The organism is Lamprocystis purpurea DSM 4197, assembly GCF_000379525.1.
In the GTDB taxonomy this organism is placed as follows: domain Bacteria; phylum Pseudomonadota; class Gammaproteobacteria; order Chromatiales; family Chromatiaceae; genus Thiodictyon; species Thiodictyon purpureum.
Window position 1 is genome coordinate 115,344 of record NZ_KB902520.1, and the last position, 41,680, is coordinate 157,023.

A 41,680-nucleotide genomic window follows, 5' to 3' on the forward strand; every position below is an offset into this window, starting at 1 on the left:
GCCGGCCAGCAGCGGGACGGCGGCGATCAGGAACAGGGCGGATGCGATGGTGGTGGACCGTTTCATCACGGGTTTCCTTTAAGCAATGTGTTGGTGTGGGTATCGGTTGGCCGGACTGCTGCCGGCAAGAGGGGATCAAGTTCCGGCGGGACTCTTGCGCGACAGGCGAAACGCGCCGGCAACTCCGGGGTTTCCCGAGGACAGCCAATGCGTATCCTGGCGGAGTCTAGTCTAACCGCGATTGGTTGCGCCTTTGATACCGGGACTGGGCGGGTCCGCCGTTAGGTCAAGACGCAAGACTGCGCCAACGCGGGCGACAGAGCCGCCAAGACGGCCTGCCGGACCGTTACAACGCTGTCACATCTTCCTGTCACACTTGCGCCTAAGTCTACGCGGAATCCGCGTGGCCCCGCCCGTCTATCCATCCATCGGCTTCGGAGGTCTCATGTTCACGGACCTGTCGCGAACCCCGTTCGCCGCCGCCCTGGCGGTCTCGCTCCTTGGTCTTGCTCCCGGTGCCGCCTCCGCGGCGGAGGTGGAGAACCGCTGTACTCCGACGCCGAACCAGGTCGTGGTGCGCTTCACCTACGGCTCCGAGAAAGCACCCTGGATCCACGAGGTCACCGACGCCTTCAACCGGCAGGGCGAGCAGACCGCCTCCGGCAAGACCATCTGCGTCCATGCCATCCCCAAGGGGTCCGGCGATGCGGTCAACGAGATCAAGAACGGTCAGGCCGGCCCCGACGAGGTCCACGCCACCAGTCCGGCCTCGGACCTCTATGTGAACCTGATCAATTTCGAGTCGACCGAAACGCAGGGCCAGGACCTGCTGAAGGTCGAGGGCTTTCTGGTCTCATCCCCGGTGGTGATCGCCGTATGGGAGCCGGTGCTCGCCAAGCTGGGCCCGGCCGATCAGGTGGGTTGGGCCGAGGTCTTCAAGCGCTCGGCCGCGGGCGGCTTCCGCTATGGTCAGACCAGCCCGGAGAGTTCCAACAGCGGGCTGTCGGCCCTGGTTGCCCAGTTCTATGCGGGGGCCGAAGCGGAGGCCGGACGGTCGGTGCCGCGCCTGTCGCTCGCCAAGGTCGAGGATCCCAAGGTCCGCGCATTCGTCGCCAAGGTCCACGAGAGCGTCATCCATTACGGCCGCTCCACCGGCTTCTATGCCGAGAAGATGCGGGCCGGCGGCCCCCAGTACGCGGATGCGGTGGTGCTCTATGAGAGCGACGTGATCCAGGCCAACCAGTACATCCGTGACCAGGGACTCAAGTTCCCCAAGCTGCTGGCGGTCTACCCCAAGGAGGGTACCTTCGCCACCAATCACCCCTTCGCCATCGTCAAGCGCGATTGGGTGGACGCGGATGAGGAGGATGGCGCCAAGCGCTACTTCGCCTTCCTGATGTCCCCCCAGACTCAGGCCAAGGCGCTGCAATACGGGTTCCGTCCGAGCGTTGCCCTCGATATGGACCCGAAGATCTATGCCATGGTGTGGAGCCCGGACCATGGGGTGCAGCCATTCGAGACGGTGCACAATTTCCTCGCCACACCCGGCGGCAACGTGGTCAAGGCCGCCCGCGATGCCTTCCGCGCGATCAAGAACAAGTCCCAGGTCGTGCTGGTGATCGACCGCTCCGGCAGCATGGACACCAAGTTGCGCGACAACGAGCGCGGGGTGGAGCGCTCGCGGATGGAGATGGCGGTGGAGAGTGCGAACCTGCTCGCCGGAACCCTCCAGGACAAGGACCGCCTCTCCCTGCTGCTCTATGACTATCAGGTCCAGTATTCCGATTTGACGCCCAAGGGCCAGCCGATCGCCATGGATGCGGCCGGCAAGGCGCGCCTGACGGAGGCGCTCGCCAAGATTCGCCCGGCGGGCGGCACCGCCATGCGCTCGGCCATCGCCACCGCCTGGACCGACCTCTGTCAGGCGATCAAGGCCGACCCGTCGGACCGGTCGATCCGCGTCCTGGTGGTCCTGACCGATGGGGTCGACAATGCCTCGAAGGTCTCGGATGCCGACCTGATCCGGCAGATCGGCTTCGCCCAGGGTGACGGCCGCGGTGGTTATCTGGGCGATCCGGCCTGCAAGATCCCGGTCTTCGGCGTCGCCTTCGGCGGCCAGGCGGACGACGCGCCGCTCAAGGCCGTCAGTGCCGCCGCCGGCGGCGAGACGCGCCGCGGGGACTCCGCGGAGATCCGCGAGATCTTCAAGCGCTTCAGCGAACTCCTGTGATCACTGCCAAGTCGAGGACGATCCCGATGTCACCATCCGCGAATCCCGCGCCGACCACAGGCCGCACCAACACCGCATTCGACAGACTCGGCCGCATGGCAGCCTGCACGTTGCTGGCGTTCGCCGTCGCACTCGCCGCGCCCACGCTACCGGCGGCCGAGAAGCTGTTCGACTTCGGCAGCCTCAACGTCGACCTGTCCAAAGTCCAGGCGAAACCCGGCGCGACCCCCGATCAAGCCGGGACCCCATCGGGCACGGCGGTGAAGGAGGCGCCCGCCCAGCAATTGCCGAGCACCCCGGAGAGTCCGGCCCCGGCCGTCTTGCCGCGCGACGGTCAGGAGTCGATCGGCGCCACGGTCAAGACGCAGGCGATCACGGTCAAGCCGGTGGAGGTGAGCGCGGCCAAAGCCGGGCAGCAGCAGGTGAACTATCCGGTGCCGGAAGACCGGCAGGTGATCGAGGTCAAGATCGCCGCCGGCTCCGAGAAGAAGGACTGGTTCGAGGAGGCCGCCCGGCGCTTCATGGCCGACCCCAGCCTCAACAGCATCGACGGCAAGCCCATCCGGCTCACCATCGACAAGATCGGCTCGACCGAGTCCGCGACCCTGCTGGCCGGCGGCAAGACCATGCACGGCGGGCGCAATGAGTATCAGGTGTGGGCCCCCGCCTCCAGCATCTTCCGCGGTGTGGTGGAGGACGCCTTCACCGGCGGCAAGCTGTTCGAGACCGATGACTCGGTGGCGCGCAGCCCGATGGTCTTCGTCACCTGGGAGCCGGTGCAGCAGGCGATCGATCAGAAGCTCCAGAAGTCGATGAGCTTCGATACGCTTACCGAGATTTTCTCCCGCGAGTTGGGCGGCGACAAGATCGACCCGAATGGGCGCAACTTCCAATTCGGCTTCACCCGCCCGCAGGACTCCAACAGCGGCGCGGTCGCCCTGATCACGATGGCCTACGAGTTCTTCGCCAAGGACCGGGCGTACTACAAGATCCGGCTGGATGACTTGAAGAACCCCGACTTCCAAGCCTATCTGGCCTTCATGAAATATCTGTCGGACCAGACCAAGGACAGCACCGGCAAGCTCGCCGAGCCGCTGATGCAGGCCGGTTACGGGGGCCAGCCGTTGTCCAGCGTCTATGTGTACGAGAACCTGGGTGTGAAGCTCGCTTTCATCCGCAAGGCCAATGACCCGGCCGGGGCCAAGCCGGTGATCCGTTATCCCAAGTACAATCTCATCTCGGATCATCCCTATTACACTCTGCGTCACGGCAATTCCCAGGCCCAGGTCGAGGCCGCGCGGCGCTTCAAGGACTTCCTGCTGACCCGCGACATCCAACTCCTGGCCCTGCAAAAGGAGGGCTTCCGCCCGGTCAGTACCCAAATCTCCAACCAGGAGATGAACGACGTGCTGGGCGGCGATTTCGTGACCGAGAACGGACTGGTGCCGGACCTGATCAAGGCCTCCCAGATCCTCATCCCGGCCCAGAGCGGCGAGGTCATCATGGCCCTGATCCGCACCTACCAGGGGCTTGGGGACCCGGTCGGACCCAACTTCTGAATCATCGAGGAACCACGACATGAGGACCCAAGGGCCGACGCCGAGCGCTCGATGCGCGTACCTGCCCCTGCTTGCTCTGGCCGCCCTGATGGCGGCCACGGCTGCTGCCCAGGCGGCCAGCTTCGGTGATTACCTGAAGCAGTTGGGCGGCTTCTCATTCGGCGGAAGCGAGTTCAGCCCCGCCGATATGGCCGGCAACCAGAAGCAATGGGAAGACCGCGAGCGCTGGGTCAAGGAGGCCCTGGACCAGGCCTATCTGGCCCTGGCACGCTCGGACAAAGAGGTGAATCTGTTCGATTTCCAGAACTATTACAATGTCCTGTCCATCCAGTGGACCCCCGAGTACCTGACCGACCCGGCCCATATCGGCAATCTCAACGCCTACGCGACCTTCACCGAGTACCTCTCACGGTATCTCAAGGTCAAGCAGGAACTCATCACGAAGATCGCTGAACTCAACCGTCACTATGCAGTACTGAAGCAGATCGATCCGCGCCGCCTCACCGGTCCCTTCCAACTGGACACCGGCGGCCAGGCGCAGTCCTACACCCAGCAGGCCGCCGGCTCGGTGGACGCGACCGCCCACCAGGCGGCCCTGGCCACTTCCGCCGGGGCGGTGGAGAAATACACCGCGGAACTGAATCGCGCCATCGACTATGGGCTCGATCTGGAAGGCCACTTCAAGCAGGCGACGGGGATTCAGTGACGGTTTCTAAATTAAACAAGTCTTTTTGTTGTTGACGAGGTCAGCGGTCGTCGCGGCGCGGTACGTCCAGTCAGGGTTCATCCAGGCGACACATTCGGTTGCTACCTTATTGCAATGCAATATCGCAGCCCACCGTCGGCCCGATCCCAGGGCCTGCCGCCAGCGAGGACCCCAGCGTGGAATCCACAACCGCCGACTTCATCGAGAACCGGACCTTCGACGAGATCCAGATCGGACAGACCGCGGAACTGGAGCGCACCCTGACCCGCGACGACGTGGCCCTGTTCGGCAAGGTGTCCGGAGACCTCAACCCGATCCACACCGACGCGGCCTATGCCGTGGAGAGCGGGGCCCGGGGGGTGGTCGGCCACAGCCTCTGGGCCACCAGCCTGATCTCCAGCTTGTTGGGCAACGTGCTGCCCGGTCCAGGTACGGTGTATGTCAGCCAGGACTCCAACTTCCACCGGGCGGTGGACTTGGGCGACACCCTGACCGCCCGCATCCGGGTCCGCGAGCGCCGCGAGGGGCGCGTCGTCCTGTTCGACTGCGAGGTCCGCAACCAGCGCCATGAGCCGGTGATGGACGGCGTGGCGCAGGTCGTGGCGCCGGCGGAACGCATCCGCTTCCGCCGCGTGGAGGCCCCCGAGGTTTCGGTTCGGCACCACGACAGCTTCGGCGTCCTGTTGGAGGCGGTCCAGGCACTGGAGCCGGTGCCGACGGCCGTGGTTCACCCGGTCGACCAGGTCTCGCTGCAAGGCGCCATCGAGGCCTTCCAGGACGGCTTCATCCAGCCCATCCTGATCGGGCCCTTGGGCCGCATCCGCAGCGTTGCGGATGAACTCGGGCTCGACCTCGGCAGCATTGAGATCATCGACGTCGCGCACAGCCATGCCGCCGCCGCGCGCGCCGTGGCCCTGATCCGCGAGGGCCGTGCCGAGATCCTGATGAAGGGCAGCCTGCACACCGACGAGGTGCTCGCCGCCGTGCTGGACAAGGTCAACGGCATCCGTACCGCCCGGCGTATCAGCCACGTCTTCGTGATGGACGTGCCCACCTACCCCAAGCTGCTGCTGGTCTCCGACGCGGCCGTCAACATCGCCCCGGACCTGGAGGCCAAGGCCGACATCTGCCAGAACGCGATCGACCTGGCCCACACCCTGGGAGTCGCGCGACCCAAGGTTGCGATCCTGTCCGCGGTGGAAACGATCCGGCCCAAGATCCAGTCCACCTTGGACGCCGCCGCACTCTGCAAGATGGCCGAGCGCGGCCAGATTCAGGGCGGCGTCTTGGACGGCCCGCTCGCCATGGACAACGCGATCAACCCGGAGGCGGCGCGGATCAAGAAGATCGCCTCGGAGGTCGCCGGGGTCGCCGACGTGCTCATCGTCCCGGATCTGGAGTCCGGCAACATCCTCGCCAAGCAACTCATCTTCCTCGCCAACGCGGAAGCGGCCGGGGTGGTCCTGGGCGCGCGGGTGCCGATCGTGCTGACCTCGCGCGCCGACAGCGTGCGCACGCGCCGCGCCAGCGCCGCCGTCGCCGTGCTCCATGCCCATGCGGTGCGTCAGGGGCTGATCCTGAAAGACCTGCCCAAGGACCTGGTCAAGGGTGCTTGAGGAGGCCGCCATGAACGACCTGATCCTCACCCTGAATGCCGGGTCTTCCAGCGTCAAGTTTGCCCTCTACGAGATTGTCGATGACGCACCGGCGGTGCGCGTGAAGGGCCAGGTGGAGGGCATCGGCACGGCCCCGCATTTCGTCGCCAAGGACCCCTCGGGCAAGCTGCTGGCCGAGAGCTACTGGGAAGCCGTGCCCGCCGGCCAAGGCCACGCCCGCGCCTTCAAGCAGATCTGGAACTGGCTGGCGGACGCGGCCCAGGGCCAAGCCATCCTCGCCGTGGGTCATCGGGTCGGCCACGGCGGCGAGACCTATGCCGAGCCGGTGCTGGTGGACGCGCAGGTTCTGCACGTCCTGACCGGCCTGATCCCACTGGTGCCGCTGCACCAGCCGAACAATCTGGCCGCGATCCGGGCGGTGGCGATGGACCATCCCGAGCTGCCGCAGGTGGCTTGCTTCGACACCGGTTTTCATCGCGGGCGCGCTCGCGTGACCGAACAGCTCGGCCTGCCGCGGGCGCTCCTGGACCGTGGGGTCAAGCGCTACGGTTTCCACGGACTTTCCTATGAGTACATCGCCGGGCGCCTGCGCGAGCTGGCCCCGGAGGTCGCCGACGGCCGGGTGGTGGTGGCCCACCTGGGCAGCGGGGCGAGCATGACCGCCTTGATCGGCGGACGCAGCGTCGATACCACCATGAGCTTCTCGGCCCTGGACGGGCTGCCCATGGGCACCCGCTGCGGGGTGCTGGACGCGGGGGTGATCCTGTTCCTGATGCGTGAGGACGGGTTGGGGGTCACCGAGTTGGAGGACCTGCTGTACAAGCGGTCCGGGCTGCTGGGTCTCTCCGGGGTCAGCAACGACCTGCGCGACCTGCACGCGAGCGACGACCCGCGCGCCGCGGAGGCGATCGACTATTTCTGCTATCGCATCGGCCAGACCCTGGGGGCACTGTGCGCCTCCATCGGCGGTCTCGATGCCCTGGTATTCACCGCCGGAGTCGGCGAAAACGACGCGGTGGTCCGCGCCAGGGTCTGCCGCGACGCCGCCTGGCTCGGCATCAGGCTCGACGAGGCGGCCAATGGGACCCAAGGCCCGCGGATCAGCCCGCCGGGTGCGATCCCGTCAGTGTGGGTCATCCCCACCGACGAAGAGGCCATGATCGCCCGCCACACCTTGCGCGTCGTACGTGAACTTTCGTCGCCAACATTGGGATCAGATCATGCTTGATGACAGCTATTTCAGCCTTGACGGCAAGAAGGGCCTGGTGATCGGGATTGCCAACGAACACTCGATCGCCTACGGCTGCGCCAGGGCCTTCCGCACCTTGGGGGCAGACCTGGCAGTCACCTATCTCAACGACAAGGCCCGGCCCTACGTAGAACCGCTCGCCAAGACGGTCGACGCCGAGCTCTTTCTGCCCTGCGACGTGATGGTGGAAGGCGAACTGGAGTCGGTCTTCGCGGCCGTGCGTGAACGCTGGGGCCGACTCGACTTCGCGGTCCATTCCATCGCCTTCGCTCCGCGCGAGGACCTGCAGGGGCGGTTGGTGGACTCCTCCGCCGCGGGGTTCGGCCTGGCCGTCAACGTCTCCGCCCATTCCTTCCTGCGCATGGCGCGCTTGGCGGAGCCCCTGATGGCAGACGGCGGCTCGCTCTTCGCCATGACCTTCTACGGTGCCGACAAGGTGTTGCCGACCTACAACCTGATGGGTCCGGTCAAGGCCGCACTGGAGGCGGCGGTGCGCTACGCCGCCGCTGAGCTCGGACCCAAGGGCATCCGCGCTTATGCCCTCTCCCCCGGTCCCCTGCACACGCGCGCCGCCTCCGGCCTCAAGGGCTTCGATGCCTTGGTGGACAGCGCCGAGCAGCGGGCCCCCCTGCGGCGGCTGGCGGAGATCGACGACGTGGGGGCAGTCGCGGCCATGCTCGCGACCCGCACCGGCGTCATGCTGACCGGGCAGACCATCTACGTGGACGGCGGCTTCCACATCACCGGCTGACCGCCGCCAACGTCTCGACTGACCGGAGTAGACTATGCACAACTTCCCCGATTTCTCCCAGCAGCCGGAGGTGGCGAATGCCCTCACCGGGCTCGGCCAGTCCGCCAAGGACAGTAGCGAGGCCTTCGTGGGCTACGCCAAGGACTTGGACTTCATCGCCAAGACCCACGGTGAGCGGGCGGCCAAAACGGCACAGACCAACCTCCAGCGCAACCATGAGGCCTGGACCACTGTCACGAAGGCCCTGATGTCGCCCCAGTTGGCCCCGCAACTGGCCCAGCAGTGGATCGCCTATCTCACCGATGCCGCCCAGCGCGCGGTGCTCGTCACCGATGCCCTGCGCCAGCGCGGCAACTACTTCAATGAGCACGAGGAGAACTCGAACAAGACGGTGCTGAGTTGGGACCACGACCTGGTGATCGACGGCGCCAAACTGACTCGTCCGGTCAACTACTCGCTGGTGCGCATCCGGGCTCCCGAGGGTGTGACGGTGCGCGAGAACGGCCGCCCCTACATCATCATCGACCCGCGCGCGGGCCACGGCTCCGGGATCGGCGGATTCAAGCATGAGAGCGAGGTCGGCGTCGCCATCCATCAGGGTCATCCGGTCTATTTCGTGACCTTCACCCGACTCCCGCAGCCCGGCCAGACCATCGCCGACGTCACCGCCGCGGAGGCCGACTTTGTGCGCGAGGTGCGCCGCCGCCACCCGGACGCGCCCCGGCCGATCGTCATCGGCAACTGCCAGGGCGGCTGGGCCGCCATGCTGTTGGCCGCTACCAACCCGGACATCACCGGCCCCATCGTCGCCAATGGGGCGCCGCTGTCTTACTGGGCGGGTCAGAAGGGCAAGAACCCGATGCGCTACATGGGCGGCCTGGTGGGCGGTGCCATGTCCATCAAGCTCATGAGCGACCTGGGCAACGGGCTCTTCGACGGCTCCAACCTGGTGTCCAATTTCGAGCGCCTGAGCCCCAGCAACACCTGGTGGAGCAAGTACTACGACCTGTGGCGGGAGGTGGACACCGAGGTCCCGCGCTTCGTCGGGTTCGAGCGCTGGTGGAGCAGTTTCTATTACATGACCGAGCAGGAGATCCGCTGGATCGTCGAGAACCTGTTCGTCGGCAACCGCCTGGCGCGGGGCTGCGCCAACCTGGACGCCCGCACCCATGTGGACCTGCGCAACATCAACTCGCCGATCATTATCTTCGCCTCGCACGGGGACAACATCACCCCGCCGCAGCAGGCCCTGGGTTGGATTGCCGATCACTACAAGGACGTGGAAGAGATCAAGGCGCGCGGTCAGCGCATCCTCTACACCCTGCACGAAAATGTGGGGCATCTGGGGATCTTCGTCTCCTCGACGATCGCCAAGAAGGAGCATCAGGAGATCGTCTCCACCCTGAAGGCGATCGAGGCACTGTCCCCTGGCCTCTACGAGATGGTGATCGCGGATGCCACCGGCGAGGGGTTAGACCGCCGTTTCCATGTCATTTTCCAGGAGCGCACCATCCCCGAGGTCATCGCCGAGTGCGGCGGGGATGACTCCGACCGCCCGTTCGCCGCCGTGGCCCGTTACTCGGAGCTTGCGACCCACCTCTACGACCTGACGCTCAGCCCCATGGTCCGGGCGATGAGCACCCAGCAGAGCGCGGAGCTGCTTGCCGCGACCAACCCGATGCGCATGCAGCGTGCGAGCCTGAGTGACCGCAACCCGCTGATGCAGCCGATGGCGGCCCTGGCCGAGCAGGTGCGCGCACAGCGCCAGGCGGCGCCCGCGGACAACCCCTTCCGGCAACTGGAGCAGTTCGGCGCCGATCTGGTGACTCAGGGGTGGGACCAGGTGCGGGACATGCAGAACGCCATGATCGAGATGAGCTTTCACCTGCTGTGGTCGCTGCCCCCGGTGGCGGCCCTGGGCGCGCCCATGTCCCAACTCATCAGCGAGGCCCCCCAGGAGGACCTGCGCACCTTGGTGCAGGTGCAGGATGCCCTGGACCGCATCGAGCAGGGCAGCTTCGCCGAGGGCGTGATCCGCATGCTGATTCTCATGGCCCACTCGCGCAAGGAGGTGCGCCGCTCGCGCCTGGAGCGCTCCAACCAGATGCTCATGAGCACCGAGCCGTTCGCGAGCATGAAGCCGAAGACCCGCACCCGGCTGATCCATCGCGAGTCGCTGATCGTCGGCTTCGAACCGGAGGCGGCGATCGCCGCGCTGCCCAAACTGATCGCGGGTGACGAGGACCGCCGCCGTGCCCTGGCCCTGTGCTGGGAGATCGCCGGCCCGCGTGAGGAGATGAGCCCCGAGACCCTGGTGCTGATGGCGCGGCTCGCCGCGGTGCTGGATCAGGAGGCGTTGCCGTGGCAGCGCGAGGCGAGCGATCAACCCGACCAGCCTGACCCAGCCGACCAGCCCGAGAAGGTCAGCAAGGTACGCAGGATCGCGTGACCCGCATCGCCGGAAGGACGGCCTTCGGGTCGCCCTCCCGCGCACGCCACCGGCCCCGGACCACGCGGCGCCGACACCGCTCCAACGCAGCAGAGGAGATCCCCAGTGCGCCCTGACCGGACCCGCCACCACAGCACCGAGCGTGGCAAGTTGGTAACCGCTGCCGAAGCGGTCCGCCTGATCCGTCCGGGCGACACCGTCGCCACTGGCGGTTTCGTCGGCATCGGCGTCCCCGAGGAGATCGAGATCGCCCTCCAGGACCTCTACCTGGCGCACGCGGACGATGCCAGTGACACCACGTGCCCGCGCGACCTGACCCTGGTCTATGCCGCCGGTCAGGGCGACGGTGACGCGCGCGGCCTCAACCACCTGGCCCCCATCGGCCTGGTCAGGCGGATCATCGGCGGCCATTGGGGGAAGGTCCCCAAGCTCCAGCAACTGGCGGTCGACAACCAGATCGAGGCTTACAACCTCCCGCAGGGCGTCATCTCACAGTTGTTTCGCGACATCGCCGCCGACAAGCCCGGGCACCTCTCGCGCGTCGGCCTGGGAACCTTCGTCGACCCGCGTTTCGGCGGCGGCAAGCTCAATGCGCGCACCACCGAGGACCTGGTGGAACTGATGCAGATCGGCGCCGAGGAGTATCTCTTCTACAAAACGTTTCCGATCGACGTGGCCATTGTCCGCGGGACCACGGCGGACCCCGACGGCAACATCACCATGGAGCGTGAGGCCCTGACCCTGGAATCACTCGCGCTGGCGATGGCCGCCCACAACAGCGGCGGGCTCGTGATCGTGCAGGTGGAGCGGGTGGCCGAGCGTGGGTCACTCAACCCCAGGCAAGTCAAAATCCCGGGCATCCTGGTCGACTGCATCGTGGTCGCGCGTCCCGAGAACCATATGCAGACCTTTGCCAGTGCCCATAACCCGGCCTTCGCCGCTGAGGTGCGGTTGCCGCTGGACGCCGTGGCGGCCATGAGCATGTCCGAGCGCAAGGTGATCGCACGGCGCGCCGCGATGGAACTGCGGCCCAATGCCGTGGTGAACCTGGGGATCGGAATGCCGGAAGGGATTGCCGCCGTTGCCAACGAGGAGCGCATCCTGGATATGATGACCCTGACGGCGGAGCCGGGAGTCATCGGCGGCGTCCCGGCCGGTGGCCTGGATTTCGGGGCGGCGACCAACGCCGCGGCCATCATCGATCAGCCCTATCAGTTCGATTTCTATGACGGCGGCGGACTGGACCTGGCCTTCCTCGGGCTCGCCCAGGTCGACCGGGCGGGTAACGTCAACGTCTCGAAGTTCGGCAGTCACCTCGCCGGGGCCGGCGGCTTCATCAACATCAGCCAGAGTGCCCGTCAGGTCGTCTTCGTCGGCACGTTCACCGCCGGCAGACTCGGGCTCTCCTTTGCCGACGGGCAACTGCGGATCGAGCGCGATGGCCCGGGGTGCAAGTTCGTCAGCACCGTGGAGCAACGCACCTTCTCCGGAGCCTATGCCGTCAGCCGCGGCCGTGAGCCCCTGTATATCACCGAACGCTGCGTCTTCCGGCTGACCGCGCAGGGATTGGAACTGACCGAGATCGCTCCCGGCGTTGACTTGGAGCGTGACATCCTGGCGCGGATGGAGTTCGTGCCCATCATCCACAATCCGCAGCCCATGGACGCCCGGCTCTTCCTGCCTCAGCCGATGGGGCTGCGCGGCGCGTTGGTCGATCTGCCCCTGCCGGCGCGGCTCGTCTACGACCCGGCCAAAGACACGCTGTTTGTCAACTTCGAGCGACTGGAGGTGAGGGACCACGCGACGATCGGCGTCATCCGTGATCTCATTGCCGATATCTGCGAACCAATCGGGCACAAAGTGTGCGCAGTGGTCAATTACGAGGGCTTCGAGGTCGACCGCGACCTGGAGGATGATTACCTGAACATGGTGCAGGAAGCCGTAAACCGCTACTACCGCAGCGTCAGTCGCTATACCAGCAGTGTCTTCATGCGTACCAAGCTAGGGACCGACCTGGCTGCGCGCGGTCTCGCGCCGCACATCTTCGAGTCGGCCGACGAGGCGCGGGCCTTCCTGGCGGGAGACGCCGAGCGGACCACTGGGTGACGGAAGCGGTCAGGCCGACGGGCAGACTTGGTATCCTTTCGCCGACCGTCCGCTCGTCGGCTGCCATATAGCCTACGTACCTGATATCCGGACAGAGCCTTGGTGTCGGGGCGGGTTTGAAACCCGCCCCTGGCAGCCTGTCGGACTTTAGGCGATTTCCGCATTAGACGCTATCAAGAATCAAGCTCCGTAGGAGCCCGCTTGCGGGCGTTGATCATCGTTCCGGCCGTAGGGTGGACAAGCGATAGCGCAGTCCACCGAATCCCGCGCCGTTGCTGGTGGACTGCGCTGCGCTTGTCCACCCTACGATGTCCCGTGGCCGGAGCGGCGATCAAGGCCGGTCACGGCGTCGGCATGCTGGTGGATTGGTGGGTCAGCCCTCAACTTCAGTTAGAATGCGGCCGTGGGTAGGGCGAAGCGACATGGCGCAGGGTTGCCCGCGCGGGAGCCCAAGGCTGACGCCTTGGATTTCAGCGGGTCTTTTCGCGCGCCGTTTGACGTTTGATGGACCACTCCCAAGGAGCGAACTTTGGCGAAACCGCGGCTGAATCTTCCCGAGATCGAGTCATCCCTGCGCGCGGTGCAGCGGGACTTCGCGCAGATCAATGCCACCCTGGACAGTCCGCGCGACCCGCTGCGGGACGAGGTGCTGGAAAACCTGTTGGCGGGTTATGAGTATGTCGACTCGCTGCTCGCGGCGGATCTGGACCCATTCGCGCTCGGCAACTCCAAACATCTTTTGCAGCTCAATTACCTGGTGCTTTGCGGAACCCGCGATCTGGCCTATGAGGAATGTGCCCGGCACGCGCGCGAAACCGAGCAGCGCTATTACGATGACACCAACACCGGCGGCGCGCGCGCCTTCATGAATGCCATGGCCGACCAGCGCGGCAAGAGCGTCTGGCGGCGCGCGGCCGGTGCCTATATTCAGATGCTTTCGGCGCCCCAACTCTTCATCGAGGGAAACCATCGTACCGGGGCCCTGGTGATGAGTTGCCTGCTGTGTCGGGAAGGTCACCCGCCATTCGTGCTCACGGTCGGCAACGCCAAGGCCTATTTCGACCCGTCCACGGTTGTCAAGGGCTGCCGCAAGCGCAGTCTTCATGCGCTCATGGCAATCCCGAAACTGCGCAAGTGTCTTGCCAAGCTCATCGAGAAAGAGGCGGATCGACGTTTCCTGGCTCGCTCCTAAAAGCGCACCTTCAGCGTTACGCCCGCAAAGGGGGCCGTGGCGTAGTCCGCATCCGCCAGTGTGTCGCCCTGAGCATTCTCCAGTCGCAGGTTGCCCGCCGTCTTGGCCCCGGCGATCAGGCTCAGGTTGACGAAGCGCCCGAGGGTGCGCACGACGCCCAGGTAGACCGGAATGGATCTGTCCTGGCCCACGCCGTTGGGAGCCGGGCCCTGGTCGTTCAGGCGAAAGCGCTCGTTCTCGTAACGCGCGCCCAGACTGAGGGTCCAGGCGTCCGCGGGCCGCCATTCCAGGGCCAGGCCGGGTCCGCGGCTGGCCGCAAGACCGCCGCCGGTGTTCAGGCTCAGGGTGTCGGTTATTTTCCAGTCCACCGCGAGGATCGGGAACAGGCTGGCGTCACCCTCGATCTTGGAAAAGGCGCCGAACCCCGGACCGATGGTCAGGCGATCACTGACCCGGTAACTGGCGGCGGCCAGCACGCCGCCGAACGCCCCGTCCTCCAGCGCGGCCCCGTCCTCCGCGGCCCAGCGCATGCTCGGCAGAACGAACAGGGTCCACCGGTCCCCCAGGCGAGCGTTCAGGCTGACCCCCGCCTGGGCGCTGCGGATATTCGACCAGGGCGCGGCGGCGGCGAGTTCCTGCGCACCGGCCGCGAAGTCGTACGCGAGCTCAACGTAACCCAGGTTCAGTCCGAGCCGCAGACTGGGCGTCAGGCGCCGGGAGACGCCGATGCGCAGCGCCGTTTCATCCATCGCGACGGTGCCGCCGCCATCGAGATCCGCGCTGAATTGGTGGGCGCCCAGCGCCTCGATCGACAGACCCCAGGGTTTGGCCGGCGGTTCTGCCGCCCGGCCCCCGGATGAGACGAAGAGAAAAATCACCCCAAACCAGATAGTAGTAGTCAATGGATGCATCGGAATGCCTCGTGTGGATTTCATACGCGATGGCTAAACCGCGTCTTAAAATGTATCTTTTTTAAATCTGTAAACCGCGCCGGCTCCAGCAATCGTCAAGTCTGCCGGGGCCGATCTTATCCAAAAACATCGCATACCGCGTTGGGCGCGGTTTAGAGCAGGAACAGGGTCGCGAGTCCCAGGAAGATGAAGAATCCGCCGGAATCGGTCAGCGCGGTGACCAGCACCGAGCTGCCGAGCGCCGGATCGCGGCCAAGCCGCTGGCGGATCAGCGGGATCAAGACCCCGGCGGTCGCGGCCAACAGCAGGTTGAGCGTCATGGCGCCGCTCATCACCAGACCCAGGTAGGGGTTCTGGTAGAGCCACCAGACCAGGAGCCCGACCACGCCGCCCCAGACGATGCCGTTGAGCATGGCGACGCCCAGTTCCTTGGCCAGCAGCCGCCACATGGCACTGGGGTCGACCCGGCCCATGGCGATCGCCCGCACGATCATGGTAATGGTTTGATTGCCGGCATTGCCGCCAATGCCGGCAACGATCGGCATGAGTGCCGCTAGGGCCACCAGCTTTTCGATCGAACCCTCGAACAGGTCGATCACCCGCGAGGCCGCAAAGGCCGTGATCAAATTGATCGCCAGCCAGGCCCAGCGATTCTGCACCGAGCGAATCACAGGTGCGAAGATGTCTTCCTCTTCGCGCAGACCCGCGCTGCTCAGGATTTCCGCTTCGGACTCCTCGCGGATCTGGTCGACCATGTCGGCCACCGTGACGCGGCCAAGCACCCGCCGCTCCGCGTCGATCACCGGCACGGAAATCAGGTCGTAGCGTTCGAACGCCTTGGCAGCGTCTCCGGCGTCGTCCTCCGGGGCCAGGGTGATCAGCGACTTCCCCTTCATGACCGTGGAGACCAGCAGGTCTTGCTCATTGATGAGCAGGGACTCCAGGGTCAGGATGCCGCGCAAACGCTCCTCACGGTCGATGACGAACAGCTTGTCGGTGTGATCGGGCAAGGCTTCGAACCGGCGCAGGTAGCGCAGCACCACCTCCAGGGTCACGTCCTCGCGCACGGTGACCATATCGAAGTCCATCAGGGCACCGACCGTCCCCTCCGGATAGGACATCGCGGCCCGGACCTGCTCCTGTTCCTCCTGGTCGAGCGAATCGAAGACATCCTGCATCACCTCCGGCGGCAGGTCGGGAGCCAGGTCGGCCAGTTCGTCCGCGTCCAGCGTTTCCGCGGCGGCTTTGAGCTCCTCGGGGTCCATGCGCTCGATCAGGGTGGCGCGGACCGCATCCGAGACCTCCAGCAGAATCTCGCCATCCTTGTCCGCGCGCACCAGGTCCCAGATGAAGCGGCGGTCATCGAGCGGCAGCGCTTCGAGGATCTCGGCGATGTCCGCGGGATGCAGGCGATCGAGCTTGCGCCTCAGCCGCGCCAGCTCCTGCCTGGAGGAAATCGATTCCACCAGATCCTGATGCGGCATGTGTTGGCGCTGGACCAGAGTCTCGACCAGCCGGTGACGCGACAGCAGATCCTGTACGTCGTGCAGGTGGCGATGCAGGGCATCCGGATCACGTGACTTCTGCTCATTCATGCGTGCGGTGCCGAGTCTGGGGGTGGCGAGCGGAGGAGGGGATACAGGCCCCCACTCTAATGGAACCGGCTACCACATGGCGAGTTGGACATGGCTTTCCGGCAGCACGCGTCGGAGCATGTCGCAACGCGCAAGCCGTTGCGTGGCGCCGCCGGCCGCTGGAGCGGTCGGACGGCATTCTCCACGCGGCTGAGATTGGGCAAGTATTCGCCGCAGCAGCCAATCCGCCGCCGCAAGGCGGCGACTGGGACCGCCGACAATCTGTCGACTCCGGTGCGACGCGCTGGGTTCTTTATCTATTTTCAACGCCTTATCAGGCTATCATCGGTTCTGAATGCCGCCTGACGGCGGCGGGCCGGCAGGCTGCCGGCGGTCCCGCACGCGGCTTCGCCGCGGTGTTGGCGAATACTTTCATAATCTCTGGAGCGTGGTGACGAGCCCCGCGCTGTCGCGGCATTTCACCCATGTGTTGCGGTATATAACGCATATGCTTCTAATCTAAATCAGGAATATCTAAAATTTCCACCATGGCATTCGACTGCTGAGGTATCTTCAGGCTTTTTCCGCGCTATCCTGCCGTCGGGCGGCGTTCCGGTCATGAAGGAGTCTGAACACATGCAGTTGCGTCTGAAATCCTGTGCCGCATTTCTTGCCCTTTACGCTATGCCGGGCGTGGCAGCGGATACTACCGCCACGCTGGGCGAAGTCCTTGTCACGGCGCCCCAGGATGTCCCGCTCAGCTCCGGTTCTACGACCCTGAGCACCGCCGAGATCGCGCGTAAGCGCGCCCGCACCAGCGACACCGCCAGCCTGCTCGTGGGCATTCCTGGTGTGAGCGTCTACGGCGCCGGGGGGGTGTCCAGCCTGCCGGTTATCCGCGGACTGGCGGATGATCGCCTGCGGACCAAGGTGAATGGCATGGACCTCGTCGCGGCCTGTCCGAACCACATGAACTCCCCGTTGTCCTCCATCGATCCGACGGCGGTCGATCGCATACAAGTCTATTCCGGTGTGACGCCGGTGAGCGTGGGCGGCGACAGCATCGGCGGCAGTATCCTGGTGGAGTCGGCAGCCCCTGTCTTTGCGAATCCCGATCAGTCTCTCGCGACGGGTGACGCCGGCACTTTTTATCGCAGCAATGGGGATAGCTGGGGAGGTAACCTCTCCGGTACATTCGCCACCGAGAATTTAAGCTTTCATTACGCCGGCGCCTATGCTCAGTCGGACAACTACAAGGCCGGCGGCGATTTTAAGGACTATCACTTCACGGGTCGGGTCGGACACACCCTGCCGTTGGATGAGGTGGGCTCCACCGCCTATGAGGCCATCAACCAATCCGTCAGGTTCGCCTGGAAAAACGACGACAATCTGCTGAATTTCACCTACGCCAACCAGCATATTCCCTATGAAAACTATCCGAACCAGCGGATGGACATGACGGATAATCTGAGCGACCAATTCAACTTGGCCTACACGGGCAACCACGATTGGGCCACGCTGAAGGCGCGGGCCTACTACGAACATACGCAGCACGAAATGGATTTTGGTGATGACAAGCGGTTTTGGTATGGCCCCGGGAATCCGCCGAGCGGCTCCGGGGGCGATGCCGCGCTCAACGGGACGCCTTGCGCGCCGATCTCCGGCGTCAGCGTGATCAAGGGCATGATGGTAGGTTGTGCCGCCGGCATGCCGATGGCTACCGACGGCAAGAATACCGGTGTCACGGTCAGCGCCGACATTCCGCTGGTCAAGAGCGACCTGTTACGCGTGGGCGTCGAGTACCAGAATTATCGCCTGGACGATTGGTGGGATCCCTCCGGCGCCGGCATGTGGCCTTATGTCTTCTGGAATATCAATGATGGCAAACGCGACCGCTTTGCCGTCTTCGGCGAGTGGGAGATTCGCAAGAACCGTTGGATGCATATCGTGGGTCTGCGCTTTGAAAACGTCGCCATGGATGCCGACCCGGTGCACGGCTACAATCTTGATACCTACCCGACCAGCGGGGTCGGCGGTCTGGGTAACCAGACCCGTGATGCGGCGCTCTTCAACGCTCAGTCACGCGAACAGACGGACAATAATTGGGATTTTTCCTGGCTCGCCCGTTTCACCCCTGACGCCAACCAGACCTATCAGATGGGCCTTGCTCAAAAGACACGCTCGCCCAATCTCTATGAGCGCTATACCTGGTCGACCTGGCAGATGGCCGCCTTCATGAATAACTTCGTCGGCGACGGCAATGGATATGTGGGAAACCTGGAGCTGCAACCGGAAGTCGCCGGCATCCTCAGCCTCACCGCGGACTGGCACGATGCCAACGAGGCGCAATGGGGTATCACGGTAACACCTTACTATACTTATGTGCAGGACTACATCGACGCCGTACAGTGGGACTCGACACTCAATGCTCCCCGCATAGCGCCGGTGGTCGATAATTTTACCGTGCTCAAGTATTTCAACCAATCGGCCGTGCTCTACGGTCTGGACCTCTCGGCGCACTACCTGGTGGCACGCGGCACCAGTGTTGGCGATTTCACGGCCCAGGTCGCGGCGAGTTACATCAAAGGTGAAAATCAGGATACCGGGGATAACCTCTATAACATGATGCCGCTGAACGCGAAGCTCGCTCTCGTTCAGGAGATCGGCCACTGGCGCAATACCCTGGAGGGTGAGTTCGTGGACGCTAAGAACGAGATCTCTCAAGTGCGTAATGAAATGCAGACCGCGGGCTATGGGCTCGCTCATCTGCGCAGCCGCTATGAGCGAAAGACCTGGAGTGTGGAGGTCGGTATCGAAAACCTGTTTGACCGCTCCTACGACCTGCCGCTGGGTGGCGCCTATGTCGGCCAGGGTACGACCATGACTATCCCGCCGGCACCAAATCAACCTCAGTGGGGCACCCCGGTGCCGGGGCCGGGCCGCACCCTTTATGCCGGCGTCAACATCAAATTCTAATGCTGTTGAAACGGCTGCTGTCGCAGTCGGTCGGGTTGCGGCGCCTTGGTCATATCGCCTTCGGACGTGATAACCGGACGTAGGGGCGGGTTTTAAGCCCGCCCCTACACGAAGGTCTGTCTGGATATCGGGTGCGAACGCTATAAACTCGGCCGCTTCGCGATCTGCGCGGTCGTCGGTCCGCACTGCGGACCCTACAGACCGCGGTTCTTGCGGACCGTCCGCGGCCGTTCAGTCGTCCCCCAAGGCTCCGCGGATCAGCGCCGCGTCCAGCCCGTTTCTGGACGAGATCCGCAGGCCGCCGCTCTCACCCCCGCAACGGATGCCATCCTGCGCCTCGCGGACAAAACCGGCGGCCACGACCGGCATGGGGGCGAACAGGTCCGCCATGTAGCGATGGGAAAATTCCTTGGGGAAGAGGATCGGGCATTCGCGGTCACCGGTCTGCAGGACGATATATTTCACGATGCGGCCCTCCGCGGGTGGTCAGACTCGCCCTACGGCGAGGATGGGTTCTTGTCAGGGTCCGCTGTTATGCTAGGCGCACCTGTTTGCGACCCGATTTTAGCCTGACCGGAGCCAAGTCATGAAACTTCCCCGTCTCTCGCCCCTTGTGTTCGGTGGTGTGCTGCTGGTTGGTGCGGTTCAGGTGCCCGCCGACACGCTGGAGAAGGTCAAGGATGCGGGTTCGATCACTTTGGGTCACCGCGAATCCTCGATCCCGTTCTCTTACTACGATGATCAGCAGCGGGTGATCGGCTACTCGCAGGACATCGCTTTGCGGGTCGTGGATGCGATCAAACGTGAACTGCAACTGCGGGACCTTCAGGTCAGACTCAACCCGGTCACCTCGCAAAATCGGATTCCGCTGATTCAGAACGGGACCGTCGATCTGGAGTGCGGATCGACCACCAATAACACCGAGCGGCAGAAGCAAGTCGGCTTCTCCACCACGATCTTTGTCGTCGGCACGCGCTTGTTGACCAAGAAAGCGTCCGGCATCCAGGACTTCAGTGACCTCGCCGGTAAGAATGTCGTGACCACCGCCGGTACCACGTCCGAGCGGCTGCTGCGCAAGCTCAACGAAGACAAACAGTTGAACATGAAGATCATCTCGGCCAAGGATCACGGCGAGTCGTTCCTGACGCTGGAAACCGGCCGCGCTGCTGCCTTCATGATGGATGACGCGCTCCTCTATGGCGAATTAGCCAAGGCCAAGCGCCCCGGCGATTGGGTGGTGGTCGGCATCCCGCAATCCTCGGAAGCCTATGGGTGCGTGCTGCGCAAGGATGATCCCGCGTTCAAGACACTGGTGGATACGACCATTGCCGGACTCATGACCAGCGGCGAGGCCCAGAAGCTCTATGCCAAGTGGTTTGAAAGCCCGATTCCACCCAAGGGCTTGAACCTGAATTTTCCGCTCTCGGCGGAGATGGTCGAGTTGTATCGCAACCCCAACGACCGGGCGCTGCAGTAAGATTCTTTCTCGTTCCCACGCTCCAGCGTGGGAATGCCGTCCGGCCGCTCCAGCGGCCGGTGACGCGACGCTGGAGCGGGGGGATCCAGATCATTTCCAATTAGAATCGCTTTTCCGATTACGACAACGACAACGATTGAATTTGTTGTTTAACCTATTTTTGACTCCTTACAGCGTCTGGATTTTCCATGAGCTATAATTGGAATTGGGATATCTTTCTCAGCCCGACGCCATCGGGTGAATCGACCTATCTCGGCTGGCTGCTCGATGGGCTGCAGTGGACCCTGACGCTGTCACTCGGGGCCTGGATCATGGCGCTGGTGCTCGGCATCGGGCTGGGCGTGCTGCGCACTGTGCCCAACCGTCTGCTGGCCGGCAGTGCCGCGGCCTACGTCGAGGTCTTTCGCAATGTGCCGCTGCTGGTGCAGTTGTTCATCTGGTATTTCGTGCTGCCCGAACTGCTGCCGACAACCTTAGGCGATGCGCTCAAGCAGACCGACCCGCTGGCGCAGCAATTCTTCGCAGCCTTGCTGTGTCTGGGTTGTTTCACCGCGGCGCGGGTCTGCGAGCAGGTGCGCGCGGGGATCGCGTCGCTGCCGCGCGGACAGCGCAATGCCGGGCTGGCGCTCGGTCTGACCCTGCCCCAGACCTACCGCTATGTTCTGCTGCCGATGGCGCTGCGTCTGATCCTGCCGCCGCTCACCTCGGAGTTTCTCAACGTCTTCAAGAATTCGGCGGTGGCGTCGACGATCGGGCTGATCGAGTTGTCGCGGCAGAGTCAGCAACTGGTCGATTACACCGCGCAGGCGTATGAGGCCTTCATCGCGGTCACCGTGCTCTATGTGCTCATCAATGTGCTGGTGATGTTCGGGATGCGCCTGCTGGAGCGGCGAACCCGCGTACCGGGCTATATTGGGAGCAAGTGATGGAGGAATTCGACTGGACTTCCATTCCCGGTGCGCTGCCGATCCTTGCCGACGGGATGCTGATCACCCTGGAGATCACCGCGACCGCGATTCTGATCGGCATCCTGTGGGGCACCGTGCTGGCCCTGGCGCGTTTGTCGGGTAACCGTCCGCTGGCGTGGCTGGCCGCCGCCTATGTGAATCTGTTCCGCGCGGTGCCGCTGGTCATGGTGATCCTGTGGTTCTATCTGATCGTACCGACGCTGTTGCAGCGCTGGTTCGGTGTTTCTCAAAGCAGCGATATCCGCATGATCTCGGCCCTGGTCGCCTTCGCCCTGTTCGAGTCCGCCTATTATGCCGAGATCATTCGCGCCGGCGTACAGAGTGTGCCCAAGGGTCAGGTCGACGCGGCGTTTGCGCTTGGGATGCCCTACCATCTGACTATGCGTTTGGTGGTGCTGCCGCAGGCGTTTCGTAACATGGTGCCGCTGTTGCTGACCCAGGCGATCATTCTGTTCCAGGATACCTCGCTGGTGTATGTGATCGGACTGGCGGATTTCTTCGGCGCCGCCTATAAGGTCGGTGATCGCGATGGTCGACTGGTGGAACTACTGTTGTTTGCCGGCGCGGTCTATTTCATCCTCTGTTTCGGCGCCTCGCTGCTGGTATGGCAATTGCAGAAGAAGTACTCCACATGAGCATGATCCAGATCGAAAACGTGTCGAAGTGGTATGGCGATTTTCAGGTCCTGACCGACTGCAGCACGCACGTCACTGAGGGCGAGGTGGTGGTGGTGTGCGGTCCCTCGGGGTCGGGCAAGAGCACGCTGATCCGCTGCGTCAATGGCCTCGAAGCCATACAGCAGGGCCGGATCGTCGTCAACGGCACCGCGCTCGCGGATCCGACGACCAATCTGTCCAAACTGCGGGCGCACGTCGGTATGGTCTTCCAGAACTTCGAGCTGTTTCCGCACATGAGCGTCACCGATAACCTGACCATCGCTCAGATCAAGGTGCTCGGCCGCTCGACCGCAGAGGCACTGGCGCGCGGGCTGGCCATGCTCGACCGGGTTGGGCTCAAGGCACAGGCGTCCAAGTTTCCGGGCGCGCTCTCCGGCGGGCAGCAGCAGCGCGTGGCGATTGCCCGCGCCCTGGCGATGGACCCGATCTGCATGCTGTTCGACGAACCGACGTCCGCGCTCGATCCGGAGATGGTCAACGAGGTGTTGGATGTCATGGTCGAACTGGCGACCGAGGGCATGACGATGATGTGTGTGACCCATGAAATGGGGTTTGCCCGCAAGGTGGCGGATCGGGTGATCTTCATGGACCACGGCCGGATCGTCGAGGACGCATCCAAGGACGACTTTTTCGGGACGCCGCGTGCGGAACGCGCCCAGTTGTTCCTGTCCAAGATCCTTCAGCACTGAGCCGATCGGGCCGTCTCCGCGGCCTGTCACGAAGCAGTGGTTCACAAGTGTCGCTATCCTTCGTATGCTCTGCGTCACCTAGAGTAGTCAACCGAAGCGGGGCTCAAGTTCATGTCATCCTTACCTGTGCATTATCGGGTCGTCGGTGACGACGACTATATGCTGGAGATCACGGTCGGCAGCGGCGGTGCTTTTGTGGTCAACAGCGGTGACCACACCAGTCATAAGCCCCGTCACGGTACGTTGGACAAGGTTCAACAGGAGCGTCTGGCCGCGGTGCTGGCACCTCTGGGCCCGTCACGGGACCATCCGGCCCCAGCGGGTGCTCCCGGTTTCATGGCCGAATTGACCCTGGGGGAGGGCGCCGCTGCGCGCGTCTTTCGTTTCTGGGAGGGTGCGCTGGACGAGGAGCCGCAGCTCCAGGCCGCGGTTCGGGAGTTGGAGGTCATCTGACCCGCGGACGCCGGCCGGCGGTCGTCATGCGCCGCGCCGGATCGAACTTGGATGGGTTTGGCGCGCCCGGCCGTGATGCGATCGGTCCGTGTCGGATGATAAACTTGAGCAAATCAGTCTGATGTTGCGTTGATCCATGCAGAAATCTCTCAAGCCTTTCCCGCCCAAGGATGCGCCCGGTCTGGTCGGGGCCTTACGGTCGGCGACGGCCGACCTCCATCAGGCGGTGGAGCGGTTACCGGTCATGACCCGACTGACCGCGGCGGCCGCCGACCTGGCGGATTACCGCCGCTATCTCAGCGCGATGGCGCTGGTCTATGGCGGCCTGGAACCCGGCTTGTTTGCCGCTCTGACGGCCGGTCTCTCGCGACAGTGGGTTGCAGCACTTGGCGTGCGACCCAAGTATCCGGCGCTATGCGCGGATCTCGAAGTGAACGGACTGAGTGTACCCGCCAAGGTGCCCATGGTGGTCGTGACCCCTGCCGACGGCACCCCCGGCTCGCTGGGCACCGCTTTGGGTGGGCTCTACGTGCTGGAGGGAGCGACGCTGGGCGGCCGCCTGATCGTTCGCCAGTTGCGTCGTCAGTTGGGCGGGCAGTTGATCGGCGCGTCCTTTCTGGACTTTCACGGGGACCAGGCCGCTGCTGCCTGGAAGGGTTTCAGTGGTGCCTTGGAGGGCCTTGCGATGGCGCAATTTGTCGTGTCCGAGCAGTCGATCGTCGGTGCTCGCGCGGTCTTCGGTCAGGTGTATCGCATCCTTGCGGAGGTTGACATGAGCCCTTGTGAGGCATGATGGACGCCGACGCAGCGCCGACCCACTACACCGACGAGGCCCCCGCCCAGCCGGAGCAGAAGCCGCACTATATTGCCGGGATCGGTGCCTCCGCCGGCGGACTGGAGGCCCTGACCTTATTGGTCGGGGCCTTGCCGGCGGGGCTCAACTGCACCTTTGCCATCGTCCAGCACCTCTCGCCGCATTACCGCAGCATGATGGTGGAGCTGATCGGGCGCGAGACCGCGATGCGGGTCAAGGCCGTGGAGGACGGGGAGGTGCCGTTGCCCGGGGTCATCTACATCGGCCCGCCCAAGTGGAATCTGTTGCTGCGCAACGGGGTCTTCGCGCTGGTCGAGCCCCGTCCCGATGTGGCTCCCAAGCCCTCGGCCAATCTGTTCCTGAAGTCACTGGCGGACGAGAAGGGGGAATACGCCATCGGCGTGGTCCTGTCCGGCACCGGCAGCGATGGCGCGGTGGGCATTCGCGCGATCAAGGCCAATGGGGGCATGACCTTTGCCCAGTCGCCGGACACCGCCAAGTACGCGAGCATGCCGCAGGCGGCGATCAACACGGTGGCGGTGGACTATATTCTGCCGCCCCATACGATCGCTCACGAGATCGCTCAGTTCGTGCAGCGTGCGCCGGCGGCGCCCGCGACCCCGCCGGACGTGACCGACACCCAGCGGTTCGGCCGACTGCTGCTGGAGGTGCGGCGCTTCACCAAGATCGATTTCAGCGGCTACAAAGAGACCACGCTGTGGCGGCGGGTGCGGCGGCGGATGGCCACCAACCGCGTCGATACGCTGGAGGAATATCTGGATCTGGCGGTGGCGCGCCCGGAGGAGTTGGAGAGCCTGGCCAAGGACATCCTGATCTCGGTCACCTCGTTCTTTCGCGACGCGGAGGCCTTCGGGCGTCTGGAGGCGCATCTCAAGAGCATCCTCGAGGAAAAACCCCAGGGCTCGGAGTTGCGGGTCTGGGTGCCGGGCTGTGCCACCGGCGAGGAAGCCTACACCATCGCCATCATCCTGGCCGAGTTGCTGGGCGAGGGGCTGCGCCACCTCAATATCCAGATCTTCGCGACCGACATCGATGTGGACGCGCTCAACATGGCGCGCCGCGCCACCTTTCCGTCCGCCGCGCTGGGTGAGTTGTCGGCTGAGTTGGTCGCGCGCTATTTCATGCCGGTGGGCGATCAGTACGAGATCGTCAAGCAGGTGCGCGATCTGGTGGTGTTTGCCCGTCAGGATTTGGTGCTGGACCCGCCGTTCCTGCGCCTCGACCTCATTTCCTGCCGCAACCTGCTGATCTATTTTTCATCGGAGCTTCAGGCCAAGGTGTTGTCGGTGATGAACTACGCCCTGGCCGACCATGGGCTCCTGTTCCTTGGCCGCTCGGAGAACATCTCCCAACAAGAGACCCTGTTCGAGCCGGTGGACCCCAAGGCGCGCCTGTTCCGTCCGCGTGGACGCGGCGCCCGAACCCATGTCGCCCGTGCCCTGAACACCCGGTTGGCGGCGATCAGCGGCCGTCAGTTGACCGAACCGCGGGTGACGATCAACGCCATCTTCAATCAGCTCGCTTTCGCGGCCTATCTGCCGCCCTCGGTCCTGCTGGACACCCGGCTGTATGTGATCCATACCTTCGGCGACCTCAAGACCTATATCCAACTGCCGGAGGGCACGCCTCAGCTCGAATTTCCCAACATGCTCGGCAAGGAGTTGCGCATGGAACTCCTGACTCTGGTCCATTATTCCCGGACCAAGCGCAAGTTGGCGAAGGGCCGCCAGCGCCGGGTCGCCCCCGGCCGCGCCGGGCTGGTGCGGCTGGCGGTCTATCCTCATCGGCCGCATGAACCGGAGGAAATGTTCCTGGTCAGCTTCGAGCCCGGCGAGGCGACGCGGCGTCCGGGGACGCGCGGTAATGCCTCCACTTCCAGCGAACGGGTGCTGGAGGACGAACTGATCGCGACTCGCGAGCACCTGCAGACGGTGATCGAGGAGCTGGAAACCAGCAACGAGGAAATGCAGGCGCTGAACGAGGAGGTCCAGGCCGCCAATGAGGAGTTGCAGGCCAGCAACGAGGAGCTGGAAGCGTCCAACGAGGAGCTGCAGGCCAGCAACGAAGAGCTGGTGACCGTCAATCAAGAAATGCTGGTCAAGTCGGCCGAGCTCTCGAGTCTCAATTCGGATTTCGAGAGTGTTCAGAACGCGGTGGAGTTCCCGCTGCTGGTGCTGGACCCGCAGCTCCAGGTCACCCGCTTCAATGTCGCCGCCCAGCGGGTCCTGGGTTTGAGTCCGGCCAGCCGCGGGCGGCCCTTCGCCAACCTCAAGCTGCCGCCGGTCTTCGCCGGGTTGCCGGCGGCGACCGAGCAGGTGCTGCATGACGGTGAACCGCTCAACCGCCCGCTGACCGACGGTGCCACCGATTATCTGCTGCACATCGTCACCTACAGCGACCACCTGGGCGCCTTGCGCGGGGTGGTCGTGGGGCTTGCGGACCAGACCGAGACCGCACGTGCCGAACGCCAGGCGCGCGAGTTGCAGGGCCGACTCCTAGAGGTCATGGACAACGCGACCTCGCTGTTTGCGGTGAAGGACGCGGCCGGGCGTTACGAGTTCGCCAATAACCGGTTCCTGAGCTTTTTCGGTCTGACCCTGGAGCAGGTGCGCGGTCGCACCGATTACCAGTTGTTCGACGCGGAACTGGCCGATCGGCTGCGTGAGGGCGACTTCGAGGTGATGCGGCGCCGGTGTCCGGTCGATCGCGACGAGACCCTGGCGCGCGGTGAGCGTCTCTATTATTTGCGGGTCACCCGTTTCCCGTTGAAGGATCCCGACGGCAACGTGACCGCCGTTTGTACCCAGGCCGCGGACATCAGCGAACAGCGTGCCGCGCAAGAGGGCCTGCGGCTCGCCGCCAATGTCTTCCATTCGGCGGGCGAGGGCATCTGTGTGACCGATGCCGAGGGCATTCTGATTTCGGTCAATGAGTCATTCACCCGCATCACCGGGTATGCCGCGGACGAGGTCCTCGGCAGCACCTGCGCCATCCTCAAGTCCGGCCGCCATTCGCCGGAGTTCTACGCCGCGATGTGGGCGGACTTGCGCGGGTGCGGTATCTGGCAGGGCGAAATCTGGAACCATCGCAAAGACGGCCAACTGATCCCGGAGTGGCTGACCATCAGCGCGGTCCGTGACGAACAGGGGGCGGTGCGCAACTATGTCGGCATCTTCAGCGATATCAGTGCGATCAAAGCCTCTCATGAACGGATCGAGCACCTGGCGACCCACGACGAGCTGACGGGTCTGCCCAACCGTAACCTGTTCAACGACCGGGTCAAGCACGCCATCGCCCGCGCCGCCCACCGCGGCGAGCAACTGCATGTCGTCTTCGTTGATCTGGACAACTTCAAGGTCATCAACGACAACCTGGGACACGCCGCCGGCGACGAGCTGCTGCGCGAGGCGGCGCAACGCATCGGTTCCTGCGTGCGTGGCGAGGATACGGTGGCGCGGCTGGGCGGCGACGAGTTCATCCTGATGCTGGAGGACGCCGACACGGACCTGGTCGCCGCCATGGGTAAGCGCATCCTCGACTTCCTGTCGGCGTCCTACCGGGTCCAGGGGCGTGATGTCTTCGTCACCGCCAGCCTGGGGGTCAGCAGCTTCCCGGACGACGGACAAGACAGCGAGACCCTGCTCAAGAACGCGGACACCGCCATGTACAAGGCCAAGGAGCGGGGAAAGAACCAGCTCCAGTTCTTCTCGGTGGAGATGAAGCTCCACGGCGAGCAGCGCATGGCGATCGAAACCGGGATTCGCCTGGCGTTGCAGGAGGACCAGTTCACGCTGTTGTTTCAACCGGAAGTGGACCTGGCGAGCGGCCGTATCATCAGCGTCGAGGCGCTGATCCGCTGGACCGACGGACCGCTGGGTGAGGTTCCGCCGGCCCATTTCATCGCGGTGGCGGAGCAGTCCGGGCTGATCATCAAAGTCACCGATTGGGTGGTGCGGCGCACCTTCGCGACCCTGCGGCGATGGGTGGATGCGGGACTGACCGCCGTGCCCGTGTTCGTCAATATCTCCCCCCTGCACTTCCGCAGTGCGGACCTGGCGGCCTGTCTCGGGACCCAGGCCGAGATTCATGGGGTGAGCCCAGGCTTGATCGGTATCGAAATCACCGAGGGCGCCATCATGGAGGGCAGTGAAAGTACCACGGCCATCCTGCACAGCCTGCGGGATCAGGGCGTCAAAATCTACGTGGATGACTTCGGTACCGGGTACTCGTCCTTGACTTATCTGAAACGCTACCCTATCGATGGGCTGAAGATCGACCGCAGCTTCGTCGACGGCATTGCCGATGATCCCGACGACCAGGCCATCGCCACCGCGGTGATTGGTGTTGCGCGCGCCCTCGGGGTTGCGGTGGTGGCGGAGGGTGTGGAGACCGAGGCGCAGCGGATCGAGTTGATGGCGCGCGGCTGTACCTTGGCCCAAGGGTTCCTGTTCCACCAGCCCATGACCGAGGCGGCACTCGCGTTACTCCTGGAGCGACAGTGCTGATGGTTGATCCGCAGACCCAGGTCCCGGCACCTGCGCCGGAGCGCCTTGCGGGTCCAGGTGTCGCAGCGCCGATCGTTCCCGCGCAGTGGCGGCTTGGGCTGGGGACCGGGTCGCGCCGGGTCGCGGCCTGGCTGCTGTTTCTGGTGCCGCGGGTCCTGGGTGCCCTGGCCCTGCTCTCCGCACTGATCGTCGGGGCGCTGCGCTGGGTCGACCCGCCGGTGTCCTCGTTCATGGTGCGTCAGGCCCTGGCCGCCTGGCGTAACGATCGGCAGGCGCCGGCGTATTACCATACCTGGGTCAGTTGGCGGCAGATCCCGCCGGTGCTGCCGCTGGCCGTCATTGCGGCGGAGGATCAGCGCTTTGCCGATCACCACGGGTTCGATCCGGTCGAAATCCGTGCCTCGCTGGCGTTATGGCGCCAGGGCCGGGGGCTGCGGGGCGCCAGTACCATCACTCAGCAGACGGCCAAGAATCTGTTTCTGTGGCCGGGGCGCAGTTGGGTACGCAAAGGACTGGAGGCCTGGTTCACGGCCCTGATCGAAGTGCTTTGGTCCAAGCAGCGCATTTTGGAGGTTTATCTCAATATCGTCCAGTTCAGTCCCAGTACCTATGGGGTGGGCGCGGCCAGCACGCGCTATTTCAATCGGCCGGTCGAGGCGATCACACTGAACGAGGCGGCCCTGCTCGCCGCCGTGTTGCCGGCGCCGTCGGCCTTCCGGCTGGAGCGGCCTTCGGTGCGCCTGCAACGCCGGGCCGCCTGGATCGCCGATCAGATTCCACGGTTGGGTGGTCGCCGGTATCTGGGGCGCTTGTGATACAGGACTTGACGGAAATCGCCTAGCAGCCTGTCGGACTTAGCCCCTAGGATTAGGGTATGAGTCAACATAAAGGCTTTTTGTTACTCCACAATCTAACGTAAGGTGATTTCCGCGAAAAATCCAACCCGTAGGAGCCCGCTTGCGGGCGACGGGTGGGGCACAATGACGCGATTCCGGCAGGTCACGTCGCCCGCAAGCGGGCTCCTACGGAGCTTGATTCTTGATAGCGTCTTATTCGGAAATCGCCTAAAGTCCGACAGGCTGCTAGACACGAACCCAATCGTTGTCGTTGTCGTTGTCGTAATCGAGTTGATGATCCCAGCGAGGATGCGTTGGCCCCGTGCGTGGCGATCGGAGCCTTTCAAGCCCTTGGCGGCAAGCCCAGGCTGTCTAAACAATTGAAGCACGACAGACAGCGGGCTGCTCATGGCGGCCTCGATCAAGATTCCGGCCACTTGGGCTCGCCGGGTGCGTAGTCAGGCCATCCTGGCCTGACACCGTCAGGGCTGGAAGCCCTGACTACGCACGCCGCTGGCCGGGATTACGATCAAAGCCCTCATGCCAAACTTGCATCGTTTTATCCGATTACGACAACGACAACGCAATTTAGGATTGCCCTGAATAGCGCAGCCGAAATCAGCCACGGATCTTATTCTCGATCCCGGCCAGGTAGAGTTTCAGAAGCTCCGGGCTGCGCGCGGCCAGGACCTTGCGTTGCTGGATGCCGGGGTCGTCGCCGGTGACTAGGTGGTGCAGCGCGCGGTAGGCGTCACCCGCGGGGTCGGCGGGGGCCAGCTCGGGCGGGACCGCGGCGGCGGTGCCGGGGTCCGCGATCAGGAGCCAAGCGGGGAAGAGCGAGGTCGTCAAATCCAGGTCCGTGTCGTTGAATTGGCGCCAGAACTGGCTCATCCGGGGGTCCGGCAGCTCCGCGGCGCTCAGCGTTCGCGCGGCCTCCGCGGGGTGTTCCCAGCACAGGACAGCCCAATCCCGGCAGGCGGCGGCCAGGTCACCCGTGCGCCGACAGGCCCGCGCATGGTCGATGCGGTGGTGCGGCCGGCGCTGCCAGTCGGGATCCGCTTCCAGGGCTTGGCGGGCCTGCGCGAAGCGCCCGGCCCGCGCCCAGGCGGTGCTTGCGTGTAACCGGGGCGCGGCGGGGTCGAACGGATGCGTTGCCAGATCTTCCGCCAGGGTCACCCACAGCGGGGCCAGGAGGTCGCGTGCACGATGTCCGAGCAGCGCCTGGGCTTCGGGCTCCAAGGCTTCCAGTTCCGGCAAGCGCTCCGCGGGAGTACGGGAGGGGAGGTCCTCCACCGCCTGGATGAGGCGCAGATAGCGCGGCAGCTTGGCATGTTTCGGGTCCAGGGCCATCAGCCGGGTCAGGGCGGTGTGGGCGGCGTCGATGCGGCGGCCGGCCAATGCGGCGCGCACCGCATCCTCCAGGATCTGGAATTGATTGTCCTGGAAGAGATCCAGTTGAATACGGTTGGCCGGCCGCACATAAGCGTGCGCGCAGCCCTGTGCCAGTTGGGTATGCTGACCAATCGAGAGCATCCGCGGCGCCGCGCCCCAGGCAAGATGCACCAGTGATTCGGCAACCAGGCCCTGCGCGCCGGCGTAGCGGCTCGCCTGTGCCAGCAGATCGCTGGCCGCGTTCGCCGGGACGCGCAGCACGCCTTCCAGGTGGGCCGTCAGGCCGAGCCGCCAGGCCTCGTAGTCGGCGTAGGCCAGCAGGTCGCAGGCGATCAGCAACTCCAGCGGGTCGAGCCGGCCCTGCTCCAGGAGTAACTGGTCCACCAGTGCGATCAGATCGTGCTTCGATAGCGGTTGCGTCATGATGAATGCGACCACAGCTGTCGGCGGGTGTCATCGGGTCCGTCCGTCGGCCTTGATCGTAATCCCGGCCAGCGGCGTGCGTAGTCAGGGCTTCCAGCCCTGAGGGTGTCAGGCCAGGATGGCCTGACTACGCACCCGGCGAGCCCAAGTGGCTGGAATCTTGATCGAGGTCCGTCTGTCATGTGTCGGATCCCTGGTCAGGCGGAGAGGCTGACGTTGATGTCATCACGCGCCATTTGTATATAGTTGCCCTGGATGAAATCGGCGCGGCAGCTCCAAACCAGGGTGACGGTTTGCTGGTCCTCGATCCCGGTCGCGACCACCAAAGCCTTCTGCTCATGCAGTTGCTCGACCAGTGCCGTGAGGTCTTGGCTGTTGGTTTGAGCCAGGGTGTTGATCGACAGTTTAACCAACGCTGCCCCCAGTTGTCCGACGAGTGCGATCTCCGAAGGTGAGTTGGTGACATTGCCCAGACAGATGTGGATGCCCGCTTTGCGCAGGATCCCGAACAAGACCTTGGCGATCTCGATCGAGGTGCGCACATCGCGCAACTGAAACTGCAGGACCGGGCGAATCCGTTTCAGGTCACGGCTGATCAGTTGCTCACGAAGCCAGGGCAGCCATTCTCTCGATCGTAAGGTGTCCATGGTCTGATGAACGAGGATGCGCAGCTCGGGGTGACGGATCCGGTGGTCGCGGAGCGTATCCAAGGCGTATTCCATGACCCAGCGATCGATAGCCGTCATCAGGCCGTGATGCTCGGCGATCGGGAAGAACTCGCGGGGCGGCAGCAGTTCCCCGTCGGGGGAGCGCAGGCGCAGTTGGGCTTCGAAATAGGTACCCTCCACTTTGCCCAGGGCGACAATGGGCTGAAACAGGAGCACGAAGCCCTCGGACGTGAGGGCGTGCTCGATCAATGTCTTGATCCGATCCTCTGACCGCCCTTCCTGGGGCGCCCAGATCTCCACGCGGGCACCGCCGTTCTGGCGCGCCTTGGCGCACGCCCGCTCGGCGCGGGCGAGCAGTGCCAGGGCGTCCTCCGGGGGCGGTTGGAACAGGCCGATGCCGACGCTGGCCGTGGTCACGACGTTGGCCAGGCTCGGCGTCAGGCTGGAGTCGGCGGTGATCCGGCGCAGTTTTTCGCCCAGCCCGACCAGTGCGGCCTGGTCTTTGCGTTGCGTGAGAACCCCGTAGCTGAACTCGCCATAGCGGGTCACGACGTCGTTCCCGGCCAGTTGGCGACCGAGCAGTTGCTCGATTTGGGCCAAGAGCTTGTCGAACCCGGAGAGTCCCAGTCGATCGATGAGTTGTTGCGGTGAGTCCAGCTCGATGATCAGGACGCCCGAGCCGGGTCCGCCGGCGGCGCTGTCACGCACCCAACGCTCCAGGGTGCGAATGAAGAAATCTTTGTCCAGCAGGCGGGTGGGGGCACCACGTTTCGCAATGACCGCCCGGCGTTCGGGCAGCCAGCGGGCCATCCGGATACGATGCTCGATGAACGCGATCAGACGTTGACTGTTGACGGGTTTGGTAATGAATCCGTCGCTACCGGCCAGTAAGGCGGCGATCTGCTTGTCGGCGTCGGTCTCGTTGGAGACCATCAGGATCGGCGTGTCATAGAACTGGTCGTGGTCGCGGATGATCGCGGTCAGTTCTGCGCCGCTGGCTTGCGGCATATAGAGGTCCATGAGGATCAGGTCCGGGCGAAACTCGGCCAGAACGTTCAGGATCGACAGTGGTTCGCCGAGGGTGCGCACCGTCATCCCGGCTTTGGTCAGCAGCATGGCGACATAGGTCGCTTGGGACTGCTCGTCCTCGACGATCAAGATGCGCAAGGGTTCGCGACCGCCGCTGCCATAGGCTTGCAGCGTCTTGGCGGCCAACTCGGCGGGGTCCGGCGGCGCGACGAAGAACGCCTTGGCTCCGGCGCGCACGGATCGCAGCCGCGCGTCCATCCCATCGGATTCGGCAATACAGATCAGGGCCGGGCCAGGGGTCGCCGTGCCGAGCAGATTCGTCAAGAAGTCGGCGATGTCGCCGTCTTGGGGCAGCATTTCCAGCTCGAGGATCAGCACCGCCGGCAGCCGTTCGAGTGCCGCCGCGGCCAACTCCGCGGGATGTTCGAATTGCGCAAGCGCTAACTGTTGTTCCTTGAGCCGCCGTCCCAAATCCTTGAGCGTGGAGGCATCGTGTCCGAGAAAATAGACGAGGTTGTTGACCGGTTCTGGGTTGCCGTTGGTCATCGCGTATCTGCCTTGGTGCCGCTGGACTGTGAGAATAGCGAAAAACGCCCAAGTGCGTTGTGACGCCGTTGCATCGGCGCGTTTTCACCTTCCGGCTGGTCGGTTGTGCGATCATCCCGGAACCTGACATGCGAGTCACCGACATGCCTGATTTCCCCGTTACCCTCGCAGTTTACAACTTTCTCCCGGTTATGCTGACGGGGGTCGCCCTGTGGTATCTCGCCCGTTACGTGGAGTCGCAGGACGCGGCGAACCACCCCCTGGCACTCGCCGGCGGCGCGCTCATCCTGGCGGGCGGATTGGCGAAGGCGGCCTGGAAGTTGATTGCCGCCGTCAGCGGGATCGATCTCGTCTGGTTGTCCAATGCACTGTTTCCGTTGATGGCCCCCGGATTCGCGCTCTTGGCCGCTGCACTCTGGGGTGCGACCCGCCGCCGGCGTGACCGTCCGTCGGGCGTTCAGGGTGGACTGGTTCGCCCGCGCGGGTTGTGGTCCGCGGCGCTGGTTGTGATCGGCCTCGCATTCACCGCCGCCGCGCTCCGTCAATGGGTGTTTGCGACCCCGCGGGGCTGGTTTCTGCCCTTGCTGCTGCTGGCGAGTCTGAGCAATCTGGCGGTGAGTGTCCTGCTGATCGGCGCCTCCCTGCGACTGCGTCGGTGGTCGGTCGCGGCCTTGTTCGCCGTCAACCTGGCGATGATCTTCGCCCTGCAGCCGATCGCCATGGCCACCCCCAAGACCCTGGCCCTGCATTGGCTGGAGCAGTCGCTGACGGCGCTGGGGACCGGTTGTTTCGCCCTGGCGGCGTTCCTCCTGAACCGGATCGCGCGGGGCGGCGGCAGGCGCCTGTCCAGCGAAAAGCCGGTCGCAGGTCATGCTTCGGACTGAACCAAACAGCATTGCGTCATGGCGGATCAGCCCGCCGGCATTCGCCCTACACCGTGCCCCGGCGTCGGGCGGCGGCCTCCGCCAGTTGTCGCAGCATCGGTTCGGTATCGGTCCAGCTCACGCAGGCGTCGGTCACGCTCTGCCCATAGACCAGGCCGGTGACGGCATCGAGGTCCTGGCGTCCGCCGACCAGATGGCTCTCGATCATGGTGCCGATGATGCGGCGGTCGCCGCGCGCGATCTGGCCGGCCACGTCCTGGCACACCTGGATCTGCTTCTCCGGCTTCTTGCGGCTGTTGGCGTGGCTGAAGTCGATCATGATCTTGGGGGTGAGACCCGCCTCGATGATCTGCTCAGCGGCGATGTTGACGCTTTCGGTATCGTAGTTGGGGCGGTGACCGCCGCGCAGGATGATGTGCGTGTCGGCGTTACCGCCGGTGGTGAAGATCGCCGATTGCCCTTCCTTGGTGACCGACATGAATACATGGGGCCGGGCCGCGGCGTGGATGGCGTCGATAGCGACCTTCACATCCCCGTCGGTGCCGTTCTTGAAGCCGACCGGGCAGGACAACCCGGAGGCCAGTTCACGGTGGCCCTGGCTCTCGGTCGTGCGGGCGCCGATCGCTCCCCAACTCACCAGATCCGCGATGTATTGGGGGCTGATCAGGTCCAGGTATTCGGTTCCCGCCGGCATTCCCGACTCGGCCAGATCGAGCAGCAGCTTGCGCGCCAGGCACAGACCCTTGTTGATCTCAAAGCTGCCGTCCAGGTTCGGATCATTGATCAACCCTTTCCACCCCACGGTGGTACGGGGTTTTTCGAAATAGACCCGCATGACGATCAGCAGGTCCGCGCTGAGCGCCTCGCGGACCGGCAGGAGGCGTGCGGCGTATTCCCGCGCCGCCTGGGTATCGTGTACCGAGCAGGGCCCGACCACGACCAGCAGCCGGTCGTCCTCCCCATGCAGGATGCGCTGAATCGCCCGGCGCGTCTCAAAGACCGTGGTGGACGCCTGTTCCGATAGCGGGTATTTCTCGTGAAGCTCCGCGGGCGGGCTCACCTGGGTGATTGCGCGAATGCGCAGGTCGTCTGTCTGGTGTCTCATGAGGGGGTAGACCGGAGTCCCTGGAAAAAGGGAAAGCCGTTAAGTATAGACTAAGACCTTGTCGGCGCGTTCCAGGTCACCGGTTATTCTTGAGTTGATTGCGCTGGATCAAGGCCGCCGGCACGGCAAACTGACCGGGATCATGAGCGGGCGGGTCGACTTGTCCCAGATCAAGAACGCAAGGACGGACGCTTCAACTTGGCAGGGTGCGCGCATTGATGCACTCGATGGCGGGTCCGAAGCGCCCGTGGCGCACCCGCATGATGCCGGCATAGTCGATCCGCATCCGGTACCAGCGCTCGGCATCGGCGCGCAGCAGATGGCCCACCAGGGCGCGCATGACCCCGGAGTGGCAGACGATCAGCAGGTGGCGCCCCGGATGGGCAGCGACTTGGCGCTCGTAGGCCGGGGCGACACGTGCCGCAAAGGCGTCGAGTGATTCACCGCCCGGCGGGCGGTGGGCGACCGGGTCCTGATACATCGCCGTGTAGGCCGCACCCTCGGTCGCCGCCACCTCGGTATGGGTGCGGCCCTCCCAGGTGCCCATGCCGATCTCGATCAGCGCGGGTTCGACGGCGAGCGGCAGCCCATGGCGCCCGGCCAGTTCCTGAGCGAAAGGGTAGCAGCGTGCCATAGGCGAACTGATCACCTGATCCCAGGGGTGGGCGTCGCCGAGCGCGGCGCGCAGTTGCGCCCAGCCGGTGGCGGACAGCGCGTCATTGGCGCCATTGCCGCGGAAGCGCGGGCCGCCCACCGGTTCACCGTGGCGGATCAGGTCGACGAGTGTCTCGGGCATGGGACTTTAAGTGCTGCTGGTGGGGGCAAGGTGCCGCGCGATCCGCCGCGCTGCCTGATCGCTGGGCTGGTGGCACCCGTGGCGATGCGGTGTCGGCGCGACGTTGCTGTCATGCAGCAGTTCCAAATTTCGGTGGTCGCCGCCGGGCGGCGTGCCGGCAGCGAGGCTGATGGTGGATGCGCTACGCTTATCCACCCTAGAAAACCGGCTCCGTTGTAGGGTGGATAAGGCGCGCCGCTTGTTATCGGGGACCTTGTACCGCGGTCGGGCGCGCCGCATCCACCAGGGGCCGCGCGATGTCGCCTAAATTCGGAATTGCTGGCTGTCATGTCGGCAGGATACCGCAAGGGCGCGCGTGTGCGATGATGAAAGCACGACCGGCGCGACCTGATCGCGCCGCTGGACGTGATAAAGGAGCCTGAATGATGCGCCGTCGAGCGTTCGTTGCCATCCTGCTCTGCGCCTGGTTGCCGACTGCCTGCGATCGGCTGCCGAAGCCGACGCCCATCCCGCCCGAGGCGATCGTGGTGGCGTTCGGCGACAGCGTCACCTCTGGGATCGGCGCCGCGGCGGGGGAGGACTGGCCCAGTCGGTTGGCCGGGCTCAGCGGCTGGACGGTCGTTAACGCCGGGGTCCCCGGCGATACAGCCGAGCGCGCACGCGACCGCATCGAAGCGGTGCTCACCCAATACCAACCGGCCCTGGTCGTCATCGAAATCGGCGGCAACGACTTCCTGCAACGGCGACCACAAGCCGCCGTCAAGGACGATGTGCGCCGCATCGTCCAGTCCGTGAGGCAGAGCGGCGCGCAAGCCGTGCTCGTGGCGGTGCCGCAATTCTCGCTGTTCGGAGTCGTGTCCGGCGCCAAGAGCGACGCGCCGATTTACCGGGAGTTGGCGCAGGAAGAAGGTGTTCCGCTCGTCGAGGCGGTGTTTTCGGAGATCTTGAGCCGACCGGAGCTCTGTGCCGACCAGATCCACCCGAATGCCGAGGGGTATCGGAAAATGGCGGCGACGATCTATGCCTTTCTCGCCAAGACGCCCAAGGGGGCTGACTAATCGGTGGTTTTATGCATGGATCACCCCGGTGAACGGCAGCCCCGTCAGCATATGCACCCGCCGACCAAACTCAGGCCAGCAGTTCCAGATTTCCGGGCCTTGCGCGACCCTGACATCGGTCGAGCCGAGACGGACACGGCAAGAGAATCACCAAAGCGTGACCCAAATCACGGTTTCAAGATCACTTCGTATCTATATTGATGAGGGCCTTTTTCCGACGCGTCGTGTTGGCTTTCATTGCGTCTGGTTGGGTCTTGGTCCCTGACGTTCCGACCAACGCCAGACCTCACAACGGATAGCGGAATGTTTATTCACAGCTTTGGTCTATTCTGGCGTGCAGACGAAATTGACTGGAATCCTGGTAAAGGTGCAAGGGGTGCGTTTCGCTTACTCGGACGTATAGGTAGTAACTTGCCTAAAATACGGCTCGCGGATTTTCGAAATCAGCAAGGCATCTATGTGCTCTACTGCGAATACGGTCCTTATTACGTTGGACTCACAAAACGACAGGGCCTCGGAAAGCGCCTGAAAGATCATTTGTCTGATCACCTTGCGGAAAAATGGGATCGCTTTTCATGGTTCGGTTTCTGCTCAATTTTGCCGGACAAGGACAATACCGGCCTTTGCGTTTTAGAGGAGATGGCGGAAATTGCTGAAGTAATACCGGAATCGCTGATTTCTGATGTCGAAGCGCTTTTGATCAAGTCAATCGGTCCAAGAAACATCAATCAAGCACATTTCACACAGGCCGAAGAATGGCGGCAAGTGAGGCTTGATGAGACTGAATACTATATGAGCAAAGTCGCAAGGGTCTAAATCCGACGACGGAGAAATGTAATGGGAAAATGGCCAGGCTCAATTATGAAACCCAAGAATAGCCTAACCTACGCCTCAAAACCGAGCGTGCGCCACGGACGTCGTGCTAATTCGCAGGCGACTTGTAGGCGCGCGCCGCTTTAGGCTGCACGTTAGGCTATGAGCGAAATCACCTTGGGTGAACTTTGGGCGCGCAGGGAAATGCTCGAGAATGAAGCAGCATCCTTGCTCGGACACATGCTTTTCGAATTCTCTAGGCTCGACGTAAATCTTGGTCTATGCCTCGTATGGGTTGACGGTGGAGCAAAAATCGAGAGCCTAACAAAGGCCGTTGAAACACTCAATCTGAAGGCCAAACTAGATGCATTAGCTAAGCATGTCACAGCAAAGTTGCCTGCCGGCTCGAACAGGCGGCGCGCTTACGAAACTTGGATCGAGCGTACGGATTTAGTACGGCAACAGCGAAACAACCTGGTCCATGGTCGCTGGGGTGTTGAAGCGCATAAGAGCAAAGTTGTCAACGTGATTGGCCTTCCGACTTCCAATGCACAGCAGGTGATCGAATACACCCTCGAAGAACTCGCTGACGTCAACAAGGAACTGCGTGATCTTCAACGCGAACTAGCAAGGCTCAGAGATCATTGGCCACTATAAATAGCCAATCCTTTTTCACCAGCATCTCAAGAAGGTCATGCGGGGTCAGTTCTCGCATTGTAGCATCCCAGAAGGCGAGAACTGACCCCCATGTCCGCATGTCCGTTCATCCCCCCCGTGACCCCATCATCCCCGAGTCCCTACGCTGGAGGCCATTTTTCACTCATTGAAATGTTACAAAGCGAGATCTGACCCGAATGGCACTGACTTAAGGAGAAAGCATCACAGAAACAATTGGTTGCGATGCAGTGAATCGACCGAAAAACCGGCCTTGATCATCGTTCCGGCCGGCCGCGGACGGTCCGCACCGCGGACCCTACGGTAACACCGTGACCTGTAGGGTCCGCCGTGCGGACCGACGACCGTGCCGATCGCGCGGTGGCCGAGTTTATGATCAAGGCCGAAAAAACGTTGCGGACCAGGTAAGGGCCAGGAGCCACCACGGAAAATGCCGCTTCCACTCAAGTGACTGCTTGTCGATCCAACTGTAAGCCGCTGATTTATTTATGCCGTAGCTTAAGTCAGTGCCATTCGAGCCTGGCTTCTTTTTGGGTACTCTGGCCCGGCAACGGGCGGCGTGCCAGCCTTTACGTTAGGCTTAAAAATGTACAAAAGAATCGCATCTATTAGGGAAGCTCAGCTGGTATTGGATGCCATCAATAGGTGTCTTGGTGAGTCACGCTACGCGGAGCCAATTCCCCATCCAACTAGAGAAGATGCGCTGATAATCTTCAGACCGGAAATACTTGGAGAATGCCAATCTTACCTTGCTGCATATCCTACGCTCTCTGATGAACAAGTCGTTTCTGAAGGCTGGTATCTTGGACCATTTCCCGGACGATTCGGAAAGTCGAGAGCGAAGCTAGAAGAGGCTCAGCACCTTTTCGACTACCTATCAGATCCGGTAACACGTGATAACAGGCCGGTATTCCGCTCCCTATTTTTTGCATACCTCGCGACACTGTACTCACTAAAAGAATCCATTCAGAAGGTTTGTGCGGCTCGCGACTGGGAACTAAAAGCCTGGTGGCTCTATAGAAAGAAGGAGTTAGAGGCGAAGGGCGAGCTACTCGAATATCTTATCCGGATTGGAAACCGCGACAAACACAACCATGAGAACTACCTACGATATCCTGCTCGCATTTACGGCATTCAGATGTCCAACACGCTTCCGCCGGGATGGCCAGCTGGAAATTATCGACTAGTAATGTCAGGAGAAGGAAACTTTGCCTTAATGGATGAAGGAAAGAAGACCTTTAGGAGAATCCCTCTTGGCCTTGGCAGTGGCCTCTATGTAACAGAATTGATCGGAGTACCAGGAAAACATCTTGGTACACCTATCGGTGAATCCAACATCGTGACGCTTTGCCGATTGGCGAAGGAATATTTTGAGGACATCCTTTTCACAGCCGAGAACATAGATTCCGCGACCCTCTCTCAAGCGCTTGGCAATAACCCATAATCATCTGCCGCCGCCCGGTTTCGGGGTCAGGTCTTGTAATCACGCATGTGTGGTTGCAAGACCTGGCAGCATTTAGCGAGACGCGGCAGCGTCGTCAATTCCTGGTTCCACATCAAACCCGGTCGAGTACCCGACGCGGAACGCGCGTCGGTTGGTTCCGCGCGGAATGCGGTCCGCGCAGGGGACTCGGCTGAGCCGTCGGTGCCTCCCGCCGGGCGCGGTGCGCCAGGACCGCGTCCCTGACACTGGTGGCGAATGCTCCCGACCGCGGAGTCTGGAAAGAACCGATCTCACGCCAAGTCGCCAAGCACGCCAAGCACGCCAAGAAGAGCGCAATGCTGCGGTGACCCCAGTCACTCCGCGAGCGCCTCCGGTTTCGCTATCGCCTTGAAGACCCTTGGCGTCTTGGCGCCTTGGCGTGAGATATTCCGGGTCTGAGCGAAGCCGGTGCGGCGGATGCGCCCTCGTGGGCGCAATTCGCCACCAGTGTCCGTCCCTTGTCGCACCGGTAACGGCTGTCTACACTGCCACCATGCGCCATCCGATCGATCCCAAGGTTGACTGCGTCTTCAAGGCCCTGCTGGGGGCAGAGTCCAATCGTGACCTGCTGATCCATTTCCTCAACGCCATCCTCGGCGCGGAGCTGCCCCGGCCCATCACCGCGGTGGAGATCCAGAACCCCTATAACGAAAAGGAATTCCTTGACGACAAGCTCACCGTGGTCGACGTCAAGGCCCGCGACGCGACCGGGCAGATGTATCAGGTCGAGGTCCAACTCCTCAACCATCGTGATCTGCCGGCGCGCATCCTCTACGGTTGGGCCGACCTCTACAGCGCCCAGATCAAGGAGGGCGAGAGCTACCGCAAGCTGCGCCCCACGTACGCGATCTGGCTGCTGGGTCAAACCCTGTTGGCGGATGACCCGGACTATGCCCACGCATTCCGGCTGCGCGACCAGCACGGACGCGTCTTCCTGGACCACGGCGGCATCTGGCTGCTGGAACTGAGCAAATTCGCCGCCGACGCGGTCGAAACCGAGCAGCAGCGCTGGCTGAAGTTCTTCACCGAGGCGGAGCGCCTGGACGCGG

Annotated in this window: 32 protein-coding genes (1 of these 32 running past the window's edge); 24 read left to right on the forward strand and 8 right to left on the reverse strand. The window is 63.6% G+C overall.

The annotated features are described in order from the left end of the window. On the reverse strand, positions 1-66 hold the 5' end (the start) of the coding sequence (locus tag A39O_RS0121985; protein WP_020506824.1) for a hypothetical protein. 672 nt of this gene lie to the left of the window's left edge; 66 of the gene's 738 nt are visible here — the first part of the coding sequence; it begins with the start codon at positions 64-66; its stop codon lies beyond the left edge, outside the window. A gap of 379 nt (positions 67-445) precedes the next feature. Between A39O_RS0121985 and A39O_RS0121990 the strand changes: the two genes are divergently transcribed. The 9 genes from A39O_RS0121990 (at position 446) to A39O_RS0122030 (ending at position 13,858) form a co-directional block, all read left to right on the forward strand. Beyond that, positions 446-2,230, forward strand: coding sequence for a substrate-binding and VWA domain-containing protein (locus A39O_RS0121990; RefSeq protein WP_020506825.1), 1,785 nt, complete (start codon positions 446-448; stop codon positions 2,228-2,230). A 26-nt stretch (positions 2,231-2,256) separates the two neighbouring features. Further along, the gene (locus A39O_RS0121995) at positions 2,257-3,789 is read left to right on the forward strand and encodes a substrate-binding domain-containing protein (protein ID WP_020506826.1); all 1,533 of its coding nucleotides are present in this window, start codon (positions 2,257-2,259) and stop codon (positions 3,787-3,789) included. A gap of 19 nt (positions 3,790-3,808) precedes the next feature. Then, positions 3,809-4,495: a hypothetical protein gene (locus A39O_RS0122000; protein ID WP_245561959.1), complete on the forward strand. Its 687-nt coding sequence runs from the start codon at positions 3,809-3,811 to the stop codon at positions 4,493-4,495. Positions 4,496-4,671: 176 nt separating this feature from the next. Then, complete coding sequence (locus tag A39O_RS0122005) at positions 4,672-6,111, forward strand: bifunctional enoyl-CoA hydratase/phosphate acetyltransferase (RefSeq protein ID WP_020506828.1); 1,440 nt, start codon at positions 4,672-4,674, stop codon at positions 6,109-6,111. A 10-nt stretch (positions 6,112-6,121) separates the two neighbouring features. Beyond that, on the forward strand, positions 6,122-7,339 hold the full coding sequence (locus tag A39O_RS0122010) for an acetate/propionate family kinase (protein ID WP_026199636.1): 1,218 nt from the start codon (positions 6,122-6,124) through the stop codon (positions 7,337-7,339). Further along, on the forward strand, positions 7,332-8,111 hold the full coding sequence (gene fabI / locus A39O_RS0122015) for an enoyl-ACP reductase FabI (protein WP_020506830.1): 780 nt from the start codon (positions 7,332-7,334) through the stop codon (positions 8,109-8,111). Before A39O_RS0122010 ends, fabI begins: the two co-directional genes overlap by 8 nt. Before the next feature lie 34 nt (positions 8,112-8,145). After that, positions 8,146-10,560: an alpha/beta fold hydrolase gene (locus tag A39O_RS0122020; RefSeq protein WP_020506831.1), complete on the forward strand. Its 2,415-nt coding sequence runs from the start codon at positions 8,146-8,148 to the stop codon at positions 10,558-10,560. Between the two features lie 105 nt (positions 10,561-10,665). Beyond that, a complete protein-coding gene (locus tag A39O_RS0122025) occupies positions 10,666-12,666 on the forward strand; it encodes an acyl CoA:acetate/3-ketoacid CoA transferase (RefSeq protein ID WP_020506832.1) in 2,001 nt (666 codons plus the stop codon). A 529-nt stretch (positions 12,667-13,195) separates the two neighbouring features. Beyond that, the gene (locus tag A39O_RS0122030) at positions 13,196-13,858 is read left to right on the forward strand and encodes a hypothetical protein (RefSeq protein ID WP_020506833.1); all 663 of its coding nucleotides are present in this window, start codon (positions 13,196-13,198) and stop codon (positions 13,856-13,858) included. Here the strand turns inward: A39O_RS0122030 and A39O_RS0122035 are convergent. Continuing rightward, positions 13,855-14,769, reverse strand: coding sequence for a TonB-dependent receptor (locus A39O_RS0122035; RefSeq protein WP_157640323.1), 915 nt, complete (start codon positions 14,767-14,769; stop codon positions 13,855-13,857). The two genes, A39O_RS0122030 and A39O_RS0122035, sit on opposite strands and share 4 nt — an antisense overlap. Before the next feature lie 152 nt (positions 14,770-14,921). Next, the gene (mgtE, locus tag A39O_RS0122040) at positions 14,922-16,364 is read right to left on the reverse strand and encodes a magnesium transporter (protein WP_020506835.1); all 1,443 of its coding nucleotides are present in this window, start codon (positions 16,362-16,364) and stop codon (positions 14,922-14,924) included. Positions 16,365-16,961: 597 nt separating this feature from the next. On the opposite strand from mgtE, the gene A39O_RS0122045 reads away from it, so the two are divergent. Continuing rightward, entirely contained in the window at positions 16,962-19,319 is a 2,358-nt protein-coding gene (locus A39O_RS0122045) for a TonB-dependent receptor (protein WP_211211672.1), read from the forward strand. Between the two features lie 231 nt (positions 19,320-19,550). On the opposite strand, the gene A39O_RS0122055 is transcribed toward A39O_RS0122045, so the two are convergent. Beyond that, positions 19,551-19,784 (reverse strand): hypothetical protein, encoded by a 234-nt coding sequence (locus A39O_RS0122055; RefSeq protein WP_020506837.1) that lies wholly within the window; start codon positions 19,782-19,784, stop codon positions 19,551-19,553. Between the two features lie 121 nt (positions 19,785-19,905). Between A39O_RS0122055 and A39O_RS0122060 the strand changes: the two genes are divergently transcribed. The 8 genes from A39O_RS0122060 to mtgA all read left to right on the forward strand — a co-directional run bounded on the left by A39O_RS0122060 (position 19,906) and on the right by mtgA (position 29,738). Further along, a complete protein-coding gene (locus A39O_RS0122060; protein ID WP_020506838.1) occupies positions 19,906-20,796 on the forward strand; it encodes a glutamate/aspartate ABC transporter substrate-binding protein in 891 nt (296 codons plus the stop codon). Positions 20,797-20,984: 188 nt separating this feature from the next. Continuing rightward, positions 20,985-21,722 carry an amino acid ABC transporter permease gene (locus A39O_RS0122065; RefSeq protein WP_020506839.1) on the forward strand — a complete coding sequence of 246 codons (738 nt, stop codon included), beginning with the start codon at positions 20,985-20,987 and terminating at the stop codon, positions 21,720-21,722. Then, positions 21,722-22,399, forward strand: coding sequence for a glutamate/aspartate ABC transporter permease GltK (gltK, locus tag A39O_RS0122070; RefSeq protein WP_020506840.1), 678 nt, complete (start codon positions 21,722-21,724; stop codon positions 22,397-22,399). The genes A39O_RS0122065 and gltK overlap by 1 nt, the downstream gene beginning before the upstream one ends. Beyond that, a complete protein-coding gene (locus A39O_RS0122075; RefSeq protein WP_020506841.1) occupies positions 22,396-23,130 on the forward strand; it encodes an ATP-binding cassette domain-containing protein in 735 nt (244 codons plus the stop codon). The genes gltK and A39O_RS0122075 overlap by 4 nt, the downstream gene beginning before the upstream one ends. Positions 23,131-23,241: 111 nt before the next feature. Further along, positions 23,242-23,583, forward strand: a complete 342-nt coding sequence (locus A39O_RS0122080) for a hypothetical protein (RefSeq protein WP_083924830.1) — start codon at positions 23,242-23,244, stop codon at positions 23,581-23,583. A 136-nt stretch (positions 23,584-23,719) separates the two neighbouring features. After that, a complete protein-coding gene (locus A39O_RS34615; protein WP_020506843.1) occupies positions 23,720-24,376 on the forward strand; it encodes a biliverdin-producing heme oxygenase in 657 nt (218 codons plus the stop codon). After that, the gene (locus A39O_RS0122090; protein ID WP_169338473.1) at positions 24,376-28,923 is read left to right on the forward strand and encodes an EAL domain-containing protein; all 4,548 of its coding nucleotides are present in this window, start codon (positions 24,376-24,378) and stop codon (positions 28,921-28,923) included. The genes A39O_RS34615 and A39O_RS0122090 overlap by 1 nt, the downstream gene beginning before the upstream one ends. Then, on the forward strand, positions 28,923-29,738 hold the full coding sequence (mtgA, locus tag A39O_RS0122095; RefSeq protein WP_157640324.1) for a monofunctional biosynthetic peptidoglycan transglycosylase: 816 nt from the start codon (positions 28,923-28,925) through the stop codon (positions 29,736-29,738). Before A39O_RS0122090 ends, mtgA begins: the two co-directional genes overlap by 1 nt. A gap of 639 nt (positions 29,739-30,377) precedes the next feature. Here the strand turns inward: mtgA and A39O_RS0122100 are convergent. Continuing rightward, complete coding sequence (locus tag A39O_RS0122100; RefSeq protein ID WP_020506846.1) at positions 30,378-31,574, reverse strand: hypothetical protein; 1,197 nt, start codon at positions 31,572-31,574, stop codon at positions 30,378-30,380. A 197-nt stretch (positions 31,575-31,771) separates the two neighbouring features. Further along, on the reverse strand, positions 31,772-33,817 hold the full coding sequence (locus A39O_RS0122105) for an EAL domain-containing protein (protein WP_020506847.1): 2,046 nt from the start codon (positions 33,815-33,817) through the stop codon (positions 31,772-31,774). A gap of 143 nt (positions 33,818-33,960) precedes the next feature. On the opposite strand from A39O_RS0122105, the gene A39O_RS0122110 reads away from it, so the two are divergent. Beyond that, entirely contained in the window at positions 33,961-34,701 is a 741-nt protein-coding gene (locus A39O_RS0122110; protein ID WP_211211674.1) for a hypothetical protein, read from the forward strand. Between the two features lie 46 nt (positions 34,702-34,747). Here the strand turns inward: A39O_RS0122110 and A39O_RS0122115 are convergent, their stop codons facing one another. Beyond that, positions 34,748-35,806, reverse strand: a complete 1,059-nt coding sequence (locus tag A39O_RS0122115) for a 3-deoxy-7-phosphoheptulonate synthase (RefSeq protein ID WP_020506849.1) — start codon at positions 35,804-35,806, stop codon at positions 34,748-34,750. A 193-nt stretch (positions 35,807-35,999) separates the two neighbouring features. Further along, positions 36,000-36,602, reverse strand: a complete 603-nt coding sequence (locus A39O_RS0122120) for a histidine phosphatase family protein (RefSeq protein ID WP_020506850.1) — start codon at positions 36,600-36,602, stop codon at positions 36,000-36,002. 425 nt (positions 36,603-37,027) lie between these two features. Between A39O_RS0122120 and A39O_RS0122125 the strand changes: the two genes are divergently transcribed. The 5 genes from A39O_RS0122125 to A39O_RS0122140 all read left to right on the forward strand — a co-directional run. Continuing rightward, positions 37,028-37,660 (forward strand): GDSL-type esterase/lipase family protein, encoded by a 633-nt coding sequence (locus A39O_RS0122125; protein ID WP_040528461.1) that lies wholly within the window; start codon positions 37,028-37,030, stop codon positions 37,658-37,660. A gap of 303 nt (positions 37,661-37,963) precedes the next feature. Continuing rightward, positions 37,964-38,476, forward strand: a complete 513-nt coding sequence (locus A39O_RS0122130; RefSeq protein ID WP_026199640.1) for a GIY-YIG nuclease family protein — start codon at positions 37,964-37,966, stop codon at positions 38,474-38,476. A 159-nt stretch (positions 38,477-38,635) separates the two neighbouring features. Further along, positions 38,636-39,130 (forward strand): hypothetical protein, encoded by a 495-nt coding sequence (locus A39O_RS41115; protein WP_157640325.1) that lies wholly within the window; start codon positions 38,636-38,638, stop codon positions 39,128-39,130. 604 nt (positions 39,131-39,734) lie between these two features. Further along, positions 39,735-40,592: a hypothetical protein gene (locus A39O_RS41120; RefSeq protein WP_157640326.1), complete on the forward strand. Its 858-nt coding sequence runs from the start codon at positions 39,735-39,737 to the stop codon at positions 40,590-40,592. 532 nt (positions 40,593-41,124) lie between these two features. Further along, positions 41,125-41,680: Rpn family recombination-promoting nuclease/putative transposase (locus A39O_RS0122140; protein WP_020506855.1), on the forward strand; the 556-nt coding region annotated here is incomplete at its 3' end.

Coding starts and splice junctions, on each gene's coding strand:
- A39O_RS0121990 (WP_020506825.1), top strand. CDS start 446: ATGTTCACGGACCTGTCGCGAACCCCGTTCGCCGCCGCCCTGGCGGTC.
- A39O_RS0121995 (WP_020506826.1), top strand. CDS start 2,257: ATGTCACCATCCGCGAATCCCGCGCCGACCACAGGCCGCACCAACACC.
- A39O_RS0122000 (WP_245561959.1), top strand. CDS start 3,809: ATGAGGACCCAAGGGCCGACGCCGAGCGCTCGATGCGCGTACCTGCCC.
- A39O_RS0122010 (WP_026199636.1), top strand. CDS start 6,122: ATGAACGACCTGATCCTCACCCTGAATGCCGGGTCTTCCAGCGTCAAG.
- fabI (WP_020506830.1), top strand. CDS start 7,332: ATGCTTGATGACAGCTATTTCAGCCTTGACGGCAAGAAGGGCCTGGTG.
- A39O_RS0122020 (WP_020506831.1), top strand. CDS start 8,146: ATGCACAACTTCCCCGATTTCTCCCAGCAGCCGGAGGTGGCGAATGCC.
- A39O_RS0122035 (WP_157640323.1), bottom strand. CDS start 14,769: ATGCATCCATTGACTACTACTATCTGGTTTGGGGTGATTTTTCTCTTC.
- mgtE (WP_020506835.1), bottom strand. CDS start 16,364: ATGAATGAGCAGAAGTCACGTGATCCGGATGCCCTGCATCGCCACCTG.
- A39O_RS0122045 (WP_211211672.1), top strand. CDS start 16,962: ATGAAGGAGTCTGAACACATGCAGTTGCGTCTGAAATCCTGTGCCGCA.
- A39O_RS0122060 (WP_020506838.1), top strand. CDS start 19,906: ATGAAACTTCCCCGTCTCTCGCCCCTTGTGTTCGGTGGTGTGCTGCTG.
- A39O_RS0122065 (WP_020506839.1), top strand. CDS start 20,985: ATGAGCTATAATTGGAATTGGGATATCTTTCTCAGCCCGACGCCATCG.
- gltK (WP_020506840.1), top strand. CDS start 21,722: ATGGAGGAATTCGACTGGACTTCCATTCCCGGTGCGCTGCCGATCCTT.
- A39O_RS0122075 (WP_020506841.1), top strand. CDS start 22,396: ATGAGCATGATCCAGATCGAAAACGTGTCGAAGTGGTATGGCGATTTT.
- A39O_RS0122080 (WP_083924830.1), top strand. CDS start 23,242: ATGTCATCCTTACCTGTGCATTATCGGGTCGTCGGTGACGACGACTAT.
- A39O_RS34615 (WP_020506843.1), top strand. CDS start 23,720: ATGCAGAAATCTCTCAAGCCTTTCCCGCCCAAGGATGCGCCCGGTCTG.
- A39O_RS0122090 (WP_169338473.1), top strand. CDS start 24,376: ATGGACGCCGACGCAGCGCCGACCCACTACACCGACGAGGCCCCCGCC.
- mtgA (WP_157640324.1), top strand. CDS start 28,923: ATGGTTGATCCGCAGACCCAGGTCCCGGCACCTGCGCCGGAGCGCCTT.
- A39O_RS0122100 (WP_020506846.1), bottom strand. CDS start 31,574: ATGACGCAACCGCTATCGAAGCACGATCTGATCGCACTGGTGGACCAG.
- A39O_RS0122105 (WP_020506847.1), bottom strand. CDS start 33,817: ATGACCAACGGCAACCCAGAACCGGTCAACAACCTCGTCTATTTTCTC.
- A39O_RS0122110 (WP_211211674.1), top strand. CDS start 33,961: ATGCCTGATTTCCCCGTTACCCTCGCAGTTTACAACTTTCTCCCGGTT.
- A39O_RS0122115 (WP_020506849.1), bottom strand. CDS start 35,806: ATGAGACACCAGACAGACGACCTGCGCATTCGCGCAATCACCCAGGTG.
- A39O_RS0122120 (WP_020506850.1), bottom strand. CDS start 36,602: ATGCCCGAGACACTCGTCGACCTGATCCGCCACGGTGAACCGGTGGGC.
- A39O_RS0122125 (WP_040528461.1), top strand. CDS start 37,028: ATGCGCCGTCGAGCGTTCGTTGCCATCCTGCTCTGCGCCTGGTTGCCG.
- A39O_RS0122130 (WP_026199640.1), top strand. CDS start 37,964: ATGTTTATTCACAGCTTTGGTCTATTCTGGCGTGCAGACGAAATTGAC.
- A39O_RS41115 (WP_157640325.1), top strand. CDS start 38,636: ATGAGCGAAATCACCTTGGGTGAACTTTGGGCGCGCAGGGAAATGCTC.
- A39O_RS41120 (WP_157640326.1), top strand. CDS start 39,735: ATGTACAAAAGAATCGCATCTATTAGGGAAGCTCAGCTGGTATTGGAT.